Raw genomic sequence first — 55,702 nt, 5'->3', positions numbered from 1 at the left:
GATTGGTACAACCAGACCTTCAGCACCAAATTGGAAGGCTTCTTCCAAATCTTTACGTGTTCCAACGAGAGAACCGATGACTTGGATACCGTCAAGAACTGTTTTGACGATGCTTAGATCCATCATTTCAGATGGGAGACCGACAGCTACTACACGACCACCTGCACGAACAGAGTCAACTGCTTGGTTAAAGGCAACTTTTGATACAGCTGTTACGACAGCTGAGTGAGCACCACCGTTTGTCTTTTCTTTGATAAGGCCTGGGACATCTTCGACTTCAAGACCGTTAATCACGATATCTGCACCAACTTCTTTAGCTAGGGCAAGTTTATCATTGTTAATGTCAACTGCGATAACGTGAGCGTTAAACACTTTTTTAGCGTATTGAACAGCCAAGTTACCAAGGCCTCCAGCACCATAGAGGACAACCCATTGACCTGGCTCAACTTTTGCTTCTTTGATAGCCTTGTAGGTAGTAACACCGGCACAAGTGATAGAAGAAGCTTGGGCTGGATCGAGCCCTTCTGGAACCTTAACAGCATAATCTGCAGTTACGATACATTGTTCTGCCATACCACCATCTACTGAGTAGCCAGCATTTTTTACGGAACGGCAAAGAGTTTCGCGTCCAGTTGTACAGTATTCACACATACCGCAGCCTTCAAAAAACCAAGCTACGCTGACACGGTCGCCAACTTTGAGGCTTTTAACATCAGGAGCAACTTCTTTGACGATACCGATCCCTTCGTGACCGAGAACGCGTCCTGGAACTTTTCCAAAGTCACCATGGGCAACGTGGAGGTCTGTGTGGCAAACACCACAGTACTCAACTTCAACAAGTGCTTCCCCAGTTTCGAGCGGACGGAGCACTTTTTCTTCAATAGCAACACCAGTGCTTACTGGATTTACAACAACAGCTTTCATAGCTATCCTCCTTGATTAGTCGTTGAGGTGCAGAGGAAAAGGGGCTTGGCTTGAAAAGCTTTCAAGTGAAGTCGAATTTGAACTGCCCTCTTTTTTGTCTATATGTGAATTGTATCACTATATTTAATATAGCACAAGGGATTTGATGCAAAAACATATGTAATCGCTTAACCAGTTGATGAGACTGTGAAAATTGAACAATGATATCTGACGTCTTGGCATAAAATTTCATATAATGAGGAAGTTATTTGGTCTTAAATCTAGGGAGCGAGCTTGCAAACAGATTTTCTAAGGTCCTTCTCTAGGACTTTTTGGTATAATAGAGAGTAATTTGTTTTCTAGTATGAGAAGTTAGAATGAGAGGTATGTATGTCCCCTTCAGTTCAGTTATTAAAAGACCGCTATTTAAAGAATATCAAAGAAAATCCAGAGCTCTACATTGGCATTGAGTTGGAGTTTCCAATCGTTCATAAGAAAGGTCAGCCTACAGATATTGAAGTCAGTAAGGATTTGATGTGCTTTTTGGTGGATGCTCTCAGTCTGAAAGTTGAAAAGGAGGACCAGGATGGCAATCCAATTCAACTTGTAGAACCGATGAGTCAAGATCGAATTCTGTTTGAGGTTTCTTACACGACCTTGGAGTTTGCTTTTGGGAAGGCAAAGAGTATTCAGGAAGTGGAAGGGCGCTTTAGAGCTTATATGGAAGTAATTCAGGAGAAGCTAGGAGAAAAGGATCATGCTATCCAAGGATGGGGGATTCACCCGAACTGGGATATCAATGATAATAGGCCTGTTGCTTATCCTCGCTACCAGATGCTGATGGCTTATCTGCAGATGGGAAGTCGCCAAGAGAGTGCTGATTTGTATGACTTTCCCCAATATGGAGCCTTTATCTGTGGGAGTCAAGTTCAGTTGGACGTATCGACTGCTAACTACCTACGTGTCATCAATGCTTTCACTCAGCTTGAGGCAGCCAAAGCTTTCTTATTTGCCAATTCTGAGTTTTCAGGAGCAGACTGGGATACTCAGATTTCACGAGATATCTTTTGGGAAGACTCCATGCATGGGATTTATCCAGAGAATGTTGGTGTCAATGCCAGACTCTTCAAAGATGAGGATGATTTCTTTGATTATCTCGACCGCTCTGCGATTTTTACAGCAGAACGAGATGGGGAAACCTACTATTTTTCTCCGATTCGGGCTAGAGATTACCTAGCTACTGAGGAAGTTTCGGCCTATACTCTAAATGGAAAAGAAACTCTGCTTGTTCCTCAAGAGAAGGATTTTCAAACGCACCGTAGTTACCAATATCAAGACTTAACAACTCGAGGGACGGTCGAATTTCGTAGTGTTTGTACGCAACCACTAGACCGCACTTTTGCGTCGGCTGCCTTTCATCTAGGTTTGCTGGTGAATCTAGACAAGCTTGAAACATACCTAGAAACAGCACCTTTCTTTGAGAGATTTGGTCGTGACTACAAATCTTTGAGACGCCAGTTTTCTAAGAAACAGCTTTCAGATGAGGAAACAGCTGGAATTGTTCAATTCTCAAAAGACTTACTAGCTATAGCAGAGCAAGGTCTTGAAATGAGAGGTCAGCAAGAAATGACCTATTTAGAGCCTTTGAAAGAAAAAATGACTCTATAATTTTCTTATAAAGGAAGAATTTTCTGAAAAATCATGTTATAATGGATGAGACTATAGATAAAGGATAGAGATTTATGACATTAGTTTATCAATCAACGCGAGACGCAAAAAATACCGTAACAGCCAGCCAAGCGATTTTGCAAGGTTTGGCAACAGATGGAGGTTTGTTTACTCCGGTTAGTTATCCAAAGGTAGATTTGGATTTTGACACATTAAAGGACGCTTCTTACCAAGAAGTAGCCAAGCTTGTTTTGTCAGCCTTCTTGGATGACTTTACAGCAGAGGAGTTGGACTACTGTATTACCAACGCCTACGATAGCAAGTTTGATACTCCAGCCATTGCTCCTCTTGTCAAACTTGATGGTCAATACAACTTGGAACTCTTCCATGGTTCAACCATTGCTTTTAAAGACATGGCCTTGTCTATCTTGCCATACTTTATGACAACGGCAGCTAAGAAACATGGCTTGGAAAACAAGATTGTCATTTTGACAGCGACATCTGGGGACACTGGGAAAGCTGCTATGGCAGGATTTGCGGATGTTCCTGGAACTGAAATTATCGTCTTTTATCCAAAAGATGGTGTCAGCAAGGTACAAGAGTTGCAAATGACCACTCAAACTGGTGACAACACTCATGTTATCGCTATTGATGGAAACTTTGACGATGCTCAGACTAATGTGAAGCATATGTTCAATGATGTGGCCCTTCGTGAAAAATTAGCAGCTAACAAGTTGCAATTTTCATCAGCCAACTCTATGAACATTGGCCGTTTGGTACCACAGATTGTCTATTATGTGTATGCTTACGCTCAGCTTGTTAAAACTGGCGAGATTAAGGCTGGTGACAAGGTCAACTTCACCGTTCCGACAGGAAACTTTGGAAATATCTTGGCTGCCTTTTACGCTAAGCAAATCGGTCTACCAGTTGGTAAGTTGATCTGTGCTTCAAATGACAACAATGTTTTGACAGACTTCTTTAAAACTCGTGTTTATGACAAGAAGCGTGAGTTTAAGGTAACCACTAGCCCATCTATGGATATCTTGGTCTCTTCAAACTTGGAGCGCTTGATTTTCCACCTTTTGGGTAATGATGCGGTTAAGACAGCTGAACTCATGAATGCTTTGAATAACCAAGGTCAATATGAGTTGACTGATTTTGATGCAGAGATTTTGGACCTCTTTGCAGCTGAGTATGCGACTGAAGCGGAAACAGCAGCAGAAATCAAGCGTGTTTATCAAACAGATGCCTACATTGAGGATCCACATACAGCGGTTGCCTCAGCTGTTTATAAAAAATACCAAGCTGCTACAGGTGATGTGACTAAGACCGTGATTGCATCAACTGCTAGTCCATACAAGTTCCCAGTGGTTGCAGTAGAAGCTGTAACAGGGAAATCAGGTTTGAGCGATTTTGAAGCCTTGGCTCAATTACACGAAATCTCAGGAGTAGCAGTGCCACCAGCAGTTGATGGCCTCGAAACAGCTCCAGTTCGTCACAAGACAACTGTTGCAGCAGCAGAGATGCAGACTGCAGTAGAATCTTATCTAGGACTTTAAAACAGAGGAAGTAAACTCGGTTGGGCAACTAACTGAGTTTCTTTTCATCAGGAGGAAGGATTGTTTAAGAAAAATAAAGACATTCTCAACATAGCTCTGCCAGCCATGGGTGAAAATTTCTTGCAGATGCTCATGGGAATGGTGGACAGCTATCTGGTAGCCCATCTAGGTTTGATAGCCATTTCGGGTGTATCTGTAGCGGGCAATATTATCACCATTTACCAGGCAATTTTTATTGCTCTAGGAGCTGCGATTTCCAGTGTCATTTCCAAAAGTTTGGGGCAGAAGGACCAGTCTAGACTAGCCTACCATGTGACAGAAGCGCTCAAGATAACCTTGCTTTTGAGCTTGATTTTAGGGTTCTTGTCCATCTTTGCTGGTCAAGAGATGATTGGTCTTTTGGGGACAGAAGCGGCTGTGGCCGAGAGTGGTGGACTATACCTAGCTTTGGTCGGTGGGACAATTGTCCTCTTGGGCTTGATGACTAGTTTGGGTGTCTTGATTCGCGCCACCCATAATCCGCGCCTTCCCCTTTATGTGAGTCTTTTATCCAATGCCTTGAATATTCTCTTTTCAAGTCTAGCTATTTTTGTTCTTGATATGGGCATAGCTGGTGTTGCTTGGGGGACCATCCTATCTCGTTTAATCGGGGTTGTGATTTTGTGGTCACAATTAAAACTTCCATATACGAGACCAAGGTTTGGACTGGACAAAGACTTACTGACTTTGGCTTTACCTGCAGCGGGAGAGCGTCTCATGATGCGAGCTGGAGATGTGGTTATTATTGCTTTGGTTGTTTCTTTCGGAACTGAAGCCGTCGCAGGGAATGCTATTGGTGAAGTCTTGACTCAGTTTAACTATATGCCCGCCTTTGGAGTCGCAACGGCAACAGTTATGCAGGTGGCTCGAGCAGTTGGAGAAAATGATTGGGCAAGGGTTGACAAGCTCAGTAAGCAAACTTTTTACTTGTCTCTCTTTCTCATGTTGCCCTTAACACTTAGTATCTATGCTCTGGGAACGCCACTGAGTTATCTCTATACCAGTGATCCTGTGGCTATTGAAGCCAGTGTTTTGGTGACGCTGTTCTCTCTACTGGGAACTCCGATGACGACGGGAACAGTCATTTATACTGCTGTCTGGCAGGGTTTGGGAAATGCACGCCTCCCCTTTTATGCGACAAGTATCGGGATGTGGTGTATCCGTATCGGAACAGGGTATCTGATGGGAATTTTTCTTGGTTGGGGCTTGCCTGGTATTTGGGCAGGAACACTTTTGGATAATGGTTTCCGTTGGATTTTCCTACGCTATCGTTATAAGCAATATATCTCTTTGAAAGGATGACATATGAAAAAAATTGGATTTATCTGGGATTTAGATGGAACTTTATTGGACTCTTATGAGGCTATTTTAGCAGGAATCGAAGAGACTTTTGCCCAGTTTGACATTCCTTATGATAAGGCTGAGGTTCGTGCCTTTATTCTACAAACTTCCGTTCAAGATCTGTTGGAAAAGGTGGGAGAAGAAAGAGGCTTGGATGCTGATATGCTCAATCAGGTTCGTGCTCAGAGTTTGGCTGAGAAGAATGCTCAAGTGGTTCTGATGCAAGGGGCGCGTGAAATCTTAGCTTGGGCAGACCAGCAAGGAATTGAGCAGTTTGTTTATACCCATAAAGGGGACAATGCTTTTACAATTTTGGAAAATTTGGGTTTGGCCCACTATTTCACAGAAATTTTAACCAATCAAAGTGGCTTTTCTCGGAAGCCTAGTCCAGAAGCTGCGATTTATCTTCTAGATAAGTATGAACTAGATCCTCAGCAAACTTATTATATCGGTGATCGGACTTTGGATATCGAATTTGCTCAAAATAGTGGGATTCAGAGTATCAATTTTCTTGCCTCACCTGTACCTTGTAATCAACAGATAGAGCATTTAGAAGACATTAGCTCGCTTTCCTTCTAGAATTTTCTTCAAGAAGAATGTGTCAGCCTGATGACAAGAAACTAACAAACTATTTCAAGTAATGTAATTTGTTACAACGAATGTACAGTTCTGTTAAATAGCCCCAAAAGGGCTTTTTTTCTATTTTCTTTGTGTTATGATAGACAGGTACTACATTTGAAAAGGAGTTTGATAGTATGAAGAAAAGAATTATTTTAGCATCAACAGTAGCCTTATCCCTTGCCCCTGTATTGGCAACTCAAGCAGAAGAACTAGTATGGACAGCGCGTAGTGTTGAGCAAATTCAAAACGATGTTACCAAGAGTGAGAATAAAACAAGCTATACGATTCAGTATGGTGATACCTTAAGTACCATTGCCGAAGCTTTGGGAGTGGATGTGACCGTTCTTGCTAACTTGAACAAGATCAGCAATATTGATTTGATCTTCCCTGAGACAGTCCTTACAACAACTGTCAATGAAAAAGAAGAAGTGACAGAGGTTGAAATTCAAACCCCTGATACAGTTCAAGGTGGCGAAGTTACAACTGCAACAGCAGATTTGACAACCAACCAAGTCACTGTAGACGACCAAACTGTACAGGTTGAAGATTTAACTCAACCAGTTGCAGAAACAACTGTAGCTGAGCCAGTGGCAGAAGCAACAACAGAAGCTGTTACAGAAGTTGTAGCACCGGTAGAAGAGTCAGTAGTAGAAGCCACTACTGAAGTTGCAACACCAGCAGAAGGATCTGCAGCAGAAACAACAACAGGAGCCGTTGCAGAAGTTTCAGCACCAGTGGAAGAGCCGGTCGCAGAAACACCTGTAGTGGAAGAAACGACTACAACAGAAGCACCAGTTACAGAGACTGTAACAGAGACTCAATCAGCACCATCAACTTATCAAGCTGAAGCAAGCCAAGGTTCATCAGCAACTTATGCAGCACCAGTAGCACCTGATTATGCAAGTATTGCAGCTTCAAAATCAGAAAATGCAGGTCTTCAACCACAAACTGCGGCCTTTAAAGAAGAAATTGCCAACTTATTCGGCATTACATCCTTTAGTGGCTACCGTCCAGGAGATAGCGGAGACCACGGAAAAGGCCTTGCTATTGACTTTATGGTTCCAGTAAGCTCAGCTCTTGGAGACCAAATTGCAGATTATGCGATCCAGAACATGGCGACTCGTGGAATTAACTATATCATCTGGAAACAACGTTTCTACGCACCATACCCAAGTAAATATGGACCGGCTTACACTTGGAATCCAATGCCAGATCGTGGAAGCATTACAGAAAACCACTATGACCACGTTCACGTATCGATGAACTAAGAATATTAAGAAGTTGGGAACTTGAGTTTCCGCTTCTTTTTTTATTTTCAAACTCTTAGATAGCGTAAATAAACTCCAGGCATAAAATAGAAAAACATAGCCTTGAGGGATTGTGACTAGGAGACTAATTTAACGGAGTAAGCAAAAGACTTGCAAAGTCAATTTATTTGTAATATACTTGATAAGTCAATAATTGATAAATCAAATATCAAAGAAAGGAGAAAATACTAAAAATGCATGATTTACTTTACCAGCTTCATTTAACAGATCAGACCATCACTCAACTTTTTGAGAAACAATTGGGAATTAGTTTGACCCGCTATCAAATCCTGCAATCTTTACTGCAACAGTCACCCTGTAACCAGATTGCCGTTCAGGAGAAGTTACAAATTGACCAGGCAGCCTTGACCCGTCATTTTAAGATACTGGAGTCAGAGGGCTATGTCAGTCGCAATCGGAATCCAATCAATCAGCGAGAAGTCTTAGTTGAATTAACCCAAGAAGCCAAGAATCAACTCTTGGTCAATCCGCCTAAACATCACTTGCGAGTGAAGGAACAGATGGAGAACATCTTATCCTCTACTGAGCAGCAAGACCTGATAGCTTTGTTGACAAAACTAGTATCAGGATTAGAAAAAATAGAATTTTAAGGAGAAAACGATGTCAATCATTACTACTATTTTAGCAACCCTTGTTGCCCTCGAACATTTTTATATCTTTTATTTGGAGAGTATCGCAACCCAATCGGACACAACCAGTCGTGTCTTTAACATGGATAAGGAAGAATTAGGAAGGCCATCAGTAACCTCTCTTTTCAAGAATCAGGGAATTTACAATGCCTTGATAGGTCTATTTCTTCTTTATGGAATCTATTTCTCGCAGAGCCTTGAAATCGTGACAATCTTTGTTTTATTTGTCATAGGAGCAGCGGCTTATGGTGCCTTAACAGCAGATAAAAAAATCATTCTAAAGCAAGGTGGGCCAGCTATTTTAGCCCTCTTGAGCATCCTTTTCTTGAAATAAAAAGCGGAGGTGGAAAAATATTAGATTTAAAAATCTATTATTATAAATCCTTATGCTTGATAAATTAAATAAAAAAGCGGACAAGATAGAATTCTGAGTATCAGAAACAAGTATGGTTCGCTTTTTTATTTACGATTAGACTTTTATACGAATTTTTGTTTTTAAGTTGGTTCACTTCAGTGTGGTTAAGGAAGTGCTGTTTGTAAATCTTTAAAAACTTATGGAAATGCGTGCTCATGTTATTCAAGACTACTTCTTTACTATTAAAGTTTATTTGGATAATACTTGACAAAAGCGACTGTTCATACTATAATCTTTTTTAAACAATCATTGAACAAAAAGAGGTTATCAATATGATTTCAGAAAAACAATTTAAATTACTGTCTTTTTTGCAAGAGCATCCACAAGAGGAGTTTACACAAAGACAGTTAGCGGAACAATTGGAAGTTTCTTTAGGAACAATTAATTCCCTGCTTAAAGAAATGAAAGAAGCTAATTGGATTGATCAAGAAGGTCACCTATCTGAGTTAGGAAAAGAAGCTTTAGAACCTTATCGAGTACAAAATGCAGTGATTATGGCTGCAGGAATGAGTAGTCGATTTGCACCATTGTCTTACGAAGTACCAAAAGGATTGTTAAAAGTCAAAGGGGAGCGCCTGATTGAAAGGGAAATTGAACAACTACAGGAAGCAGGTATAGAAGATATTACGGTTATTGTAGGGTATATGCAGGAAAAAATGTTTTACCTTGCTGAAAAATATGGTGTAAAAATCGTTGTCAATAATGATTACTATAAATACAATAACTGTTCTTCATTAATGTTGGTTAGAGATCAACTATCAAATACTTATATTTGTTCATCGGACAATTATTTTGCCGAAAATCCATTTGAGAAGTATATTTATAGGGGCTACTATTCAACAATATTTGTGGAAGGCGAGACAGACGAATATTGTGCTACCGAAGACTCCAACAACATGATTGTTGACATACAGATTGGTGGTAAAGACACTTGGGCTATGGTGGGACATGTGTATTTTGACCGTGCCTTTAGTGAAAAATTCGTAAAAATTTTAGAAACTGAGTTTAAACACGAACCCTATAAAGAACAGCTCTGGGAAGATTACTATACCCGTAATGTTCATGAATTGCATCTAGAAGCTCGTCATTATTCAGCGGATATTGTTAAAGAATTTGATTCCTTAGATGAGTTGCGTCAATTTGATGACCGCTACTTGATGAATTCTAATTCTGAGATTATTGATAACATCTGCAAGACCTTGAATTGTGATGCTTCGGATATTGTTCATATTAAACCACTCAAAGATGGTTTGACCAATACATCCTTTAGCTTTGATTGTCTTGATAAAAAATATGTTTATCGTCATCCTGGAAGAGGAACTGAAAAATATATCAACAGATCAAGTGAAGCAGCTTCTATGGAAATTGCAGCAAAACTGCAAATAGACAGAACATTTGTTGCAATGGATAAAAACGAAGGGTGGAAGATTTCAGAATTTATCCCTAACGCTAGACCGCTTGATTATGATAATTGGGATCATGTAGAAAAAGCTATGGGGCTCTTGAGAAAACTACATCAGTCTGGAGAGAAGACAACTCATAATTTTGATTTATTTGTAGGAATTGATGATTTTAGAGAAAAATTGAAGGCTAGCAATCGTTTTGAGTTTGATGGACTTGATGAACTCGATAAAAACATTTCAACTATTAGAGAATTTTTAAAACAGGATGACACTGAGAGAGTTTTATGTCATGGAGATTCCTATAGCCCTAATTTTCTCCTAAACGAACAAGAGGAGATGAGTCTGATTGATTGGGAGTATTCTGGTATGGGGGACCCTGCAGGGGATTTAGGTACCTTCATTGGTTGTTCGAATTATACTGTTGAACAAGCTGAGAAAGTGCTTGAGATTTACTTGCAAGAAGTTCCAGATACAAAAACAAGACGTCATTATTTAGCCTATGTGGCAGTGACATCTTATTATTGGTTCTTGTGGGCCTTATTCCAAGAGAGTGTTGGAAAACCTGTGGGAGAATTTCTTTATACTTGGTATCGATTTACCAGACAATACGGACAACTTTCATTAGAGTTATATCTAGGAGAAAAATAAGATGAAATCTGTATCTGAAATTGAACAATTGGTAGCAGATGAAACGAAGCGAAGACTGGAAGAAATGGAATCTCCAGACTATGATTTTGCGCAACCATTCTTAAAAAAAGATTTTGCTTTGATTGGTGTCATCATTGGAATTAATCTAATCTTGATTATCTTAGCTATGACAGGAGGAATTAAATAATGTCGAAAACGACCGACTTTATTCAACAAGAAACCATAACTGGGATTGTTCCAATGACTAGTAAGGATCGGCAATATTCCTTCTGGGATTTATTCTTATCAACAAGTGGTTTTGCGATTGCAACTTGGTGTTACACACAAGGAGCGTATGTTGCTCAATATTTGACCTTTAGCCAGATGTTAATCAATATTTTTAGCTTTAATATTATTTGGGTCTTTATCGAGTGTCTTCCCACCTTGTTTGCAGTGAGATACGGAATTGATTTATGGATTTGGCTTCGAGCGGTTTTAGGGAAGCGTGGAGTGGCATTTTTGTCAACAACTATCAGTTTAGCAAATTTTGGTTGGTATGCAGTTACTGCAAATCTTTTTGCCAGTTCTATGATTCATCTAGCTAATAATTTCGGCCTTGGACTGGAGAAGGGGATTTGGGCACCAATTCTTGGGACACTTTGTGTCTTATTAGGGACCTTGATTGCCCTTGGTGGACCGGAGGTTATAAAAGGTATTAATCGGTTTATGGTAATTGCTTTGCTAGTTGTTGGATTGATTATCGTTGGAATTTGTTTTGTAGCAGTTCCGATTACTGACATTATGAACGTTCAACCAGCAGTACAAGGAGATTTGAGCCCACTAGAACGATTTATGATTTCAGGAGAGGGGAATGTAGCGACTGCCTTTTCTTGGTCAACGCAAGCATTAATTTTACCACGTTTAGCAAAATCAGAACGTAGTGGGTATTGGGCTACTTCTTTATCTTATGGCGTGGTGGCACCATTCTTTGCTGCGACGGGGGGTGTTATGGCTCTAGCTATGTTTGTAAGAACAGGAGTTTACGAGAGTGATCCAACTGCGATGCTTTCAACCTTGAGTACTCCTACCTTTGCTCTTCTTAGTTTATTGCTAGTAGCTTTTGCAAATATTGGAACTCAAGGGACAGGATCCTATGTGAACTGTATGATTGTTAAAAGTGGTATGCCTAAGGTGAGCTATAAACTAATGGTTTGGATTGCCATGATTTATGTGAGTGCGTTAACAATTTGGGGTGGCGTAGAAGAATATTTTGGTTCTTTTATCTCGCTTGCAGCTTATATTCAAGGGCCTATTATTGGAATGATTGTTGTTGATTATTTCTTGATAAGAAAACGGAAATTAGATTTACGATCAGCTTATTTCTTAGATGGACATCAGGCTTATGAGTTTACTAAGGGATTTAATTTAGTTGGTTTGTCTTGTGTATTCGTATCTCTGTTAGTTGCGGTACTCTTTGTTTACAATCCCCTAACTAAACAAATTCAAAGTTCGATCTTCTTAATCACAACAGGTAGTGGCTTTACGGCGATTTTTGGTGGCTTCCTATATTGGTTGGCAAGCCTAACTCCATTAAAACACTACATGATTAAAGACAGAGATCAAGTAACCATTTAAATAAAAACAACCAGCACTTTCTATTGAGGTGCTGGTTTTAATCATTCACATTAAACTTTTCTCCGCTTGATTTCGAGTAATCTTTGATAAAAGAAGAATTGACTACTATAGATATAAGGGAAAGTAGGGATGCTCGCAATTCCGAAGCTGATCCAGATAAGGAGATACCAAGGAAGTAGCTGTAAATCAAGGACGAAGCGTTGGAACTTATAGCCTTTCATAAGGAAGCGACTGGTTTTGAGTACGCGGCTTGGCTTGGCAATTCCAATTGCAAGGGTATCGCAAAGGAGAAGCTCTACTTGGGAATAAGCGTAGTATTGTGGCAGATAGGCAATGGTTCCCAAAATCATCAGAAAGACGCTACCAAAGAAGTAGAGTGCAAAAGTGAGCAGAAAATGTTCGATATCTGAATTGGTGACGTCTACGGCTGGAAATTCGGGATGAAGTTCTACAAATTTACGAGCCATGGCACTGCTATAAAAGAGCAAGTAGACACCAAAAAGATTAGGGATGCTCCACAAAAAGAGATAGAAACGCTTGAGCAAGAGAGTCAGAAAGGTCTGGGTGAAGAAGCGGTTGTCAAGTAAGGACAGACTATCTTTAAAGGAAAGCTCTATCTCGGAAATTCTGTAAAGATTAATGGTTGTAAACAGAGCACCAGCTAGGATAATAGAACTTGTAAATCCTATTGCTAGAGGAAAGAGTGAGGACTGGATCAAGCTCATCAAAAAAGTAAAGAAGGATTGCTCAAGAATCCCCTCATCAAGTAAGGATAATGGGCTTATAAAGCTGGATAGAATCAGAAAAATGCTTGGTAATAAAAAGACAAGCAATAGACGTGGATGTTCAGCTTGAAACTGTTTAGCTTGTTGACGAACTTCTTTTAAATCAATTTTTGGGTATTTCATTCTTTCATTATACCATAAATAGTACATAGCTTGCTAATCCTTTGAAACCAGTGGACTTCTAGCGTGTTAAGTAAAAGTGAATACGATATTGAATACGACTTTACTTTTAGCTTGAGCGGATGAAATCCATGAGCTGGTCAACTACTTCAACACGTTGATTATCATTGATGTGGGTATACATATCAAGAGTGATTTGAACATTATTGTGACCGAGTCTATCTGAAATAATTTTTGCTGCAACACCAGCTTCAAAAAGGAGAGAAGCATGTGTATGCCTAAATCCGTGAGGCGAAATTTTTTTAAGTTTATTGTGTTTACGAAAGAATCTGCTAAGTTTCACTTTCATAGTCGCAGCCAAAAGCCATCCACCGCTATTATTTGTAAAGATATAATTCGAATCATGTTTGTAAGGCACACCAGCCTGAAAATATTCTTTTATTTGCTGTCGTTTCCAGAGTTTCAAAACATTCAGAGTTTCATCATCTAAGGTGATAACCCTCTTGCTCATTTTGGTTTTAGGATCCTGAACAGTTTGTTTTTTACCAATCACGACAGCCGTGCGAGAAATGCTTAACCGTTTATTTTCAAAGTCAACATCTGACCACATGAGGCCAATTGCTTCTCCAGTCCTCAAGCCAGAAAAAGCGAGTAAGTGAAAAAAGGTATAGTCTACAGGTTTACAATTTGCTTTGTAAACTTTAAGGAATTCGGTTAGTTCCTGTTTTGTATAGTAGTTTTCCTTGCCCTTTAAAGGTTTGTTTTTAGGCTTGATAATCTTGTCTAAGGGATTTGACTTAATGATGTCAAGAGAAGCGGCATACTTGAAAATACGGCTGATGACAGAGTAATAATTAGCATATAGGATATAGCGATTACTTAACTTGATAGCAACCTTTTGACAATAAGCTACACTGATTTGCTGAATCTTCATATCTGTAAAATATGAGTCAATCATAACATTAAGTTTCTTCTTAGTGTTCTGATAAGTTGTTGGTTTTACAGTGCTTTTATAGCTTTCAAGCCATAGCTCAGCAACTTCAGCGAATGTAGGGTTCTGGAAATCCTCATTGTTTGAAAAACCATTCTCTTCAACATCTAAGAGAAGATCACGTTCGGCTGCCTTGGCCTCTTTAATGGTTTTAAAACCACGGCGTGTTGTGCGTTTTTCTTTTCGAGTAGCTGGATCTATGCCCAGGTATGTTTGAAAGAGGTATCTAGTCTCTCCTTTTTTGGTAATGTATTTTTTTATCATAAAATGTCCTTTCTTTTCGATTGCTTGCCCGCATAGTTGAAAAGGTGTAGAACTTATGATAAACTATAGTTGTATTTTTTTATCATCTTTTCCATTGCTTGCTAGATGGAAGATTGAAACCTCACACTCAAAGATGGCGGTCGGAGAGTGTGGGGATTTTTTATTTTTTAGCTAGGCGCCATACTGTTAAATCTAGATAATACGTCAATTCTTTTTCACGAGAAATAACTCTCTCAGTTTCGATGTTTAGTGTTTTGTATGGTCCACCCCTACCAGTAAGGATTGCATCGTATCGGTAATTTGGATTAGCTATGTATGATGAAATTTGTGATGCGATCATAGCAGGCAAGTATCCAACAAAGATATTATTCACTAAAACTTTGATAGCATTTTTATCATGAGGATTTGTTGGTTCTGGGAATAGATGAACATCAACTGTTTTTAATTTATTGTATTTATAAACTGGTTTATATGTTTCAAGCATATAAGATTTTAAACTCTTATTATCTTTTCCAAAATAATGAATTCCTTTAGAAAGAAAATCAGCAGCAGCTTCAGCTTCTTCTTTATGATAATTTGTCCCCATCAACAAGAAATCATCATGGAAAACAATCTTATCAACACTAGGACCGCTATAATTTTCTTTCTTTGTCTTTTTTTCTCGTTTTTCAGCTAAATAACTGATAAGAAAAGTAAGGAGACTGATGAATAACAGCATCACACCCAGAGGAGGAATCAGAAAAAGTAGTATTACAGAAATAACAAGAAAGACTAATGAAGCCTCTTTGTGTTCTTTTGCTGTGTATTTCTTTCTGCCATTAGATGTCAGAATTGATTGTTGTTTCTTTGTGACTACTTTTTTCTTTTTAGAAGGTTTCAGTAAATCAGAAAGTCCAAATGTTGTCTTATGATAGACCTTGTTATACATGGCTTTCTTGGGATTCTTTATCCATCCCACGCCTTTCTTACCATATCCAGGGATAATAGCTTTTTTAGCCTGCCTTTTCCATTTGCTAGTAGTCCTAGCTTTTAGGCTTTTAGTTAGACTTGGTTTTCTCATTCCTATTTTCATAGCTTTCTCCTTTTAATTTTCAATTGGCATGAAGTTTCCGACTATTTTTCCAATGATTCTCGGATCTTCTTCAAATGGTGCGAATTTATCTTTATATTTGTTATTGATAGAGACGAGTCTAAGACCGTCTTTTTCTTTATAGACTTTCTTGATATAAGTTTGGCCATCCCAATCAACTGCATAAACAGCACCATCATAGTCAAATCCTGTTTCTTTGATAAGAACGACCTCCCCATTCATATACTTAGGCTCCATAGAATCCCCGAAAACCCAAGAAGCGAAATCGTGGTCTAGGTCTTTGTCATAAAAAACAGTATCATAGTTCCCATCGTTGAAGTATGAAAATCCAGTACCAGCTGATAGCTTTTCAAAAACACGGTATTCAAAAAGCTTTTCCTCAATCATAATCACTTTATTATTCTGTTCTTTTAATTGTTCATTAGCATAGTTCAGAATTTTTTGTTTTCTTGGAGTTGATAACTTTACAACTTTTTCAGTGATTTTTTGAACAAGAGGGGAAGTAGGGATTTTTAGTTCTTTTACTTCTTGAGTTTTATCCTCTATCAAGTCCGATTTGTTTACTCCAAAATAGTCTGCAAGTAATTCGATCTTTCCTATCCGAGGATAAGTTATGCCTTTTAACCAATCTCTTACAGTAGTGTACTTCAATCCGAGATCAGAACAGAGCTTATTTCTATCAACTCCTCTGCTGCTCATCAAATTTTCCAAGTTCGTAGAGAAAATTTCTTTACTTTTATTATTGCTCATTTGTATCACTCCTTTATATAGAATATATTACGGCAAAAGCGCAAAAAAGTAAAGAAAAAAATAAAAAAATACGGAAAAAACGCAAAAAATACTTGACATTGCGGTTTAACCGCATTATAATATAATCATAGTTGAGTCAGTCAATTATAAAAAACGTTAGAAAGGACAGTAAAATGCCAAAAATGACTCTTAAAACATTGCGAACGCTAAAGAACTGGCGACAAGTGGACGCAGCTAAGGCCCTTGATGTCTCTGCTGATACTTGGGGAAATTGGGAGCGAGGTAAAACAGAGCCTACTGTAACGCAGGCTTATCAAATCGCTACTGCTTTTGATGTGTCTATTGATGACATTATTTTTTTACACGATATTGCGGTTTAACCGCAAAAAAGAAAAGGCGTAGAAAGGAATATTATGAACGAAATTTTTAATTTTCACGGGCGAGAAGTCCGTACTTTGACAATTGATGACGAGCCTTGGTTCGTTGGGAAAGACGTTGCGGACATCTTAGGATATGCTAAGCCTCTGGACGCAATTTCTCGGCACGTTGATGAAGACGACTCCGTGAAATACGGACTCACCGACAATCTAGGTCGAACACAAAATACTATCATCATCAACGAATCTGGGCTCTACTCTCTCATTCTTTCAAGTAAGCTTCCACAAGCGAAAGAATTTAAACGTTGGGTAACATCAGAAGTTCTTCCAGCCATTCGCAGACAAGGTGGTTTCATTCGTGAGGACCTAGACGAAGATGCCTTCATCGCTCTATTTACTGGACAAAAGAAGCTTCGTGAACAACAAGCAAGCATGATTGAAGATATCGACTATCTCAAGAATGAGCAACCAATTCATCCAAGCTACGCTCAATCACTCTTGAAAAAGCGCAAAGCTCGAGTAGTCGCTTGCCTGGGTGGAATTGACAGTCCAGCTTATGCGGATAAAATCTTCGCTCAATCAGTCTTCAGACAAGCTGAGATTGATTTTAAAGACCACTTCAATATCAGTCGCTATGATTTGCTACCGAAGAAGTTTGCAGAAGCAGCCCTGGCCTATTGGATGACTTGGGAGCCAAGCACCAATACAAAGATGAAAATCATGGAGCTGAACGCTTTTAGTCAAGCGTAGGGAGGGAAGAAATGAGACCAAAACGATATCCGTATAGTGGGAAAAAAGAGTCCACCTTCGTAAAGGTAGACCCTGAATTAGTTCGAAATATACTAACATACATTAGTTTTCTTGAGAGTTTACTAGCTGAACGAGTAAAGAGACCGTAGTTTCTGTACTGAGCTTATAAGCGGCAAGAACGCTATGAAGAATAGCTTTTCTAACTTCCATATCAATTGGGTATTTTTGGAATACCTCGTCTAACATATCTTCGATATGAGGCATGGCATCCTTTATGATTTCGCTAGAAACTTGAAAAGCATCTTCTTTAGTTAATTTCGCCATATAGTTTTCCTCCTTTCTATTGAATTTTTGACTAAAACAGTGAGAGGTCCTAGTCAAATTTATTATAGCAAATTAGAAGAAAACGGCATCGGTCTTGAGACTGATATAGGAGGTTGAATGGAAGATAAAGTCATTGAACTTGCTGATTACTTCATCAGCGAATCTACAACGTACAGAGAGGCAAAAATAGCGTGTGAGAAGCTATAAAAACAAGTTAGCCATGAGATTGAACTCAGGGCGATGGAAAGTAATATTGTATAAACAAAAAAGCACCTGACGGAGATCAGGTACTTACTTAAACAATTTAGACCATTATATCACAAAAATGCTTGCCCGCATAGTTGAGAGGATGTAGAAAATGGAAGGTATAACGTTACAATTACGATTGGATGGCGAAAGTGCTGAATTGTTCACAAAGCAATTGTTGGCTTTTGCTGAAAAGCAGGTCAAGGAGCAGTTAGAGAATGATCGCATGCCAATCAATCAACAAGCTTTGATGAAGAAGTTCGGCTTTACTCACGGATATGTTAAGATGCTCGAACGAAAAGGATTAAGATTTCGTAAGCAAGGGAAAGATACTATGTATGATGTCAATGATGTTTATGAGATTTTGGAATTAGAAAAAGAAGTACGAAAATTGAGAGTATAAGGAGATAAAAATGTTTGAACCACCGATTTTAGACCAGTTGATGGGTGTTGGAGCCTTGTTGCTTGGATTTGCAGGGACTTGCAGTCATCTCAAACTGCAAGAACAACGAGAGGAAGAAGAGAGACGAGAAGAGCAAGAATTTGCGTCTATGATTATCCAAGGCTATAACCATGCATACGAACGTGGTAGAGAGGCACAGCGCCAAGAAATCCGTGAGAATATTCGTCGTCCGTTCAAGGGCTTCACATACGACAATGAACCGCCTATAGGCTTACGCCCAGAACCTCTGGCATTACCAGAGCCTAAAATGCACATTATGAAGTAAGGAGGTCAGGAAATGGAAAGATTGATTCAATGGCTGGATGACCAGATTATGTATATCAAAGAAGCGATAGAAAAGGGATCAGCTACAAGACATGTTATTACGATTTGGGAATATGATCATAAAAATCTATTATTAGTCAAAGAATACATAACTGACTATGAAAAATTAACCAAGGACTATGAAAAAATAGTTAAGGACTTTGAAAAACTAACCAATGACTATCATGATGTGGTCTCTCAAAATCGTCTGCTCAAGCTTGAAAAACTAGAGTTAGAAGGCAGGAACATCTATGAGGATATGCGGATGAAGTACCGTGCTAACCGTAGGAAGTGGGGGGTGAGATTATGGCGTTAAAAAACAAGCGGTATTTTTGGATCCAGCTTGCCCAAGACTTTTTTAAGTCAAAGGAGATGAAACTACTTCGCAAGATTGCTGGTGGGGATACACATACCATCATTTATCTCAAAATGATGTTAATTAGCTTGGAAGATGGAGGGCATATTTACTACGATGGATTGGCTGATAATTTAGCCGAGGAAATTGCTCTTGTTATTGACGAAAATGTTGAAGATATTAAAATTACATTGATTTTTTTAGAAAGCAAGGGATTGTTGACGAGAAACTCTGACCGTGATTATTTTTTAGAGCAGGTTCCTGAGATGGTTGGTAGTGAAACAGCAAGCGCCAGAAGGGTTCGCAAGTTTCGAGAAAATAAACAGGTGTTACTTTGTAACACCGATGTAACAAAGTGTAACGGAGATATAGATATAGAGAAAGATATAGATACAGAAATAGAGAAAGATATAGATACAGAGATAGAGAAAGATATAGATGAAAATCCAGTCGCACTTATCGTCGAAGAATATCAATCTCGTATCGCTCCGTTGGATGGAACTCAATTTGAACTCTTGAAAGAATTCATCACATTAGATGGCATGGAAGCGAAAGTTGTCCTGAAAGCAATTGGTCTTGCCGCTGATAATGGTAAAAGAAATTTTAGTTATATCAGAGCGATTTTGACCAATTGGAAGAACGATGGAGTTTTGACGATTGCAGCAGTCGAGGAACGTGAGAGAGCGTATAAAGAAAGTAAAATCAGCAAACGTTCAGGTAATCAGAAATCAAATGTTCCTGAGTGGTCTCAACCTAACTATGTGAATACTACGAGTGAGGAGGACAAGGAAGAACTTGAAAAACGTAAACGTGAACTACTCGAAAGGCTTGAGAATGGAGGTGGCTGATGTTTATCTTAAAACATGGGACAAGAGAAGATAAACCGTTCTTGATGTCTGTGGCTATTAGTGTGACTGGCATTGATGTCTCATATTCGGACGAGCGAAAAGCTATGCGGTTTATTTCTCGTGCGGTTGCGTTGCAGGTGGGCAAGGCATTGAGAGTGTCCTTTGGGAATTTCTATCCAGTGGAGGTAGAGGGATGATTGGAGGTATCGATCATTAAAAAAATGACAGTTTGGGCGCTCTTTGATAGTGGGAATGGCTCTTACCTCAAGGGTGCCAACTCTCTAAATAGTTCGGGGGGGGCGAATATTGAAATCTATTCAATCGGAATGGATATAGAAAACAAGAACAATCATTTCATAAATCTGGACCTTGCTGACTTTGGGCGCCTTTTTGGAGACAACACACTTTTTGATGTGTTAGACAAATTACCAAAACCTGACCTTATAATAGCTAGTCCACCATGTGAATCATGGTCAAATGCTTCTGCGATGGAAAACGGAAATGCGTGTTGGAAACGCAATGATGTTTCTGATAGCTTGTTTGCTCCACAAGTAAGACCTTCACCGTTCACGATCAGGGCAAATAAGGATTACGAGTCAGCCTATATAAATTACCAGTATGACAGACAATTTCTAAAAAGGGTCAATGGCGAGCTAACAGCTTTCAACACAATAGAAATCATAAAAAGATATAGACCACAATTTTGGGTTATTGAGAATCCAGCAGCTGACAGACTGTGGCCCTACATTGAGGATATTATTGGATTCAGAATTCCATACAAAAACCTAGCTAGATACAATAATTATGATTATCCTTTACAAAAACGGACGATTTTTGGAAGCAATGTTGAACTTAATCTTAAGAATAAAATTATCAAGCAGGATATAGAGTGGAAGAACTTCTCAAAATCATACAACGAGAGATCTAATATACCTGAAAAATTGGTGTCAGAAATTTTCGAAAAAATCTACAAGGAGTTTTGCAAAGATGATTGAACTCTATTTCATTTACAACGGGCACTGTCAATTATTCCTTGGGACGTTTAATAACGTCGATGATCTCATCGAGCGTATGGAAGACCATCAATGGGCATTCTCGGCTATCACTCATCCAAGGTTTCAGAAGCACATTGGTCAGCGGACGACACGGTTTGACTATGGTGCTAAGGATTGTTACTATTTAGCGACTTTTTCAGGAGGAGAAAAAAAATGATTGAACTTTTTAAAGAATTTGGAATGGCTATTCTGTGGTTATTTCTCGGCTACTTAATTGGGGAACGTGCAGCAAGAAAGGAGAAGAAAGATGATCAATAATGTTACGTTAGTAGGGCGCTTAACTCGAGATCCTGAGTTACGATACACGCCATCAAATGTTGCTGTTGCGACTTTCAACCTTGCAGTCAATCGGAATTTCAAGGGGGCGAATGGAGAGCGAGAGGCTGACTTCATCAATTGTATTATGTGGCGTAAGCAGGCTGAAAATTTTGCAAATTGGGTTAAAAAGGGTGCTCTTGTGGGAATCACTGGCCGCATCCAGACTCGTAGCTATGATAATCAGCACGGTCAACGTGTCTATGTGACGGAAGTGGTTGCTGAGAGTTTTCAAACTCTTGATAAGAAAGATAATTCTGCGAACCAGTCGAGCATGGAAAACCAGATGCCACCAAGTTATGGACAAGGTGATCCAATGGATATTTCAGATGATGATTTGCCGTTTTAGTGGGGTGTAATAAATATGATTGGAGTAACCTATCAGGAAATTCATCTTTTTGTTGAATTTTTGAAAGAACAATATGGGCAAGGTCGTCCAGACTATATTGAAGCCCTGAACGACTTAGACGGATTGGTTGAGACCTCCTACAAAGAATGTATTGAGAGATTTTTAGAAGATGAATTACGATAAACAGACAATGATTGAAGGCTATAAACAATCAATCAAGAGAAACGAAGAGAAGATAATCGAGTATTCGAAGCCGTGCGATGCACGGAAGAGACGAATCAGAGCGCTGGAGCGTGATTTGTTGAAAAAGAAGAATAAAGAGTTAAGAAAGAAAGTGGAGGAGTTGGAAGATGAATAAACAGGAATTGATTGAGAGGTATTTGAAGATGGTTAAACTTAAAGATATTATCAAGAGAATTAACGAATTAGAACCTTCTGCTAAACAATGCTGGATTGATGAAATCTTGAAAGAGTTAGGTAGTGATTATGGAAGGTTGAAATACCGAAGTGGTTACGAACAAGGCAAGCTTGAAGGTATGGTTGAACGTGAAAAAGTCAAAGTACAGCAGTTTGTGGCGGATTGGTATGAAGAGAATAAGGATGATTTTGAAGGGAATTTGTTTCGATGTGTCTATAATATTACATCGATTTTTGACGGTGCTAAACTTAATGAGTTTGAAAGGTGGTTTCTAATTGCTAGCACAAAATCATTTCAAACCCTCGTCAACATGCACCAGTTTGGCTACGAGGTCGAGGAAGAGAAGCGGTATTGGGTAAAGGTAAAAGCTACTGGACAATGCTTGGAAAAAACTGGTTCAGTAATTCGTTTTAGTACATTGTTCAAGTCTGCTTTTACGAAAAAAGAGCTCGAAGAAGCCGACTTTGGTGAAGTGTTTAATAGTCCACTGTTTGAAGTTAAGGAGGTGACGGAATGACAGTTGAACAATTTCTTCAATCATTATCATACCTTATGTGGGCTTCATATTGGTCAGTAATTTTTTATAAGTTCTTTAAAAAAAATAAAGATTGAGGAGGTGGAGTGATGAGTAAATTTGAAATCTCCCTGTCTAAAGATGACCTTGAACATATCGCTAACGGTTATGATATCAAAATCAAAATCAACGGTAAAAGATTCTTGGACACCGACGAAATCATTTTGAAGCCTGCATTGATAAATGATGTTATGGCTCCGATATTGAATTATAGAAATAAAATAATCGATACTGAACAGCAAAACCTTGTTAATAATTTTATGGGAGGTGCAAAATGAAACGACCAAACAGATACCCTTACACACGAAATCAGTGAGGTGAAGAAACCGCAGTGATTCATACAAGTGACAATGGTTGCTTTAAGCTTAGAGTTTTAGAAAATAAAATAACAGGAGAAAAGAGGTAACATGAAACGATTCATAGCAGTATGGATTCTGCTATCAGCTGGACTAAATATCTGGCAGATGGACAAGATTCGAGATTTGGAAGAAAAGCGCCCTATTGTAATCTACAAAGCAGATAATCAAGGCGCAGAAATTAAAGGCAGAGTCGTCGAGAAAGGGCGACATGGCAAGCTATATACGCTTACTATTCGTGATTATGGAGTGTTCGTGGTTACGAAGGAAGTGTATGATAATGTGAAAGTTGGGAAAGAGGTGAAATTATGATACCAAGATATAGAGCATGGATAAAGTCATTGAAATGGATGTGTGATGTAACTAACATTTCATTTGATAGCAAATTCGTAGATATCTGTCAGCAGGGAGATACTGAAAGATGTACAGAAATATCAGTAGAGTTTGATGAAATTAAACTCATGCAATCAACAGGACTCAAAGACAAGAACGGAAAGGAAATCTTTGAGGGGGATATAGTCGATTACAAAGGCAGAAAAGCGCTTGTAAGCTGGCATGGCTCTTATGCAAGTTTTATTTACAGATTTGTAGATGAATTACAAAAGCGAAATGCAGAATGGAGTCCTCTTTATTTAGCTTACATGAGATGTGAAGTCATCGGCAATATTTACGAAAATCCCGAGCTTTGGGAGGTTAATGGATGACAAAGTTTATTCAACTAGTGCCGTTTAAATATGGTGAGGAGAAAGAACCTATCACGATAAATGTTGATTGTATCAAAAGCGTTTTGAAAAATGATGATTTCTTTAGCAAAGTATTTGTAAACGATGAAATGACAGAGCATCTAAAAGAGCGACTAACTGCCGATAAGTTCATGTATGTAATCAAGCCAACATACAAAGAGATTGCAGCTATTCTAACTCAGAAAGAAGAAAGCTCGCAAGATCATGGATTGGTTGATTGAGGAGAAAGAACATGAGAATTAAAACATTAATGGGAACAATCATCAACGTTGATAAAATAAAGCGTAGCATCACGATTGATGGTGTTGAATATGGTTCAGACTGTCGTGCTTTGGTCTCTAAGCACAGAGACGGTACAGGGACTATTACATTAGTCTTTGAAGGAAAAATTATTTAAAAAGGAGTAAAAACAATGTTTACACAATACGATCACGAAACAGGGAAAACTAAACTTACAAAACTTGCAAAAGGTAGCATCATCACGGTTGTTGCTATCGCTTCGTTAGGAATTTTTAGGGGAACTGCTGTGAAGCGCATCCCAGCTAATACGGTTGGAGTAAAGGTCAGTGCAATCGGAGGTGTTCAAGAAAACACCCTACAAACAGGTTATCATCTCAAAATTCCTTTTATCGATACAGTCTATACTCTATCGACTTCTGTTCAGACGAAGACAATGGAAAAAATCACAACTCAGACCAAAGATGGTCAATGGCTGAATACTAACATTGATGTAAAGTATCGAGTAAATAAAGAGAAAGCTATGACAGTTTTCTCAAATTATACGACTTTGGAAAATGTCAATGATAGTGTAGTATCTCCAGCAGTACAGCGAGCGATTGAGTCTGTTACAGGTAATTATGATATCTACGATATTCTTGGAAATAAACGGACAGAAGTCTATGAAGAGATTGACAAGGCGCTAAAAGAAAAATTTGAATCTTATGATCTTGAATTTGTTTCATTCACAATAACTGATCAGGATGCAGGAGATGAGATTGAAGCAGCAATCAAATCTGAATCTGTCAAACAGAAGGAAATTGACACAGCTAAACAGGAACAGGAAAAAGCTAAGGTCGAAGCGGATACTAAGAAGGTTCAAGCACAAGCTGAAGCGGATGCTGGGATCATCAAAGCAGAAGGTGAAGCCAAAGCTAACAAAGCTAAGTCAGACTCAATCACAGACAACCTTATCCGTATGAAAGAAGCAGAAGCCAGAGAGAAGCATGGCTGGGTTACTGTCAATGGAGCAGGTGGTGTGATTACAAATCATGAGTAAAATATAAACGGCATAGAAACGAGGTGAGCGATGCCTTTTTTTCCAGAAATAAACGAAGCCAAAACAAAAGAAAATGCCAAGAAAATTTTGGAGGGATATCCTCACTGGCGTCGTGTAGCAAATGATACAGATGGTCAGAGAGTAACCACGACCTACTCATTCACGCCACGAAATCCATCGAGTGGTAAAAATAGTCAAGTTGAGAAATTGGCAATTCGCAAAGTTGATGCAGAGCTAGAGCTAGATGCGATAGAACAGGCTGTCAGCAAATTACATGATCCTTTTTATCGTAAAATCATATACGAGAAGTATCTTGTTTGGCATCAAAAAAAAGACGAGACGGTGTACAATGAGCTTGCAATTTCAGAAAGTTCATATTATGAAATTCTTAGTAAGGCTTTATTAGCATTTGCAGAGATTTATCGAAATGGTGAACAGGTCGCAATTTTGGAGTAAAAGCGGAGTAAGTCAAGAGTAAATATACGATTTTGTGTGCTAAAATTATATTATGAAATAATTGTAAAGGCAGGCACATCCTGCCTTTTTGTATGGATTGGAGGTGATGTCGTGAAGAAAGTAGAACCTATTCGAGAACTTGATGATATTGAACGGATGAAAAACTTCTTAAAATCAAAGAGTGAGCGAAACTATGTTCTGATTATGTGTGGTCTTTATTCTGGAATGCGTATCAGCGACATCATACCTCTGCAAGTTAAACATGTGACTAGTGATAGAATAGAAGTCACTGAGAAGAAGACAGGCAAAGTCAAGCGTTTTGCTATCAATCCGGAATTAAGAAAGGCCTTGAATCATTACATTAAAACGAATGAGCTACAAGGATATGACTATCTATTTCCTAGCAAAAAGAAAGTCAGGACGGATGGAGTTCGGATAACTCACATAGGTCGAGTAGCTGCTTACCAAATTTTAAAGCAAGCAGCTGAACATGTTGGCCTGAAGAATATTGGAACCCACTCCATGAGAAAGTCATTTGGCTATCATCACTACAGAAAAAATCAAAATGTAGCGATCTTGATGGAATTATTTAATCATTCATCACCAGATATTACACTTGATTATATAGGTATTAAGCAGGATGAATTGGATGATTCAATGATGAATTTTAGCTATTAAATGATTATTTATTTTACATATTGAGAAAACGTAAATTAGTTTTTAATGAAACAGATGTAAACACTTGTTACACTTGACTTTTAAGGATGTTAGTTTTATTTAACAGAATATAAGATATGTTAAATACAAGAGGGGGTGGGTGCACTAAAAACACCCCTGTTTTGAAAGATACCGATGGGGTATATTTGAGAATACCAATCCCCCTCCCCTAAGAAGAAAGGACCCCCTCCCTAGATGAATACCCCCCAGGATAGACCGGACCGGAGTGGTCCTCACAGAGTCGCTTTTGAAAAGAATAAAAAGATTATTCTAAAGACCAGAAATACTTGTGGGATTTGTGGATTACCAGTGGATAAGTCGTTGAAGTATCCACATCCTTTGTCACCAGTTATCGATCACATTATTCCAATCAATCGAAACGGTCATCCATCAGACATCAACAACCTACAGCTAGCGCACTGGCAATGCAACAGACAGAAGTCTGATAAGTTATATGCTGACGATAGGTCAGCCAATGCTACTGTTGTAGGCAATCGCAACCTGCCACAGTCAAGAGATTGGACAAAGTACAGAGCTTGAAGAAGCCAAAAAAGAAAAATTATATTATTTTTTAAAAATATCAAAAATAATAATGAATGCTTAGAATTTGAAAAAATAACAGATATGTGTGAAGTAAGTCCTAGCAGAGGATAGGGGGGTATCCCCCTCCCACTAGGCGCTCGAGGGCTTCACGCCGTCACTGTACATTTTTTCTCGCGCCAAATCATCACAATGAAAGGAGAACGGTTTGGAATTAAGAGGAATTGACTATCTCAGGAGAAAGTTGACTCTCTATCAGAGCAGAGTTAATCTGAGGTACAAGCATTATGCAATGCAACATCATGAATCACCGACAGGAATCACAATTCCTCCACATATCAGGGTGAAGTACCAAGCTGTTCTTGGTTGGGCTGCAAAGGGAGTTGATAGTCTTGCAGATCGTTTGATTTTCAGGGCATTTGCTAACGATGATTTTAATGTTACAGAAATCTTTAATCGGAACAATCCTGACATTTTTTTTGATAGTGCTATTTTAGCTGCGTTGATTGGTTCATGTAGTTTCGTTTACATTTCGAAGGGTGAAGATGATGAGGTGAGGTTACAAGTCATTGAATCAAGTAATGCAACTGGTGTCATTGATCCTATTACTGGATTGCTTGTGGAAGGTTATGCGGTGTTGGCTCGTGATGATTACAATCGTCCAACGCTTGAAGCCTACTTCGAGCCTAATGCTACTCATTTTGTTCCGAAAGATGGGGAGCCTTACTCGGTTACGAATGAGACAGGTATTCCTTTGCTGGTTCCAGTCATTCATCGTCCTGATGCTGTTCGTCCGTTTGGTCGGTCGAGAATCACTAGGGCAGGGATGTATTATCAGAAATATGCTAAGCGTACTTTGGAACGAGCGGATATTACGGCTGAGTTCTACTCATGGCCACAGAAATATATTCTTGGGCTTGATCCTGATGCAGAGCCTATGGAAAAATGGAAAGCTACTGTATCAAGCTTGTTGACGATTTCTTCTAGTGACAAAGGAGAGAAGCCGAGCGTTGGGCAATTTACTACCGCTAGCATGTCACCTTTTACTGAACAGCTCAGAACAGCCGCTGCTGGATTTGCTGGAGAAATGGGGCTGACATTGGATGACCTTGGTTTCGTTTCAGATAACCCATCATCTGTGGAAGCTATCAAGGCTAGTCATGAGAATTTGCGTTTAGCTGGGCGGAAGGCTCAGCGCTCACTAGGTGCTGGATTGCTAAATGTGGCTTATGTTGCGGCTTGCTTGCGTGATGAGTTTCGCTATACTAGAAGCCAATTTGTGAGAACCACAGTTAAGTGGGAGCCATTGTTTGAAGCGGATGCGAATACGATGACCATGATTGGTGATGGTGTTGTGAAATTGAATCAGGCCTTGCCTGGTTATATCAATGCAGAAACCATTCGAGATCTTACTGGTATCGCTGGAGATATGTCTGCTAGGCCAGTGATAAGCGAGGGCGGTTCAAATGGAGAATGATGTTTTACCTAGTATCTTGCAAGAGGTTCAGGAGAGGTTTGAACGAGATTTTGGCAAGAGTGAGATCGTCAGAAATGCTTTTGCTGCGTTGAAGGCAAAAAAAGCCACTTACAAAACTGCAAATGAGTTTGCGATTGAAATTGGCGATATTCTCTCGAAGGCTCTAGGAGCTTCTCTAAGCGCTGACAAACTACCAGACGATAAAATGTATTACAATATCGCTCAACGTTTGCTGACGGACGTTCTAGGACGAAATCACGAGCTTGTGAGTGGTTATGCTAGTGATGTTCAGAAGAATTTGAATGATGAAGCAAAAATCGGTCTCAAAGTGCAAGTTCCTGAATTGAATCAGGATCGAATAGCTGGTATAGTCAATCGCTTTTCGTCTGAGGAAAATTTTGAAGATGTCAGTTGGTTGCTTGGTGAACCTATTGTGAACTTTACACAGTCAATTATTGATGATACAATCAGGAAGAATGCGGAGTTTCATCATCAGTCTGGATTGCAACCTGAGATTGTCCGAAAATCGTATTTTCATTGTTGTGAGTGGTGTCATGAAGTTCAAGGGAATTATAAATATCCAAGAGTTCCAAAGGACGTTTTTAGAAGACATCAGCATTGTCGTTGTATTGTAGACTATGATCCTAAAAACGGAAAAGTTCAGGATGTTTGGAAGAAAATTTGGCGAAAAAAAGATGAAAGTGATAAAATTGAAGCAAGGAAGAATATAAATAAAAATTCTCAAATGAGCGAAGTGAGAAAGCTAGCGCTACAGAACGGAATTTCTTCAAATCCTATCAAAAAAAGCCGTAAAAAATTGACTGAGGAACAAATAATCGAAGCTGTTAGTGGTGGAGACAAGACAAGAGGATCTTGTTCGTCAGCAGCATTTGCTTATATTGGGAACAAAGGTGGCTATACTGTCTTAGATTTTAGAGGAGGAAAGAGTTGTGATTTCTTTTCTCGAGATAGTAGGATTAAAATGATTGGTAGCCTTCCAGGAGTTGAAATGCATGTTGCTAAACATACCAATGATTTTACTGCAGTAAAAGAATTGTTGGAGAAAGTAGAAAGTGGAAATGAATACTACTTGGCAGCAGGGAGTCATGCAGCAATCATAAGGAAAAACGAAGGTCGTTTCGAGTACTTGGAACTTCAATCAAGAACGTTAAATGGTTTTAAGCCGTTTAACAACATTGTTCTGAAAGAGAGATTCAAAGGTCAGAAGACTCACAGTGTAGCTGGGAGAAGATATGATGCAAATAGCTATCTTATTGATGTGAACTCATTGAAAGATAACCCTGAATTTCACAAGATATTGAGTTTTATCAATACTGCAGATTCTAAACAAATGAAGGGGGCTGAGGGTCGTGAAAGATGATTATGAAGAAGTTAATTGGTCTGAATATTGCTATAAAGAAAATGATGGTGATATAGTTTGGTGGGTTGATACAGCCTGGTTCGCTAGAGGGTTGATGTTAATTACATTTGATAAGAAGAAGTTTTATAACCTTTTTGAAGATTATCCTCATAATATGAGCTCAGAAGAGATTGAAATCTTTGATAAAGAGAATCCATTTTGGGCTGATTTCTTTTCGGACCGAAAATAAGAAATTTGAAGCACTCGAAAGGGTGCTTTTCTTTTTGAAAAATTGAAAGGAGGTTCTGTGTGAGGTATTTATAATTCTATTGCTATAAACTGCTATAAATCACTATAAACCGTTTGGCTTTCCATACGGTTTTCTTTATGTTAAGAAAGGAATAAAAAATGTTAAAAAAGGCAAAACAATTGGCATCGCAAGAATTTTCACGCTTAGCAGGTCGTGAAATCAAAGAAGAAGACTGCTTTGTAGTTTGGTTTAGCAAAACTTTGCAAAATTGGAAGGCTCTTGTTAGTACTAATCAAATCAAGTCTGGTGAAAAATGTGGTGATTATGCAGAAATCACGCATAACGGAGACAAGAAAGAAACTTACGTAGATGTATACACTAAAGTTTCAAACCGAGCTATTAAAGATTAGGAGGTGATCTGATATCTCCCAGCGATAGGGTTATCATGCGATGACGATTGAAAGGAAATTAGAATGGCTAGGAAGAAGAAACTTGGCAATCAGAATCCTACTCAATCGGTGATTTTAAAATACGTCAAGAAAAATTCAAAAGCTAAAGAAGCGATTGAACTTTACGAGCGGACAGGGCTTTCTTGCTATGCTTGGCAGAAAAACCTGCTATTGCCTTTAATGGCAGTAGATAAAAACGGTCTATGGGTGCATCAGAAGTTTGGTTATTCTATCCCTCGTCGTAATGGTAAATCTGAAATCCTATATATTGGTGAAATTTGGGGGCTACATGAAGGATTAAATATCCTACATACTGCCCACAGAATTTCTACATCTCATGCCTCTTTTGAAAAGGTCAAGCGATACCTTGAAAAGATGGGGTATGTTGATGGTGAGGATTTCAATTCGATTCGAGCGAAGGGGCAGGAGCGTATTGAACTTTATTCAACAGGTGGTGTTATCCAATTCCGTACTAGGACATCAAATGGTGGTCTTGGTGAAGGTTTTGATATGCTAATCATTGACGAGGCTCAAGAGTACACGACCGAGCAAGAATCTGCTTTGAAGTACACGGTTACGGATAGTGAAAATCCTATCACAATTATGTGTGGTACACCTCCAACTCCTGTATCAAGCGGAACGGTTTTCACTAAATACCGTGAGACTTGTCTTTTTGGGAAAGGGAAGTATTCAGGCTGGGCTGAGTGGTCAGTTTCTGATGAAAAGGAAATTGACGATGTGGAAGCTTGGTATAATTCCAATCCATCCATGGGCTACCACTTAAATGAGCGTAAGATTGAAGCAGAGCTTGGTGAGGATAAGCTGGACCATAATATCCAACGTTTGGGATTTTGGCCAACTTACAACCAGAAATCTGCTATTTCTGAAACTGAGTGGAATGAGCTCAAGGTTGATGATGTTCCAGAATTGTCTGGCAAGTTGTCTGTTGGTATCAAGTATGGCCAAGATGGAACGAACGTGGCATTGAGTATTGCTGCACGAACCAAGGATGGCCGTTTCTTTGTAGAAACAGTCGATTGTCAATCCGTTCGTAATGGGAATGAGTGGATGGTTGCCTTTTTGCGTCAAGCTGATGTGGCTCAAATTGTCATAGATGGCGCAAGTGGTCAAAAGATCCTGGACGAAGAGTTGAAGGACTACAGAATCAAGAATGTGATTCTGCCGACGGTGAAGGAAATCATCGTGGCCAATGCTCTTTGGGAACAGGGTATTTACCAGAAGACCATTTGTCACGCTGGTCAACCATCATTGTCCAAAGTAGCTACTAACTGCGATAAGCGGAATATTGGCTCAAATGGTGGCTTTGGTTATCGATCGCACTTTGACGACATGGATATTTCTTTGATGGATAGTGCTTTGCTTGCGCACTGGGCTTGTGCTACGACAAAGCCTAAGAAAAAGCAAAAAATCAGTTATTAAAATAAGCGGTCTTGTGACTGCTTTTTTTGATGCCCAAAATTACCGAACTGCCGGGGAAGCAGGAGAAAGGAGACATGAGAATGTCAGAATTTAAACCAATCACTACACAAGAAGAATTTGATGCTGCTATTAAGGAGCGTTTATCTCGTGAGAAAGCGAAGTATAGCGACTATGACCAGCTCAAATCTCGAGTTACAGAATTGGAAACAGAAAACGTTGGCTTGAAGTCAACAATTGAAGCTACTAATCAAAGTAAGGCGGATTCGGATAAGCAACTTGAAGTTTTGCAGAATCAAATCGCTGGTTATGAGACGGCTAGTCTGCGAACTCGAGTAGCTTTGCAACATGGACTGCCTTACGACCTTGCAGATCGTTTGCAGGGAACTGATGAAGAAAGCTTGAAAGCTGATGCAGAGCGCTTAGCTGGTTTTATGAAGCCAGTAAGCAAAGTAGCGCCAGTAAAATCAACGGAGCCGATTGTTCCGAAAGAAGATGATGAAAGAACCATGTATAGAAATTTGGTTCAAAATTTAAATATTGAAGATTAAAAAGGAGAAAAAAATATGTCAGAAGCACAACTTGCAAAAGGAAATCTATTTGATCCAGAGCTTGTAAAAAAAGTTATTAGTAAGGTGAAGGGACATTCATCAATTGCTAAGCTATCACCCCAAAAACCTATTCCGTTTAACGGCCAAAAAGAGTTCATTTTCGACTTTGATTCGGACATCGACATCGTGGCTGAAAATGGCAAGAAGACTCATGGTGGTGTGAGCCTTGATCCTGTTACTATTGTTCCACTAAAAGTCGAATATGGTGCCCGTGTATCTGATGAGTTTTTACACGCCTCAGAAGAAGCAAAAGTTGACATCCTCAGTGATTTTGTGGAAGGATTTTCTAAAAAATTAGCACGAGGGCTTGATATTATGAGTATTCACGGTATTAACCCACGTACAAAACAAGAGTCAAGCATTATTGGAACTAACTGCTTTGATAAAAAAGTTACTCAGACAGTAACTTTCAAAGAATCTAACCCAGATGAAAGTATGGAAGATGCTGTCGGTATGATTGATGGTTCAGAACGTGATATCACCGGAGCAATCCTAGATCCTATTTTTACAACTGCTCTTTCTAAAATTAAAAATGCTGAAGGCGGGAAATTGTATCCTGAATTGGCATGGGGCGGTGTACCTGATGCAATCAATGGATTGGCAGTAGATAAAAATCGCACTGTATCATACTCACAAACAGATCCTAAAAACACAGCGATTGTTGGGGACTTTGAAACAATGTTCAAATGGGGCTATGCGAAAGAAGTTCCGATGGAAATCATCAAGTATGGTGATCCTGACAACAGCGGTCGCGACCTTAAAGGGTATAACCAGATTTATATCCGTTGCGAAGCATACATTGGATGGGGCATCATGGACGCTGCTAGTTTCGCTCGTATTGTGAAAACGGGAGGTTAATCATGGCTGAGTATGTAAACCAAAAGACAGGAGCAACAATCAACACTAATACAGAAATTTCTGGGGGTGATTGGGTTCCAATTGCAGCATACAAACCTTTGGACTCATTGACTAACGCAGCGTTGAAAGAAATCCTTGATGAAAAAGGTATTACTTATGATAACCGCGCCACAAAATCTGAATTGATTTCGCTTATTGAACAAGCTGACTCTGAAGCTCAGTAGTCGCTTGGCTGGAGGTAGAAATGGAAAACTTTGCAACAGTAGAAGATGTTCAAACATTGTGGAGAACATTGAAATTCGATGAGAAAGAACGAGCCGAAGCACTGTTGGAAGTTGTTTCTCATTCTCTTCGTGTTGAAGCTAAAAAAGTTGGTAAAGATTTAGATGGGTTAGTGGCTACTGATCCATCTTTTGCTATGGTGGTCAAATCCGTCACGGTGGATGTGGTTGCTCGCACCTTGATGACCTCTACTGATCAGGAACCAATGACTCAAATGGCTGAGTCTGCTTTAGGATATTCCTTCAGTGGATCATATTTAGTCCCTGGTGGAGGTCTCTTTATCAAAGACTCGGAATTGAAACGTCTAGGTCTTAAAAAGCAAAGATATGGGGTGATTGATATCTATGGGACGGATTAAAGGAATTACTGTAACTTTGACTGGGAAAACCAAGACTGGTCGGGATGACTTTGGTCATCCTATTTATGAGAATACTGAAATTCAAGTAGAAAATGTTCTGGTCGTCCCAGCTTCAACAGAAGATGTCACTAATCAGCTCAATCTGACCGGAAAGAAGGCTTCTTATACGCTAGGAATACCCAAAGGTGACCAAAACGAGTGGAAAGACCGTGAAGTTCGTTTCTTTGGGCGAAAATGGCGTACGATTGGCATTCCTTTGGAAGGTATTGAAGCCATGATGCCTTTAGAATGGAATAAGAAAGTGATGGTTGAAGCGTATGAGTAATCTCAAAGTCAAGCTTATCGGTGCGGGTGTAGGAGCTCTTTTGAAATCAAAAGAGATTCAGGACATCTTGAACAAAGAAGCGACAGTCATAAAAAAAAGATGTGGTCCTGGCTATGAACAAGATAGCCACGTTGGTAAGACAAGAGCCAATGCTATGATTTATCCAGCTACGCGAAAAGCGAAGAGGGATAATTTAAAAAATAACACTTTGTTGAAGGCGGTGCATTAGATGATTGAAATTATTATCAAGAAATATCTTGACGGTCATTTAGATGTACCGTCATTTTTTGAGCATGAAGCTGAAGCTCCCGATAGCTTTGTCATTATTCAAAAGACAGGTGGTAAGGAGCGAAATCATTCTGGTAGTGCGACCTTTGCTTTTCAAAGCTATGGTCCTACTATGCAGAAGGCTGCAGAGCTCAATGTGAAAGTAAAAAGTGCTGTTAAAGGGTTGATTGAATTAGATTCAATCTGTGGTGTCCACCTGAACAGTGATTACAATTTTACGGACACTGAAACAAAACAATATCGATATCAAGCCGTATTTGATATTAATTACTTTTAAAAAGGAGAAAATAAATGGCAACAGAAGCAAATGTAACGACTGCAAAACCTAAAATCGGCGGTGCGGTTTTTTCCGCTCCGATCGGGACTCCATTGCCTACAGATGCAACAACAAAACTAGATGTTGCGTTTAAATCACTGGGGTATATTTCAGAAGATGGTATGACTAATAGTAACTCCCCAGAATCTGAAAATATCAAAGCTTGGGGTGGTGTCGTTGTAAGTTCAGTTCAAAAGGAGAAGGTGGATACGTTCAAATATATGCTGATTGAGGCATTGAATGTGGATGTTTTGAAAGAAGTTTATGGCTCAGATAATGTTTCTGGGGATTTGTCCACAGGGATTAAGATTAAGGCAAATTCAAAAGAATTGCCACATCATTGCCTCGTAATCGAAACAGTTTTGAAAGGTGGTGTACTTAAACGTATTGTTATCCCTTCAGGAAAAGTAACTGCCATCGATGAAATTACTTATAACGATGGAAGTGTTCTCGGATATGGTACGACAGTCACTGCCTTCCCTAACGCTGCTGACGACACACACTATGAATACATCAAAGGAGCTTAATCATGTCAAGACGAAATCATAAGAAAAAAAATAAAGAAGCTGCGCCACAAATTAAAACAATCCGTGGGGTAACTTCAACTGGATTTGCTTTTGAAATCACAAAAGAGCGCTTGGAAAACTATGAGTTGCTTGAAGTTATTGCAGAAGTAGATACAAATCCGGCAGTTTTACCAAAAGTGGTCAAACTTATGCTTGGTGACAAATCAGAAGATTTGAAAAACCATGTGCGGACGGCGGATGGCATTGTTCCTTTGGATAAAATGGGAGCAGAAATTAGTGAGATTTTCACAAGTCAGAACCAGTTAAAAAAATAGCGCTCCTTGCTAGAATGATTCAAACAGACGAAGACGCTCTTGTTTGTGATTTAGCTGAAACCTATGGAATTTTTGACTACAGACAGTTACCTGCTGACCAGGTAGCTGTTTTTGCTTTTGGTTTGAGAGATGATTCACGGATCAAACTAGCAATGACCAATAGCAAAGTTCCTTTTGAAACCTTTTTGCTTGCAGGCGTGCTTGATAGGCTTTCTGCTCTTGTGTGGTTTAAAACAACAGACGGTCAGAAAGGAATCAACAAACCATTAATGGTTGCAGAGGAACTGACAGGAAAAACTAAAGCTAAAGAAAGCAAGGAGATGATCTTTGATTCTGGTGAGGACTTTGAAGAATATCGTCAGCAAATTCTAGAAAAGATTGGAGGTGAGGATTAGTGGCGACAGAAATAGCACAAGCTTATGTACAATTGATACCATCAGCCAGAGGTATTACTGGTAAAATCCAATCACTTCTCAATCCTGAAGCTAGCGCAGCAGGACAAAGTGCTGGGCAGTCATTAGGTTCTAGTCTTGTTAGCGTTATGACAAAGGTTATTGCAGCAGCAGGGATTGGCAAGGCTTTTTCAGCTGCTATCAGTGAAGGTGCAGCGCTCCAGCAATCGCTCGGAGGTATTGAAACTCTATTCAAAGGTTCTGCTGACAAGGTCAAGGGATATGCTAATGAGGCTTACAAGACAACAGGATTGTCAGCTAATGCTTACATGGAGAACGTGACAGGCTTCTCAGCGAGTCTCTTGCAGTCTTTGGGTGGTGACACGAACAAGGCTGCTGAAACAGCTAATATGGCCATGATTGATATGTCAGATAATGCGAACAAGATGGGTACATCGATGGAGAGCATTCAGATGGCATATCAGGGCTTTGCTAAGCAGAACTATACCATGTTGGACAACCTGAAGCTTGGTTACGGTGGTACAAAGCAGGAAATGGAGCGTCTCTTGAATGACGCTCAGAAGTTGACTGGTGTTAAGTATGACATTAACAACCTGTCAGATGTTTATAATGCTATCCACGCTATCCAAGAAAATCTCGACATCACTGGAACAACAGCTAAAGAGGCGGCATCTACTTTTAGTGGTTCTTTTGAATCTATGAAAGCAGCTGCTCAGAATGTCCTTGGTAAGCTGGCATTGGGGGAGAATATCCTGCCTTCTCTACACGCCTTGATTAAAACAACATCGACTTTTCTCTTTGATAATTTTTTGCCAATGATTGGCAATATTTTTTCAGGCCTTGGATTGGTTCTGACTGAAGGGATTAGTCAGATTGCATCTCAGTTTTTTGGGGATGCTTTTGGAAGTGCAGTCTTTGATCAACTATCTCGTGTAACAGGAATCTTTGAGACCTTTTTTGACATGATTTTTGGGTCATTAAGTAAGCAGGATAACATTGATATCCTGACCATGCTTGGATTTAGCGAGGGTGCTGCAACTCAAATTGTAAACATTGCGGATAATATCCGAGTTACTTTTGAGAATATCGGGGTTGTTGCTGGTAATGTTGCAAGCATTGTTGTTGATTTCGTTGGAGATCTGTTAGGGATCAAAGACGGAGAGCAGGGAGTGAACCTGTTAGGTTTTGCATTTGAAGGGATCTCAGGCTTTATCAGAGAAGCCTCTGAAAGTCTTAGCAAATTTACATCTTGGTTGAAAGATTCGCCTCTTGCGTTAGATGCTTTAAAATTGGCTGTTGTTAGCATTACGAGTGCATGGGCGGGCTATAAAGCTGTTTTAACGCTAACAAAAGGAATTGAAACAATCAGGAATGCAACTCTGGCTATTACGAATGGTCTTATGCTGGCTCAGTTCGTAAGAACCGGTGCACTCACTACCGCAGAAGCGGCGAATGCGGCTGCTACTATGGGAGCAAGTGGAGCGTTCGGTATTTTTAATGCTGTGTTGTCTGCCAATCCAATTGGGTTAATTGTAGCGGCAGTGGCAGCATTGACTGCTGGTCTTGTATGGTTCTTCACACAAACAGAAACTGGTCAGCAAATTTGGTCATCTTTTGTGGATTGGATCAAACAGGCTTGGCAGGGAATTGCTGATTTCTTTGTCGGTCTTTGGTCTGGTATCTCTGAGGGTGCTAGCACCTTGTGGGATGGAGTTGTTACAACCTGGAATGCTTACATTGAGTCTTTGAAGGCCATGTGGAATGCTGTTGTAACATTCTTTTCTGACTTGTGGGTAAGGATTCAAGAGGCAGCATCTATTGCATGGACAGCTATCACAACGGTAGTGATGGCTATTGTTCAACCGTTCATTGACGGATTCATGAATGTTTGGAATAACATTTCAGATGGTCTTACTCAAATTTGGGAAGGGATTAAGATGATATTCCAAGGTGCTTGGGAAATCATTAAATCAATTTTCTTGGGTGCTCTTTTGGTCATTATCGACCTTGTGACAGGGAATTTTAACCAGCTGGGAGCTGATCTTTCTCTAATTTGGGAAGGCATTCAAAATGGCATTTCTCTGATATGGGAGGGGATTAAAACATATTTCTCTGGAGTCGTAGATGCTATTGTTGGTTATGGTATTGCTGTTTTTGAAAACTTTTCTGCTGTTCTTAGTGCGATTTGGGAGGCTATCAAAACAGCTGCATTTGTTTCCTGGGACTGGATAAACACCACTGTATTAAATTTGATTTCAGGCTTAGTTCAGGGTGCGCAGAATATCTGGGATAGCTTTATGAACTTCCTTTCTAATTTGTGGGAAGGTATCAAGTCAACGGCAAGTAATGCTTGGAGTTCTCTAGTATCTAGCGTTTTAAGCATTATCAATGGTCTCGTATCCGGGGCGCAAAATGCTTGGAACAGCATGTCTAATGCGGTATCTAATCTTGTAAGTAATGTAACTGGATTCTTCAATCAATTGTGGAATATTGATCTGTATGGTGCAGGTCAAGCAATCTTGCAAGGTTTCTTGAATGGTTTGCAATCTATGTGGTCTTCCGTCACTGACTTCGTTGGTGGTATTGCTAGCTGGATTCGTGACCACAAAGGTCCTATCGAATATGACCGGAAATTGTTGATCCCTGCAGGTACTGCAATCATGCAAAGTTTAGACCAAGGATTAAAAGAACGTTTTAAGGGTGTGAAGCAAACTGTTGGAGGTATGGCTGATGAAATTTCAGATGTATTTTCAGGAGACGGTCTTGATCTGAATTCCTCTGCGTCCGTGACTAAAAGTCTTGAGGCACAGTTGGCTATGCCGTCAGCTCAATTTGAAGCACATGAAAATAAAACCGTGTCTGAGATAGCGATTCTGAGAGCAAGTATGGAGAAGATCCTTACTGCTATCCTTGAGAAATCGTCAGATGTCTATCTAGACAATGACATTATCTCACTCAAAACCTACGAACAACACGGTGCTATTTATGCGAGGGGAGGAATTTAATGGATTATATGATCATCAACGGTTTTAATACATCAAGCCTTCCTGGATGTGTTGTGACAGATTTTGGGAAGGTGGAGGCTGCTAAGCCGAAGGGAGAGAAGACTGACCTTTATGGAGTCAATGGCAGTTATCGTGTGTTAGACGGTTCTTTCGACAGTTACGAAAGGACCTTCATTCTTCACGTTAAAAAAATGGTTGAGATTTCAAGTATTCTTGATAAATTTCAATCGAATGATAATGTTTTGGAGTTTAGCTATCAGCTTGGCTCTTTGTTCTATGCTAACTTTGTGACTGCTAGTTTTGAACCTTTTGGGAATCACGCTTGGAAGTTAGAGATTAAACTTGACATGCAACCCTTCCGTTATCAAAAAACTGTAGATCCTGTTGTTCTTACTGCATCTGGTACAATCAATAATCTTGGGACGATTTATTCGGAACCAATTATCGAGGTTGAGGGGGATGGCGACATCTCCCTTACAATTGGTCGGAAGACCATGTATCTTGCAATTAAGACCAAGGCTACGATTGATTGCAGGCAGGGCAAACAAAACATCTACAATGCAACTGGTGCAGTTCAGAACACGCTTCGGAAACGTGGAGGTTTCTTAGAAATTCCGACTGGTAAGGTTGGTATTTCATTCACTGGAACCGTCCGTAAGATTACTATTCGACCGAATTGGAGGTATAAGATTTGATTTATTTAACAAATGGGAATATGCCTCTGAATGCTGCTTATGCTGATGAAATCGTTCAAGAGGACAACAGCACCTATCAATTGAGCTTCCGATTTCCGACATCTGATTCCTTATGGGAGAAGCTGAAAGAGGAGACTTTTCTAACTGCTGATGACCTACACGGTGAGCAGGATTTCGTCATCTTTGAGGTCGAGAAGAAGCATGGCTATATTCAAGTCTATGCCAACCAAGTATTCACCCTCTTGAATAACTATGTGGTCAATCCTATCTCATTGGACAGGCAGACTGGTTCGACTGCCTTGAGTCGCTTCGCTGGAAGTATCACTCGTGACAATCCGTTCTCGTTCTTCTCTGATATTGAAGATAGACACACCTTTAATATTGGCTCCAAGAATGCTATGGAGGCATTCGCGAAAGATAAGCACTCGATCATCGGCCAATGGGGTGGCGACCTTGTTCGTCATGGTTACCAGGTTAGACTTTTGAAAAAAGGCGGTTCAGAAAATGAATCGCTTTTTATGTATAAGAAAAACCTGTCTAGCTATCAGCACAAGACGTCTACTAAGTCTTTAAAAACTCGAATTACTTTCATCGCGACTGTAAAAGGTGAGGGAGAGAAAGCACCTGATCGCACATTCACGGTTACGATCGATAGTCCACTCATTAACAAATACAGTCAAATCTATGAAGATGTGATTGAGGTTAATGACCAGGATGTGAAGGATGAAGCGAGTCTTCGCAAGTATGGTGAGCAGTATTATCGAACATCGCTCTGTGACATGATGGAAGATAGCCTTGAGATTGAGGTTGTCGGCCAGAGCGATGTGCCTGTTCAGATGTTCGATATCGTGAGTATCTTCCACGAACGTTACAACCTTGATTTGCGTAAGAAGATTACTAAATATACTTACTCACCGATGGCCAAAAAGTTAAAATCTATCGGCTTCGGTCAGTTCCAGTCTGGCCTTGCGAATGCAATTGGTAACGCAGTGAGTGATGCTGTCAAGGACGAAGCTCAACAACTTCAAGGTAATTTCGAACGGCAGTTAGCAAGAGAGCTCAAGAATGCGGATCTCGCTTTTGATCGCAAAACTGAAGAACTGCAGAACGAGTTCGAAGATGGGTTGAATGCTACTAGAGCTAAAGCTGAAGAAGTAAAGAGAGAACTGTCTGACACTATCAATCAGCGTTTCAACAGTTTTGACAACGGCCCATTACAAGAAGTCAAGCGTAGGGCTGAAGAAGCCTTGAGAAACGCTGGTGCAAGTAGCTTACTTGCTCAGGAAGCCAAGCGGATTGGGTTGGATTCTGTTGCTAAGCTTGAAGCATTCAAGAGACAGGCTACCAGCGCTCAAACAGCTTTATCGGGTGATTTGGACGCTCTGAAACGGACTATCGCGAACGATATCCGACCGAAACAAGCACATGTTGAGACCGAGATTGCCAAGCAGGTTGAAGCACTTAACAAGACTAAGAATGAGTTGGCTGGTGTGAAGTCAGCGCAAGCGACGTATGAGGAGACGACGACTCGTAGGTTGGCAGAGTTGACCAACTTGGCCAATGGTAAAGCTAGCAAGTCAGAACTCACACAGACGGCCGAGGAATTGGCAAGTAAGATAGCGAGTGTGCAGGTTGCGCATAGAAATCAAGGAGATCGTGTCTCAGCAATTGAATCCAACTTCAAACAGCGCGCTGATTCGCTTGATGCTGGTGTGAGCCGTCTGACTGAAGGCTTGAGATCCAAGGCTGACATCAGCTCGCTCAATGTGACTGCCGAGAATATCAGACAGTCCGTGAAGAGTCTCGAGACAAATACGCAGAACAAGCTAAATCAGAAATTGAGTACAGCTGAATTTGAAGTTCGTGCTGGTTCTATTCGTCAGGAAATCCTGAACGCAACCAAGGATAAGGCAGATAAGACTTTGGTTGTAGCTGAAGCTGGGAAATTGCGAGAAGAATTTTCGAAGATGAAAGTCGGTAGTCGCAACTATGCTGAAGACTACGACTTTTCAAGAGGACTTTGGCACTATAGTCAAGGAGATAACAGTCCACAAGATTGGACTATCTCAAACGGCGAATACAACGTCAAAGGCACGACTAACACTTGGAAGCAGATGCAAATTCATTCTAAAGAAGGGAGTCGTTCTTCTTGGAAGAGTTCGACAGCTCTTCTTGATTTAGAAGTCGGCGAAACCTACACACTTTCGTTTCAAGGGATTTGCTACTCTGGCTCTTCAAGTGTTTGGCTATCACTAAGGGCTAACCGTACAGTTTCCGGTAATCCTGAAATTATACCTGGCACTTTCAACCTCACGTCTAGCTGGCAGACTTATCAAGTTACTATCCCAGCATTGACCAAGCCTGATAATTTTGACTTCTGGCGAATTATTCTTGGTTATGACGGAATTGGCCATGTGGCATTTCGCAAGGTTGAATTGACCAGAAGCTCGACTCGTATAGATGCAGGTCCTGCTTCTGAAGATGGCAAGACAGACCTGGTCGTTGCCAAGTCTGAATTTCAGAAAACTGCTGAAGGCTTGCGAACTGACTTGTCAGCTATTCAGGAATATGTCAATAAAGACGGCCAGAGACAGGAAGCCCTACAGCGTTACACTCGTGAGGAGAGTGCAAAACAAGCGACGGCTGTACGTGAGCTAGTTGCGAAGGACTATGTAGGCAAAGCGACTTATCAAGAAGATGTCCGCGGAATCAATCAACGAATCGAAGAAGCCAAGAAAAATGCAAGCAATGAACTTACAACTCGACTTGCGAATTATCGGCAGACAGTCGATGGAAAATTCACGGATATTTCCAGTCAAGTTACGACTTATAAGCAGGTTACAGATGAAAAATTTGGAAATCTATCAAACCAAATTGTAAACAACAAAAATAGCACAGATGATCAAATCGAAAATGTAAGGAACCAGCTGGCAAAAAAAGTAGAAGTAACTGACTTCCAGCGAGTTCAAGAAACAAGTCGTCTCTATGAGCGAATTATTGGTAGCAACGAGAATGACATTACTGACAAGGTCGCTCGCATGGCTCTGACTAATCAGTTGTTCCAGGTTGAAGTCGCTAAAAGACTTGGAAGCGACAATAACTTAATCGTCCGCTCTAAGTCGATGGACAGGCATACACTTGTTAATGAAGGCGATACGAAGAGAGTCTTCGTGAATAACGGTATATTTACAATTCGATGCACTGGCAATTCAGATTATACCTTCGCAGGATTCACACTACCACTTTACATTGATAGATTGGCCAGAGGTGAGACATATACCCTTAATTTCAAGTACCGCATCATGGGACGATTAGACCATAATTTCACGGTTGTTGCTAAAAATCACCAATCGAACGAAGGAATTTTCTCTTCAAATATAGCAACAAGCTCAACTGCAGTTTCAAGCGATTGGAAAGAATTCAACGAAACATACACTATTAGTAGAGATTTTGAGTTTGGGAATAGCAAACTTTATCCACTTTATTTTTATTTGGCCAAAAATGGCTGGGTTGAAATCAAAGAGATTATGCTCGTTCGTGCCATTCAGACGAACGGATATAAAGTTAGTCAACTGGATGATATGTCTGAAGCCGTTCGCTCGGTTCAAACTCAACTAGCTGGCTCATGGGCCGTCCAGAACATCAATAGTGCAGGTTCAATCGTTTCGCAAATCAATGCGACTAACAATCAAATCTTGATTGAGGCAGAGAAGATTCGTTTGAAGGGTAAGACCTTGCTTGATGAATTGATGGCTATTCAAGGTTATTTCAAGCGATTATTTGTCGGTGATGCCAATGTCGGAACGCTCAATTCAGACATCATTAGAGCTAACTCTATCACAGCAGACAAGCTGGTCATGGATATAGCTATGGCCAGACGATTCGTCTCAAGTGATATCTTCACAGATACGCTTGCTGCTAAGGAAGCCTTTATCAACAAACTTCGGTCAGTCGTAGTCACCGCAACCTTGCTTGAAGGTTATAGAGGTCTCATCGGTGGATTCCAGATTGGGACGCACGAGAAAGACTCGTCAGTGTACTGGATAACTGGCCAAAACCAATTTTCTGTCGGTATGAGTAACGGATCTGGTCATTGGTCGCAAACAGCTTTGTGGGTCAATTGGGGTAACGATTGGGGGTATCCTGGAGATTATGCATGGTACGTGAAAAACAACGGCAAAATGTATTGTTATAACACGGCAGAATTTTGGAATACGCCAGTCATACACGGTAATCTCCGTGTTACCGGACACATTTACTACAACAATGAGAACTCAGGAAAAACTGGTTATTGGATTCACTCGTCTAAATACTCAAATTTTGAGCCTTCGGATAACTATCTTTACCTCTATTACAGCGGTTCAGGATACGACTGGATTCCGATGAACAAAGAGATTTCAGACCGTCGTTATAAATCGAATATCGAAGCTAGTACAGTTTCTGGGCTAGATGTAGTCGAAAGTCTGAAGACGTACAGCTATCGCAAAGAATACGATGGAAAAATTGAGGATATTTCTTGCGGAATCATGGCGCAAGATGTCCAGAAGTATGCTCCTGAAGCATTTTTTGAAAATCCTGACGGCGCATACTCTTACAACACATTTGCTCTTGTACCTTATTTAATCAAGGCCATTCAAGAGCTCAATCATAAAATAGAAAAATTGGAGAAAACAGCATGAACGAACAAGATAAACAAATCAGCAGCCTAGCGATTAAGTCGCTTGGTGAAAAAGTCGGTAATGAGGCTACTCAGTCAGCAACGCTCGAAGCCCTCTACACAGTAACTGCGATGGAGCTTGAGCAGATGAAACGAATCATCGAATCAGACGAAGAGCTCAAGGCTAAATTTGAAGAAGTGAAAGGACAAATGACAAATGGCAATTAACAATTACGAACTAGCGACCAAACCTTATACTCGTGGTTTTGGAGACAATGTTACAACCGTTGTAGAAATCCGTTTGCAAGACGGGAATCGTTATAGCACTAACCAGCGGGAATTGGCTGGTGACCGTACACAAGACCAAGAAGACGTCTTGATTCAAGATGTGCTGGACATCCTAAACGCTGAGCTAGATCCAGGAGCTGCAATCGTCAAAGCACAAGCGCAGCTTGAACAAGCTGAGCAGAAGATCGCTCAAAATAAGAGCGAGCAGGACAGGCTTTCTGCGCTTGCAAATAAAATTGATAAAGTAGTGCGAGTGATGGCTCAGGATTCAATCATGGGTGAAAAAATCGCCTACGGAACAACTTACAAGGAGCTTGTCGAACTCTTCCCATTTGCCGAAGAAGGCAAGACCTATCAATCAGGTGATATGTTTGTCGTTGAAGATCCTGAACACGCTGAATTGAATGGCGAGGGCAAGCGTGTCTTGATTCAGACAAATCAGGCTTTCACTTACAAAGGTGAATCTCTCAAGCAACTTGAAGGTGGACCATCTCAAAATGGCCTTCTTGCAATCTGGAAGTGGGATGGCCAAAAGAATGGAAGTGATCTTGAAACTACTCGAGTTTCTGCATAGTAGATTGGAAGTGGTCTGATTGGAATTACTAGCATTTCTGGATAAATTAAGTCCGATTCTAATCGTAATCATTCCTAGCTATTTCTCTTTCAAGAGCACGCAGAATACGAAAGAGACTGACAAACAAATCAGTCTCTTATCTGACAAAATTAGTGCTATTGAAAAAACAGTCTCAAATGTTGAGAATATTGGCAAAGATAATAGCAAAGGATTGAGTGTTATCGGAAAAGGTCTTCAAAGATTACAACGTTTTCGATTACAAGAAAACCTAAAAAAAGCAATAAGACGAGGCAATACCAATCAGCATGAGATTGAGGAATTGTCTCGTCTTTATGAAAGTTATGTTGAGCTTGGTGGCAATGGAGCTATCAAGGTACTGTATGAAAAATTTCTAGCATTGGAAATTGTGGAGGAAAATATAAATGCAACAGATTAACGAAATTTTACTAAACGGAGCCATCAGCATCCTGGTTATTTTGCTAGGTATCGTAGTCAAGTCAATCAAAGACTACCTTATTAAGAAGGGTGGCGAACAGACTGTCAAGATTGTCGAAATCTTGGCCCAAAATGCAGTAAATGCAGTTGAACAGGTCGCTTCAGATACTGGGTACAAAGGTGAAGAAAAATTGGAGCAAGCACGAACTAAAATCCGTGCAGAATTATCAAAATATAACATCAGCATGACTGACAAGGAACTTGATACATTTATCGAGGCGTCGGTTAAAGAAATGAACGATGCGTGGAAAGGGGAGTAAGGATGGATATTGATACAAGCAGATTAAGAACTGACTTACCTCAGGTTGGTGTACAACCTTATCGTCAAGTACATGCTCACTCAACAGGAAATCGAAACTCAACCGCACAAAATGAAGCAGACTATCACATGAGAAAGGACCCTGAACTAGGGTTCTTTTCTCATGTGGTTGGTAACGGTCGTGTCATGCAAGTAGGACCCGTAAATAACGGAAGTTGGGATGTTGGTGGTGGTTGGAATGCTGAGAGTTACGCAGCAGTCGAATTGATTGAAAGCCATGGCTCAAAAGAAGAGTTCATGCGTGATTACAAGCTCTATATTGAACTTTTGCGAAACCTTGCAGATGAAGCAGGTTTGCCGAAAACACTTGATACAGGGAGTTTAGCTGGAATTAAAACGCACGAGTATTGCACGAATAACCAACCAAACAACCACTCAGACCATGTGGATCCATATCCTTATCTAGCAAAATGGGGAATCAGTCGTGAGCAATTCAAAAAAGATATTGAAGGAGGTCTGTCTGAAGCTGGCTGGAAACGCAATGAAACTGGTTGGTGGTGGGAGGAGTCGGATGGTTCTTATCCGACAGACCGTTGGAAGAAAGTCAACAATGAATGGTTCTACTTTGATAATCGCGGCTATTGCCTAATCAATCGATGGTTCAACGATGGGAAGGATTGGTTCTATCTTGACAAACGTGGCGCAATGGTTACAGGCTGGATGTACATCGGTAATTACTGGTATTATTTCAAGGCAGACGGTCGTATGGCTAAAGGCTGGGTGAAATACCGAGAAACCTGGTACTATCTTGATGAAAAAGATGGCGACATGAAATCAAATCAATTCATCAAATCAGGCAACGGTTGGTACTATCTCAAACCAGACGGCAGCATGGCAGACAAGCCAGAATTTACAGTTGAGCCTGATGGGCTCATCACGACAAAATAAAACAGAAAGAATAAAAAATTATTACACTAGACCGCAGGCAATAGCTTGCGGTTTTTTTGTTTGCTCTGAAAGTAGAAAAAACAGTGAAAAAATCACTGTTTTTCTTGTAACGTATAGGCATAATCAGTCATACTGATAGCATGTTTTAGGCGCATGTTCATAATATCTGATACGCCATTTTTATATTTATCCACGGCCTGAATAGATACGCCACAGTTTTTGCTGATAGCATAGGCTGTGGCGTTGTCTAAAAGCCAGCGGATAGCTTTAATATCTACTGACATATATTACCTCGTAAAATACCAAATCGCAAATAGGAGTAGAAGAAGTCCAATAATAAATTCAACTTTTTCACGCTTGGTGGTTTTTCTAATTTTTAGATTTACTTTCATTATTTTTCCTGTTATAATTTAAGTACACCCCCGAAGGGGTGGATAGTGATTTCTCACTATCCAAATTCGATGTGCCATTCAAAGCTGATTATAAATAAGTTTATTTTGATGACTAGCTTATTTGTTTTTACTTTGAGTGGCTTCTTTTTGAACTTAAACATTTTATTTTCCTTTCTACTAGTTTCCTTGTCTAAGGTTTCCTCCTTAACCTTATGTATCTATTATACAACTAAAGTTGTATAAAGTCAATAGTTTTGATAAATTTTTTTCAAAAAAACAGTGACATTACTCACTGATTCTTTTGTAAACTATTAGAACTAAATTGCAACCTTCTCAACTATACGGGCAAAGGTGAGTATGAAAATGAATACGAAGATGAATACGATTTAAAAAAATGACACGGGCAAAGGTGAGTATGAAAATGAATACGAAGATGAATACGATTTAAAAAAATGACGAAAATCAACGGAAATAATTTTAAATAAAAATAAGCAAAAACTCAACTAACGATAAGTAACGGAAATCAATTGTAAACACAAAATTCTTATACCATAGTTCGTGACAGTTCCTGTTTTTTTTGATAGAATCATACAGTATGCCCTTGGGCACAAAGTAAGAACTGGGACTGTCTTTCCCAGCTTCGGAGGTAAAAAATGTCAGATTCACCAATCAAATACCGTTTGATTAAGAAAGAAAAACACACGGGAGCTCGTCTGGGTGAGATTATCACGCCACACGGAACCTTCCCAACTCCTATGTTTATGCCGGTTGGGACTCAAGCAACGGTCAAAACCCAATCGCCAGAAGAATTGAAAGAGATGGGGTCAGGGATTATTCTCTCTAATACCTATCACTTGTGGCTACGTCCTGGAGATGAACTCATTGCGCGTGCAGGTGGGCTTCATAAGTTCATGAACTGGGATCAGCCTATCTTGACAGATAGTGGTGGTTTCCAAGTCTATTCCCTAGCAGATAGCCGTAACATTACAGAAGAAGGGGTGACCTTCAAAAACCACCTCAACGGTTCCAAGATGTTCCTTTCACCTGAAAAAGCCATCTCTATCCAGAACAATCTAGGCTCAGACATTATGATGTCCTTTGATGAATGTCCTCAATTTTATCAACCTTATGATTATGTGAAAAAGTCAATCGAACGTACTAGCCGTTGGGCTGAGCGTGGATTAAAAGCTCATCGTCGTCCACATGACCAAGGATTATTTGGGATTGTGCAAGGCGCAGGATTTGAAGATCTTCGTCGTCAATCAGCTCGCGACCTTGTTAGCATGGACTTCCCTGGATACTCTATCGGAGGGTTGGCAGTAGGTGAAACTCATGAAGAGATGAATGCAGTTTTGGACTTCACCACTCAACTTCTTCCTGAAAACAAACCTCGCTACTTGATGGGAGTGGGAGCGCCAGATAGCTTGATTGATGGGGTTATTCGTGGGGTCGATATGTTTGACTGTGTCTTGCCGACTCGTATCGCTCGTAACGGAACTTGTATGACTAGCCAAGGACGTTTGGTTGTCAAGAATGCCCAGTTTGCGGAGGACTTTACCCCACTTGATCCTGAGTGCGATTGCTACACATGTAAGAACTACACCCGTGCCTACCTTCGTCACTTGCTCAAGGCCGATGAGACCTTTGGTATTCGTTTGACAAGTTACCATAACCTTTACTTCTTGCTCAACCTTATGAAGCAGGTTCGTCAGGCTATTATGGATGATAATCTCTTGGAATTCCGTGAGCATTTTGTTGAAAAATATGGCTACAATAAATCAGGTCGTAATTTCTAAGATTAGTAGACCAAAGCTAAAATCCTAAGTTTTCTCTTAGGATTTTTCTTCTTTTTTTGATAAAATAAAGGTAGTATGGAATGAACATTAGATGGTTTTTTAACTACTCTAATGAACGGAGAATAAACTCGTATGCGTATAAAATGGTTTTCCTTGATTAGGATTACAGGCTTACTCTTGGTACTCTTGTACCATTTTTTTCAGACGGTTTTCCCAGGAGGTTTCTTCGGGGTTGACGTCTTTTTCACCTTTTCAGGTTTCCTAATTACGTCACTTTTATTAGAAGAATTTGGACAAAAAGGTAAGATTGATATCTTAGGATTTTTTAGAAGACGTTTTTATCGGATTTTTCCACCGGTCGTTTTAATGATCCTTGTCGTTATGCCCTTTACTTTCTTGGTTCGGCAGGATTATATAGCCGGGATTGGTGGTCAGATTGCTGGTGTCCTTGGTTTTATGACCAACTTCTATGAAATGTTAACAGGGGGAAGTTATGAATCTCAGTTCATTCCTCATTTATTTGTTCATAATTGGAGCTTGGCTGTTGAGGTTCATTACTATATCTTGTGGGGCTTGGCGGTTTGGTTCTTGTCCAAGCGGGTAAAATCATCTGGACAATTAAGAGGTCTAGTCTTTCTTCTATCATCAGCTGTCTTTATCATCGGTTTTCTTTCAATGTTTATCGGTAGCTTTATCGTTTCTTCCTACTCGACGCTCTACTTTTCTAGCTTTACTCACGTCTATCCTTTCTTTCTAGGCAGTATTTTGGCATCTTTGGTAGGTGTTCGTCAAACGACTACTCTTGTTAAGCGTTTAAATAATACCTGGGATTTGAAAAAGACCTTGCTAGTATTCGGGGCAGGTCTCGGAGTTTTGCTCTTATTGACCTTCTTCGTGAAATTCAATTATCTCTTTGCCTACTTGCTTGGCTTCTTGTTGGCAAGTTTAGCTGCACTTGCTATGATTCTTGCTACTCGAGTCTTGCATGAGAAAACACCAAATATTGAGGAGCCAAGGGTGATTAGCTTCCTAGCTGATACCAGTTACGCAGTATATCTCTTCCACTGGCCGTTTTATATTATTTTCTCCCAATTAATGGGAAATATACTAGCAGTGATTCTCACCACTATCTTTTCTTATCTCTTTGCAAGCCTTTCCTTCTATGTGATTGAACCTTTCATTGCAGGGAAGAACAGTAGCTTATTGCAAAAGGTAAAAGAAATTCCGCATATTCAACCAATCTTTGCGGGTAGCGTCGGATTTCTTGGCTTGCTGACACTGATTGTGATGCTTATTGCCCCCCAAGTAGGCGCTTTTGAAACGGATTTGATGGTAAATGGCCTCAATCAAGCCCAAACCAATATTACCCGTACGAAAACCATGGCGGATCAAGCAGAAGCAAGTCGCTACAATATTGCCGAAGGTGTATCCATCATTGGAGATTCTGTAACCTTGCGTGCAACACCTGGACTTAAAGAGGTTCTACCAGACGCTCAGACAGATGGTCAAGTAAGTAGAAATACCAAGCAAGCCAATGCTATTATGCTCAATCACAGTCAGAATAAAGTCCTCCCTAAAATAGTCGTTATTGCTACTGGAGTGAATAATCCTGAGGATTATAAGGCTGATATCGATTCTTTGATAACAAATCTACCTAAGGGGCATCAACTTGTACTTATGACACCTTATGAGGGTGATACAACTCAAGCAACTCAGCCTTATGTAGAACAGTATGCTAGCTATGTGCGTGAAGTAGCTCAAAAGTATCCTTACATTGAGGTTGCGGACTGGAATCAGGTATCTAAAGATCATCCAGAGATTTGGAAAGGAACAGACCAGGTTCACTTTGGAAGTGATAATGCCAAACTAGAAGAGGGAGCTAAGCTCTATGCAGAAACGATAGCATCAGCTATCAAGGCCTTGGCAGATAAACCTGTGAAGTCAAAATAATATCTAAAAAGTAGAGATGACCTTTCTCTACTTTTTCTGTTTAGAAAGTATGTCTTAGAAGCTCAATCATTCTCTAAGCTTATCTCTTTAACCTATGCCAATATCCCCGTACTCTAGGTTGTTAGATCTTTGGGTAGTTTGTCTCAACTATGGCAATCACTAGGCTTTCGTTTTTATGGCGGATTACGTCTTGATTGGGAAAAACTTGCCAAATTGTCAGAATTATGAGAAAATAGGTGCAGTTTACAAATGGAGGGAATGCAATGAGAGAAGATATCAAAATCAATGATCGTGCTTTAGCATTAGAAGATCAAATCATTGACAAGCTAGAAAAAGTTTACGATACAGATGTGGAACTAGATGTCTATAATCTTGGCTTGATTTACGAGATTCATTTGGACGAGGCTGGTCTTTGTACAATTGTCATGACCTTCACCGATACTGCCTGTGACTGTGCAGAAAGTTTACCCATCGAAATCGTGGCAGGTCTGAAACAGATTGAAGGAATTGAGGATGTCAGGGTTGAGGTTACCTGGTCGCCTGCCTGGAAGATTACACGCATCAGTCGCTATGGTCGCATAGCGCTTGGACTACCTCCACGATAGTTATCTATTTTGAAAAATACAAAAAGCAAGCTAGTTTAGGCTTGCTTTTGATTTGCTTATTTTTTACCAGATTGTTCCATATTCCAGAAATCTGTAACGGCACCACGTGATGCAGAAGATACGGTATGGGCATACTTACCAAGGACACCACGGCTATAGAGTGGTGGCAAGGTTGTTTCTGCCTTGCGTTTTTCAAGTTCTTCTTCGGATACGGCCATGGAAATTTCTTTTGTATCTTGGTCGACAGTGACGATATCGCCTGTACGGAGATAGGCAATTGGTCCACCATCCTGAGCTTCAGGAGCGATATGTCCAACAACCAGACCATAAGTACCACCAGAGAAACGCCCGTCTGTCAAGAGAGCAACCTTGTCTCCTTGACCTTTACCAACAATCATTGATGAAAGTGAGAGCATCTCAGGCATACCAGGACCACCTTTAGGTCCAACAAAACGGACAACGACTACATCGCCATCAACGATTTCATCTGTCAGAACGGCCTGAATAGCATCTTCTTCTGAGTCAAAGACCTTAGCTGGACCAACGTGACGACGCACTTTAACACCTGATACCTTGGCAACCGCACCTTCTGGTGCAAGGTTCCCGTTCAAGATGATAAGCGGACCGTCCGCACGTTTTGGATTTTCCAATGGCATGATAACTTTTTGACCTGGTGTAAGGTCTACAAAGTCAGCTAAGTTCTCAGCAACAGTCTTACCAGTACATGTAATGCGGTCTCCATGAAGGAAACCATTTGCCAAGAGATATCTCATAACCGCAGGCACACCACCGACTTCGTAGAGGTCTTGGAAGACATACTGACCAGAAGGTTTCAAGTCGGCCAAGTGAGGCACACGTTCTTGGATCGTATTGAAGTCCTCAAGTGACAAGTCAACATTGGCAGCATGGGCAATGGCAAGCAAGTGAAGAGTGGCATTTGTAGAACCACCGAGTGCCATAGTTACAGTGATAGCATCTTCAAAGGCTTCACGAGTCAAGATATCTGATGGTTTGAGACCAAGTTCCAACATCTTAACCACAGCACGTCCAGCTGCTTCGATGTCTTCTTTCTTATCAGCAGATTCAGCTGGGTGAGAAGAAGAACCTGGCAAACTCATCCCCAAAACTTCGATAGCAGTAGCCATAGTATTGGCAGTATACATACCACCACAACCACCAGGGCCAGGGCAGGCATTACATTCGAGACGTTTCACGTCCTCAGCTGTCATATCACCGTGATTCCATTTACCGATTCCTTCAAATACAGAAACCAAGTCGATGTCTTTGCCATCCAGTTTTCCAGGGGCGATAGTACCACCGTAAGCGAAAATAGCTGGGATATCCATATTGGCAATGGCAATCATAGAACCAGGCATGTTCTTGTCACAACCCCCGATAGCTACAAACGCATCAACGTTATGACCACCCATAGCAGCTTCGATAGAATCCGCAATGATATCACGTGACGTTAGAGAGAAGCGCATACCAGGCGTTCCCATGGCGATACCGTCGGCTACGGTAATGGTTCCAAACTGCACAGGCCAAGCACCAGCAGATTTGACACCTTCTTTAGCCAATTTCCCAAAGTCATGCAAGTGGATGTTACATGGCGTATTTTCCGCCCAAGTCGAAATCACTCCCACAATCGGTGTTTCAAAGTCCTTATCTGTCATACCAGTTGCACGAAGCATGGCACGGTTAGGTGATTTTACCATACTGTCATAGATGCTGCTGCGGTGACGTTTATCTAATTCTGTCATTCAAGTCCCTCCCATTTCAGTTTGTTCCATTATAGCACAATTTAAAAGCAATGAACAGAAGAAAATTCTTGAATTTTCAGAAAATTCTATACAGAAATATTTTTTTAAAAATTTTGCATTTATTTCTTGACTTTATAGATTAAAGTGATATCATTTAGATATCAAATACAGGAGGTCATTCTGATGACTGAAAAACTAATCAATTCAAAACCAAATGGTGTAGTAGCATTGATTCTCATTGAGTTGGCACTCGTACTTGGCATTTTTATATTTGTAATCGGTGCTGGTTCAGAAAATATTTTTGGAATTATTATCGGACTTTTATTAATCTTAATTTCAGTTCTAGCTCATGCTGGTTTAAAAGTTGTCAAACCTCAGGAAGCACTGGTTTTGACCCTCTTTGGTAATTATACAGGTACCATCAAAGAACCTGGTTTTTACTTTGTCAATCCTTTTAGCATAGCGATCAATCCTGCAAACCACACTCGACTTGGTCAAAGTGGTGATGTTAGCACAAAATCACCTTTTTCAGGGATGAAATCATCAAATGGCAATGATGTAAACCTTGAAATTGGCAAGAAACAGATTTCTCTCAAAGTTATGACTTTGAGTAATTCTCGTCAAAAGATTAACGATTGTTTAGGTAACCCTGTTGAAATCGGAATCGCGGTAACTTGGAGAGTTGTTGATACAGCCAAAGCAGTCTTCAACGTAGATAACTACAAAGAATATCTTTCATTGCAATGTGATAGCGCCCTTCGTAATATTGTCCGCATTTATCCTTACGATGTATCTCCTAATGTGGATACTACAGGTGATGGGCAAGCCGATGAAGGAAGCCTCCGTGGTTCTAGTGAGATTGTAGCTAAACGTATTCGTGAGGAAATTCAAAGTCGCGTAGAGGACGCTGGTTTGGAAATCCTTGAAGCACGTATTACATACCTAGCTTATGCACCGGAAATTGCTGCCGTCATGCTTCAACGTCAACAGGCATCTGCTATTATTGATGCACGTAAGATGATTGTCGACGGCGCTGTTGGAATGGTTGAAATGGCACTGGAACGTCTCAATGAAGGAGAGTTGGTTGAACTAGATGAAGAGCGTAAAGCTGCCATGGTTTCAAATCTCCTAGTCGTTCTCTGTGGCAATCATGATGCACAACCAATTGTCAATACAGGAAGCCTTTATTAGAAATGGCAGAAGCTAAAAAAAAGCAAATCCCCCTTCGACTTTCGAATAAGTTATATACTGCACTCGCATCATGGGCAGAAGATGACTTCCGATCAGTCAATGGGCAAATCGAATATCTTCTCACCGAATGCGTCAAACAACGGAAAAAAGACGGAAAATACGTCTCAGAAACCATTGATGAACCATTCGAGATTGATATTTAGTCTATTTTCCTATCCATAAGATTGGATAGGAAAATTTTTTAATCTTTTTTTGTCAAGTAACTTTACTTTACAAAAAAGTTTTGATATACTATTAAAGTTGATGAAAATCAAACCTAACTGAATTATATCTTAAAAGGAGAAATCAAAATGGCAGTACCTGCACGTCGCACTTCAAAAGCGAAGAAAAACAAACGTCGTACGCACTACAAAGTAACAGCTCCATCTGTAAACTTTGACGAAACTACTGGAGATTACTCACGTTCTCACCGTGTATCACTTAAAGGATACTACAAAGGACGTAAGATCGCTAAAGCTGCATCAGCTGAATAATAGAAGGGAGATACCATGCGCGTAAATATTACACTTGAACACAAAGAATCTGGTGAACGCTTGTACCTTACTTCTAAAAACAAACGTAACACTCCAGACCGTCTTCAATTGAAGAAATACTCACCAAAACTTCGCAAACACGTTGTGTTTACAGAGGTTAAATAGTGGGTCATTACGTTTCAGTAGAAACGAAAAAACCTTGATTTAACGCGATTCTTGAATTTTCCAATTTCAATGTATTGCAATAAAAATCAACCGAATGACTACACTTTTGACTACATTTTTTGTGAAATAAATTAGATGTTCGGATATATAGAAAACGCTCTAGTCATATTTGTACTGATCCCAAAAAGTTAGACAATTAATTTAAGCAAAGGATTTAGTTCTGTATTGTACAGGACTAAGTCCTTTTCTACCATTTGTCAAGTATATCAAGGTATTTGATGAAAAATAGTTTGATTTCCATAGTCAAACTAAGGAAATTGTCTTTTTCTGAACTAAAGTTTAGTGAAAAAAGTGTACACTAAACCAACACCTTATCTGGTGATTTTTTTGATAAGGCGTTACAATAATATGGCATAAACAATTTTACCGATTTTGGGTAGAAGTATAATCGTAAAGTTTGTTATGCGTTATAAGGTAATACATTGTTCTAA

At 39.9% G+C, this 55,702-nt stretch carries 70 protein-coding genes (1 of these 70 cut by a window edge); 62 read left to right on the top strand and 8 right to left on the bottom strand.

Features of this window, described 5'->3' with window-relative positions:
* Positions 1-924 carry the 5' portion of an alcohol dehydrogenase AdhP gene (adhP, locus tag QM469_RS07150; RefSeq protein WP_414276364.1) on the bottom strand. The gene continues 96 nt to the left of window position 1, outside the view, so 924 of the gene's 1,020 nt are visible here — the first part of the coding sequence; its start codon is at positions 922-924; its stop codon lies beyond the left edge, outside the window.
* 369 nt (positions 925-1,293) lie between these two features.
* Between adhP and QM469_RS07145 the strand changes: the two genes are divergently transcribed.
* The 10 genes from QM469_RS07145 (at position 1,294) to QM469_RS07100 (ending at position 12,168) form a co-directional block, all read left to right on the top strand.
* A complete protein-coding gene (locus tag QM469_RS07145; protein WP_414276365.1) occupies positions 1,294-2,571 on the top strand; it encodes a gamma-glutamylcysteine synthetase in 1,278 nt (425 codons plus the stop codon).
* 74 nt (positions 2,572-2,645) lie between these two features.
* Positions 2,646-4,130: a threonine synthase gene (gene thrC, locus QM469_RS07140; RefSeq protein ID WP_414276366.1), complete on the top strand. Its 1,485-nt coding sequence runs from the start codon at positions 2,646-2,648 to the stop codon at positions 4,128-4,130.
* Between the two features lie 60 nt (positions 4,131-4,190).
* Positions 4,191-5,471, top strand: coding sequence for an MATE family efflux transporter (locus QM469_RS07135; protein WP_414276367.1), 1,281 nt, complete (start codon positions 4,191-4,193; stop codon positions 5,469-5,471).
* Between the two features lie 3 nt (positions 5,472-5,474).
* The gene (locus QM469_RS07130) at positions 5,475-6,089 is read left to right on the top strand and encodes an HAD-IA family hydrolase (protein WP_414276368.1); all 615 of its coding nucleotides are present in this window, start codon (positions 5,475-5,477) and stop codon (positions 6,087-6,089) included.
* A 176-nt stretch (positions 6,090-6,265) separates the two neighbouring features.
* Positions 6,266-7,399 carry a LysM peptidoglycan-binding domain-containing protein gene (locus tag QM469_RS07125; protein ID WP_414276369.1) on the top strand — a complete coding sequence of 378 codons (1,134 nt, stop codon included), beginning with the start codon at positions 6,266-6,268 and terminating at the stop codon, positions 7,397-7,399.
* A 224-nt stretch (positions 7,400-7,623) separates the two neighbouring features.
* Positions 7,624-8,049, top strand: a complete 426-nt coding sequence (locus QM469_RS07120; RefSeq protein ID WP_371608321.1) for a MarR family winged helix-turn-helix transcriptional regulator — start codon at positions 7,624-7,626, stop codon at positions 8,047-8,049.
* Between the two features lie 10 nt (positions 8,050-8,059).
* Positions 8,060-8,422 carry a DUF1304 domain-containing protein gene (locus QM469_RS07115; RefSeq protein WP_371608300.1) on the top strand — a complete coding sequence of 121 codons (363 nt, stop codon included), beginning with the start codon at positions 8,060-8,062 and terminating at the stop codon, positions 8,420-8,422.
* Between the two features lie 353 nt (positions 8,423-8,775).
* The gene (locus QM469_RS07110) at positions 8,776-10,554 is read left to right on the top strand and encodes a phosphotransferase (protein WP_311522977.1); all 1,779 of its coding nucleotides are present in this window, start codon (positions 8,776-8,778) and stop codon (positions 10,552-10,554) included.
* A 1-nt stretch (position 10,555) separates the two neighbouring features.
* Positions 10,556-10,741 (top strand): hypothetical protein, encoded by a 186-nt coding sequence (locus QM469_RS07105; protein WP_153225647.1) that lies wholly within the window; start codon positions 10,556-10,558, stop codon positions 10,739-10,741.
* The gene (locus tag QM469_RS07100; RefSeq protein WP_153225648.1) at positions 10,741-12,168 is read left to right on the top strand and encodes a cytosine permease; all 1,428 of its coding nucleotides are present in this window, start codon (positions 10,741-10,743) and stop codon (positions 12,166-12,168) included. The genes QM469_RS07105 and QM469_RS07100 overlap by 1 nt, the downstream gene beginning before the upstream one ends.
* Before the next feature lie 50 nt (positions 12,169-12,218).
* Here the strand turns inward: QM469_RS07100 and QM469_RS07095 are convergent, their stop codons facing one another.
* The 4 genes from QM469_RS07095 to QM469_RS07080 form a co-directional block, all read right to left on the bottom strand.
* Entirely contained in the window at positions 12,219-13,076 is an 858-nt protein-coding gene (locus QM469_RS07095) for a DUF975 family protein (protein WP_311523817.1), read from the bottom strand.
* A gap of 106 nt (positions 13,077-13,182) precedes the next feature.
* Positions 13,183-14,328: a tyrosine-type recombinase/integrase gene (locus tag QM469_RS07090; RefSeq protein WP_414276370.1), complete on the bottom strand. Its 1,146-nt coding sequence runs from the start codon at positions 14,326-14,328 to the stop codon at positions 13,183-13,185.
* 160 nt (positions 14,329-14,488) lie between these two features.
* Positions 14,489-15,400 (bottom strand): HIRAN domain-containing protein, encoded by a 912-nt coding sequence (locus tag QM469_RS07085; RefSeq protein ID WP_414276371.1) that lies wholly within the window; start codon positions 15,398-15,400, stop codon positions 14,489-14,491.
* 12 nt (positions 15,401-15,412) lie between these two features.
* Positions 15,413-16,168 (bottom strand): XRE family transcriptional regulator, encoded by a 756-nt coding sequence (locus QM469_RS07080; protein ID WP_414276372.1) that lies wholly within the window; start codon positions 16,166-16,168, stop codon positions 15,413-15,415.
* A gap of 173 nt (positions 16,169-16,341) precedes the next feature.
* Here QM469_RS07080 and QM469_RS07075 point away from each other — a divergent pair, with 173 nt between their 5' ends.
* The gene (locus QM469_RS07075; RefSeq protein WP_033585569.1) at positions 16,342-16,548 is read left to right on the top strand and encodes a helix-turn-helix transcriptional regulator; all 207 of its coding nucleotides are present in this window, start codon (positions 16,342-16,344) and stop codon (positions 16,546-16,548) included.
* A gap of 33 nt (positions 16,549-16,581) precedes the next feature.
* Entirely contained in the window at positions 16,582-17,295 is a 714-nt protein-coding gene (locus QM469_RS07070) for an ORF6C domain-containing protein (protein WP_414276373.1), read from the top strand.
* A gap of 102 nt (positions 17,296-17,397) precedes the next feature.
* Here QM469_RS07070 and QM469_RS07065 read toward each other — a convergent pair whose 3' ends face one another.
* Positions 17,398-17,619 carry a hypothetical protein gene (locus tag QM469_RS07065; RefSeq protein WP_414276374.1) on the bottom strand — a complete coding sequence of 74 codons (222 nt, stop codon included), beginning with the start codon at positions 17,617-17,619 and terminating at the stop codon, positions 17,398-17,400.
* A 358-nt stretch (positions 17,620-17,977) separates the two neighbouring features.
* On the opposite strand from QM469_RS07065, the gene QM469_RS07060 reads away from it, so the two are divergent.
* From QM469_RS07060 to QM469_RS06850, 43 genes are all read left to right on the top strand, one after another.
* A complete protein-coding gene (locus QM469_RS07060; protein ID WP_414276375.1) occupies positions 17,978-18,268 on the top strand; it encodes a hypothetical protein in 291 nt (96 codons plus the stop codon).
* A 10-nt stretch (positions 18,269-18,278) separates the two neighbouring features.
* The gene (locus QM469_RS07055) at positions 18,279-18,593 is read left to right on the top strand and encodes a hypothetical protein (protein ID WP_414276376.1); all 315 of its coding nucleotides are present in this window, start codon (positions 18,279-18,281) and stop codon (positions 18,591-18,593) included.
* Positions 18,594-18,605: 12 nt separating this feature from the next.
* Positions 18,606-18,947 (top strand): hypothetical protein, encoded by a 342-nt coding sequence (locus tag QM469_RS07050; protein WP_414276377.1) that lies wholly within the window; start codon positions 18,606-18,608, stop codon positions 18,945-18,947.
* Positions 18,938-19,834, top strand: coding sequence for a phage replisome organizer N-terminal domain-containing protein (locus QM469_RS07045; protein ID WP_414276378.1), 897 nt, complete (start codon positions 18,938-18,940; stop codon positions 19,832-19,834). The genes QM469_RS07050 and QM469_RS07045 overlap by 10 nt, the downstream gene beginning before the upstream one ends.
* A complete protein-coding gene (locus QM469_RS07040) occupies positions 19,834-20,031 on the top strand; it encodes a hypothetical protein (protein ID WP_414276379.1) in 198 nt (65 codons plus the stop codon). The genes QM469_RS07045 and QM469_RS07040 overlap by 1 nt, the downstream gene beginning before the upstream one ends.
* Positions 20,032-20,055: 24 nt before the next feature.
* Positions 20,056-20,829 (top strand): DNA methyltransferase, encoded by a 774-nt coding sequence (locus tag QM469_RS07035; protein ID WP_414276408.1) that lies wholly within the window; start codon positions 20,056-20,058, stop codon positions 20,827-20,829.
* Positions 20,822-21,046, top strand: a complete 225-nt coding sequence (locus tag QM469_RS07030) for a hypothetical protein (protein WP_414276380.1) — start codon at positions 20,822-20,824, stop codon at positions 21,044-21,046. The genes QM469_RS07035 and QM469_RS07030 overlap by 8 nt, the downstream gene beginning before the upstream one ends.
* Before the next feature lie 90 nt (positions 21,047-21,136).
* Positions 21,137-21,553: a single-stranded DNA-binding protein gene (gene ssb / locus QM469_RS07025; protein WP_414276381.1), complete on the top strand. Its 417-nt coding sequence runs from the start codon at positions 21,137-21,139 to the stop codon at positions 21,551-21,553.
* Positions 21,554-21,568: 15 nt separating this feature from the next.
* The gene (locus QM469_RS07020; RefSeq protein WP_414276382.1) at positions 21,569-21,736 is read left to right on the top strand and encodes a hypothetical protein; all 168 of its coding nucleotides are present in this window, start codon (positions 21,569-21,571) and stop codon (positions 21,734-21,736) included.
* Positions 21,723-21,911 carry a hypothetical protein gene (locus QM469_RS07015; RefSeq protein WP_414276383.1) on the top strand — a complete coding sequence of 63 codons (189 nt, stop codon included), beginning with the start codon at positions 21,723-21,725 and terminating at the stop codon, positions 21,909-21,911. Before QM469_RS07020 ends, QM469_RS07015 begins: the two co-directional genes overlap by 14 nt.
* Complete coding sequence (locus QM469_RS07010; RefSeq protein WP_414276384.1) at positions 21,904-22,488, top strand: DUF1642 domain-containing protein; 585 nt, start codon at positions 21,904-21,906, stop codon at positions 22,486-22,488. Before QM469_RS07015 ends, QM469_RS07010 begins: the two co-directional genes overlap by 8 nt.
* A gap of 107 nt (positions 22,489-22,595) precedes the next feature.
* Positions 22,596-22,823 carry a hypothetical protein gene (locus QM469_RS07005; RefSeq protein ID WP_414276385.1) on the top strand — a complete coding sequence of 76 codons (228 nt, stop codon included), beginning with the start codon at positions 22,596-22,598 and terminating at the stop codon, positions 22,821-22,823.
* Positions 22,824-22,952: 129 nt separating this feature from the next.
* On the top strand, positions 22,953-23,213 hold the full coding sequence (locus QM469_RS07000) for a DUF1372 family protein (RefSeq protein ID WP_414276386.1): 261 nt from the start codon (positions 22,953-22,955) through the stop codon (positions 23,211-23,213).
* Complete coding sequence (locus tag QM469_RS06995) at positions 23,210-23,605, top strand: YopX family protein (protein WP_414276387.1); 396 nt, start codon at positions 23,210-23,212, stop codon at positions 23,603-23,605. Before QM469_RS07000 ends, QM469_RS06995 begins: the two co-directional genes overlap by 4 nt.
* Positions 23,602-23,865: a hypothetical protein gene (locus QM469_RS06990; protein ID WP_301559834.1), complete on the top strand. Its 264-nt coding sequence runs from the start codon at positions 23,602-23,604 to the stop codon at positions 23,863-23,865. The genes QM469_RS06995 and QM469_RS06990 overlap by 4 nt, the downstream gene beginning before the upstream one ends.
* Before the next feature lie 11 nt (positions 23,866-23,876).
* Complete coding sequence (locus QM469_RS06985) at positions 23,877-24,041, top strand: hypothetical protein (protein ID WP_371559504.1); 165 nt, start codon at positions 23,877-23,879, stop codon at positions 24,039-24,041.
* Positions 24,042-24,056: 15 nt separating this feature from the next.
* Positions 24,057-24,920, top strand: a complete 864-nt coding sequence (locus QM469_RS06980) for an SPFH domain-containing protein (RefSeq protein WP_414276388.1) — start codon at positions 24,057-24,059, stop codon at positions 24,918-24,920.
* A gap of 30 nt (positions 24,921-24,950) precedes the next feature.
* Positions 24,951-25,376: an ArpU family phage packaging/lysis transcriptional regulator gene (locus QM469_RS06975; protein WP_212574044.1), complete on the top strand. Its 426-nt coding sequence runs from the start codon at positions 24,951-24,953 to the stop codon at positions 25,374-25,376.
* A 111-nt stretch (positions 25,377-25,487) separates the two neighbouring features.
* Positions 25,488-26,054, top strand: coding sequence for a site-specific integrase (locus tag QM469_RS06970; protein ID WP_311523206.1), 567 nt, complete (start codon positions 25,488-25,490; stop codon positions 26,052-26,054).
* 234 nt (positions 26,055-26,288) lie between these two features.
* Positions 26,289-26,633: an HNH endonuclease gene (locus QM469_RS06965; protein WP_049529802.1), complete on the top strand. Its 345-nt coding sequence runs from the start codon at positions 26,289-26,291 to the stop codon at positions 26,631-26,633.
* Between the two features lie 208 nt (positions 26,634-26,841).
* Positions 26,842-28,110, top strand: a complete 1,269-nt coding sequence (locus QM469_RS06960) for a hypothetical protein (protein WP_414276389.1) — start codon at positions 26,842-26,844, stop codon at positions 28,108-28,110.
* Positions 28,100-29,491: a hypothetical protein gene (locus QM469_RS06955; protein WP_414276390.1), complete on the top strand. Its 1,392-nt coding sequence runs from the start codon at positions 28,100-28,102 to the stop codon at positions 29,489-29,491. Before QM469_RS06960 ends, QM469_RS06955 begins: the two co-directional genes overlap by 11 nt.
* On the top strand, positions 29,481-29,720 hold the full coding sequence (locus tag QM469_RS06950) for a hypothetical protein (RefSeq protein ID WP_212573637.1): 240 nt from the start codon (positions 29,481-29,483) through the stop codon (positions 29,718-29,720). Before QM469_RS06955 ends, QM469_RS06950 begins: the two co-directional genes overlap by 11 nt.
* 158 nt (positions 29,721-29,878) lie before the next feature.
* On the top strand, positions 29,879-30,130 hold the full coding sequence (locus tag QM469_RS06945; RefSeq protein WP_070480017.1) for a DUF6275 family protein: 252 nt from the start codon (positions 29,879-29,881) through the stop codon (positions 30,128-30,130).
* Positions 30,131-30,193: 63 nt separating this feature from the next.
* Positions 30,194-31,609 (top strand): terminase, encoded by a 1,416-nt coding sequence (locus QM469_RS06940; protein WP_414276391.1) that lies wholly within the window; start codon positions 30,194-30,196, stop codon positions 31,607-31,609.
* Between the two features lie 80 nt (positions 31,610-31,689).
* Complete coding sequence (locus tag QM469_RS06935; RefSeq protein ID WP_414276392.1) at positions 31,690-32,157, top strand: DUF4355 domain-containing protein; 468 nt, start codon at positions 31,690-31,692, stop codon at positions 32,155-32,157.
* Between the two features lie 15 nt (positions 32,158-32,172).
* A complete protein-coding gene (locus tag QM469_RS06930; RefSeq protein WP_414276393.1) occupies positions 32,173-33,075 on the top strand; it encodes a phage major capsid protein in 903 nt (300 codons plus the stop codon).
* A gap of 2 nt (positions 33,076-33,077) precedes the next feature.
* The gene (locus QM469_RS06925) at positions 33,078-33,299 is read left to right on the top strand and encodes a HeH/LEM domain-containing protein (RefSeq protein ID WP_414276394.1); all 222 of its coding nucleotides are present in this window, start codon (positions 33,078-33,080) and stop codon (positions 33,297-33,299) included.
* Between the two features lie 20 nt (positions 33,300-33,319).
* The gene (locus tag QM469_RS06920; protein WP_214262447.1) at positions 33,320-33,715 is read left to right on the top strand and encodes a phage Gp19/Gp15/Gp42 family protein; all 396 of its coding nucleotides are present in this window, start codon (positions 33,320-33,322) and stop codon (positions 33,713-33,715) included.
* Positions 33,702-34,040 (top strand): hypothetical protein, encoded by a 339-nt coding sequence (locus tag QM469_RS06915; RefSeq protein ID WP_414276395.1) that lies wholly within the window; start codon positions 33,702-33,704, stop codon positions 34,038-34,040. The genes QM469_RS06920 and QM469_RS06915 overlap by 14 nt, the downstream gene beginning before the upstream one ends.
* Positions 34,033-34,269: a hypothetical protein gene (locus QM469_RS06910; RefSeq protein WP_301559849.1), complete on the top strand. Its 237-nt coding sequence runs from the start codon at positions 34,033-34,035 to the stop codon at positions 34,267-34,269. The genes QM469_RS06915 and QM469_RS06910 overlap by 8 nt, the downstream gene beginning before the upstream one ends.
* Entirely contained in the window at positions 34,270-34,605 is a 336-nt protein-coding gene (locus QM469_RS06905) for a hypothetical protein (protein ID WP_061418860.1), read from the top strand.
* Between the two features lie 14 nt (positions 34,606-34,619).
* Positions 34,620-35,171, top strand: coding sequence for a hypothetical protein (locus tag QM469_RS06900; protein WP_049529789.1), 552 nt, complete (start codon positions 34,620-34,622; stop codon positions 35,169-35,171).
* Between the two features lie 2 nt (positions 35,172-35,173).
* Entirely contained in the window at positions 35,174-35,485 is a 312-nt protein-coding gene (locus tag QM469_RS06895; protein ID WP_414276396.1) for a hypothetical protein, read from the top strand.
* 14 nt (positions 35,486-35,499) lie between these two features.
* Positions 35,500-35,880 carry a DUF5361 domain-containing protein gene (locus QM469_RS06890; RefSeq protein ID WP_414276397.1) on the top strand — a complete coding sequence of 127 codons (381 nt, stop codon included), beginning with the start codon at positions 35,500-35,502 and terminating at the stop codon, positions 35,878-35,880.
* Positions 35,880-38,903, top strand: a complete 3,024-nt coding sequence (locus QM469_RS06885) for a phage tail protein (RefSeq protein ID WP_414276398.1) — start codon at positions 35,880-35,882, stop codon at positions 38,901-38,903. Before QM469_RS06890 ends, QM469_RS06885 begins: the two co-directional genes overlap by 1 nt.
* Positions 38,903-39,598: an adenylosuccinate synthetase gene (locus QM469_RS06880; RefSeq protein WP_049529786.1), complete on the top strand. Its 696-nt coding sequence runs from the start codon at positions 38,903-38,905 to the stop codon at positions 39,596-39,598. Before QM469_RS06885 ends, QM469_RS06880 begins: the two co-directional genes overlap by 1 nt.
* The gene (locus QM469_RS06875) at positions 39,595-44,277 is read left to right on the top strand and encodes a phage tail spike protein (RefSeq protein WP_414276399.1); all 4,683 of its coding nucleotides are present in this window, start codon (positions 39,595-39,597) and stop codon (positions 44,275-44,277) included. Before QM469_RS06880 ends, QM469_RS06875 begins: the two co-directional genes overlap by 4 nt.
* Positions 44,274-44,483, top strand: a complete 210-nt coding sequence (locus QM469_RS06870; RefSeq protein WP_414276400.1) for a hypothetical protein — start codon at positions 44,274-44,276, stop codon at positions 44,481-44,483. The genes QM469_RS06875 and QM469_RS06870 overlap by 4 nt, the downstream gene beginning before the upstream one ends.
* On the top strand, positions 44,473-45,117 hold the full coding sequence (locus QM469_RS06865; protein ID WP_414276401.1) for a hypothetical protein: 645 nt from the start codon (positions 44,473-44,475) through the stop codon (positions 45,115-45,117). Before QM469_RS06870 ends, QM469_RS06865 begins: the two co-directional genes overlap by 11 nt.
* Positions 45,118-45,136: 19 nt before the next feature.
* Positions 45,137-45,553 (top strand): hypothetical protein, encoded by a 417-nt coding sequence (locus QM469_RS06860; protein WP_261028463.1) that lies wholly within the window; start codon positions 45,137-45,139, stop codon positions 45,551-45,553.
* Positions 45,540-45,872 (top strand): phage holin, encoded by a 333-nt coding sequence (locus QM469_RS06855; RefSeq protein WP_414276402.1) that lies wholly within the window; start codon positions 45,540-45,542, stop codon positions 45,870-45,872. The genes QM469_RS06860 and QM469_RS06855 overlap by 14 nt, the downstream gene beginning before the upstream one ends.
* A gap of 2 nt (positions 45,873-45,874) precedes the next feature.
* Positions 45,875-46,819, top strand: coding sequence for an N-acetylmuramoyl-L-alanine amidase (locus QM469_RS06850; protein WP_414276403.1), 945 nt, complete (start codon positions 45,875-45,877; stop codon positions 46,817-46,819).
* A 92-nt stretch (positions 46,820-46,911) separates the two neighbouring features.
* Here the strand turns inward: QM469_RS06850 and QM469_RS06845 are convergent, their stop codons facing one another.
* Positions 46,912-47,103 (bottom strand): hypothetical protein, encoded by a 192-nt coding sequence (locus QM469_RS06845; protein ID WP_084867895.1) that lies wholly within the window; start codon positions 47,101-47,103, stop codon positions 46,912-46,914.
* 761 nt (positions 47,104-47,864) lie between these two features.
* On the opposite strand from QM469_RS06845, the gene tgt reads away from it, so the two are divergent.
* The 3 genes from tgt (at position 47,865) to QM469_RS06830 (ending at position 51,562) form a co-directional block, all read left to right on the top strand.
* The gene (gene tgt, locus QM469_RS06840) at positions 47,865-49,007 is read left to right on the top strand and encodes a tRNA guanosine(34) transglycosylase Tgt (RefSeq protein ID WP_248035875.1); all 1,143 of its coding nucleotides are present in this window, start codon (positions 47,865-47,867) and stop codon (positions 49,005-49,007) included.
* 132 nt (positions 49,008-49,139) lie between these two features.
* Complete coding sequence (locus QM469_RS06835) at positions 49,140-50,957, top strand: acyltransferase family protein (RefSeq protein WP_414276404.1); 1,818 nt, start codon at positions 49,140-49,142, stop codon at positions 50,955-50,957.
* A 263-nt stretch (positions 50,958-51,220) separates the two neighbouring features.
* Positions 51,221-51,562: a metal-sulfur cluster assembly factor gene (locus QM469_RS06830; protein ID WP_075230952.1), complete on the top strand. Its 342-nt coding sequence runs from the start codon at positions 51,221-51,223 to the stop codon at positions 51,560-51,562.
* A 56-nt stretch (positions 51,563-51,618) separates the two neighbouring features.
* Here the strand turns inward: QM469_RS06830 and ilvD are convergent, their stop codons facing one another.
* Positions 51,619-53,322 carry a dihydroxy-acid dehydratase gene (gene ilvD, locus QM469_RS06825; RefSeq protein ID WP_414276405.1) on the bottom strand — a complete coding sequence of 568 codons (1,704 nt, stop codon included), beginning with the start codon at positions 53,320-53,322 and terminating at the stop codon, positions 51,619-51,621.
* Between the two features lie 183 nt (positions 53,323-53,505).
* Between ilvD and QM469_RS06820 the strand changes: the two genes are divergently transcribed.
* From QM469_RS06820 to rpmG, 4 genes are all read left to right on the top strand, one after another.
* Entirely contained in the window at positions 53,506-54,513 is a 1,008-nt protein-coding gene (locus QM469_RS06820) for an SPFH domain-containing protein (RefSeq protein WP_414276406.1), read from the top strand.
* A gap of 2 nt (positions 54,514-54,515) precedes the next feature.
* A complete protein-coding gene (locus QM469_RS06815; protein ID WP_315639900.1) occupies positions 54,516-54,716 on the top strand; it encodes a PTS ascorbate transporter subunit IIC in 201 nt (66 codons plus the stop codon).
* Positions 54,717-54,863: 147 nt separating this feature from the next.
* A complete protein-coding gene (rpmF, locus tag QM469_RS06810; protein ID WP_000290417.1) occupies positions 54,864-55,046 on the top strand; it encodes a 50S ribosomal protein L32 in 183 nt (60 codons plus the stop codon).
* Between the two features lie 15 nt (positions 55,047-55,061).
* Entirely contained in the window at positions 55,062-55,211 is a 150-nt protein-coding gene (gene rpmG, locus QM469_RS06805) for a 50S ribosomal protein L33 (RefSeq protein WP_001265622.1), read from the top strand.
* The last annotated feature ends 491 nt before the right edge of the window (positions 55,212-55,702 follow it).

Source organism: Streptococcus infantis, from assembly GCF_047464215.1.
GTDB lineage: Bacteria > Bacillota > Bacilli > Lactobacillales > Streptococcaceae > Streptococcus > Streptococcus infantis_P.
The sequence above is the reverse complement of the archived record's forward strand: the minus strand, read 5'-3'. Positions and strand labels throughout refer to the sequence as shown.

What these genes read in the sequence shown, in the direction of transcription:
- QM469_RS07145 (WP_414276365.1), top strand. Translation starts at nt 1,294, where the DNA reads ATGTCCCCTTCAGTTCAGTTATTAAAAGACCGCTATTTAAAGAATATC.
- thrC (WP_414276366.1), top strand. Translation starts at nt 2,646, where the DNA reads ATGACATTAGTTTATCAATCAACGCGAGACGCAAAAAATACCGTAACA.
- QM469_RS07130 (WP_414276368.1), top strand. Translation starts at nt 5,475, where the DNA reads ATGAAAAAAATTGGATTTATCTGGGATTTAGATGGAACTTTATTGGAC.
- QM469_RS07125 (WP_414276369.1), top strand. Translation starts at nt 6,266, where the DNA reads ATGAAGAAAAGAATTATTTTAGCATCAACAGTAGCCTTATCCCTTGCC.
- QM469_RS07115 (WP_371608300.1), top strand. Translation starts at nt 8,060, where the DNA reads ATGTCAATCATTACTACTATTTTAGCAACCCTTGTTGCCCTCGAACAT.
- QM469_RS07110 (WP_311522977.1), top strand. Translation starts at nt 8,776, where the DNA reads ATGATTTCAGAAAAACAATTTAAATTACTGTCTTTTTTGCAAGAGCAT.
- QM469_RS07105 (WP_153225647.1), top strand. Translation starts at nt 10,556, where the DNA reads ATGAAATCTGTATCTGAAATTGAACAATTGGTAGCAGATGAAACGAAG.
- QM469_RS07100 (WP_153225648.1), top strand. Translation starts at nt 10,741, where the DNA reads ATGTCGAAAACGACCGACTTTATTCAACAAGAAACCATAACTGGGATT.
- QM469_RS07095 (WP_311523817.1), bottom strand. Translation starts at nt 13,076, where the DNA reads ATGAAATACCCAAAAATTGATTTAAAAGAAGTTCGTCAACAAGCTAAA.
- QM469_RS07090 (WP_414276370.1), bottom strand. Translation starts at nt 14,328, where the DNA reads ATGATAAAAAAATACATTACCAAAAAAGGAGAGACTAGATACCTCTTT.
- QM469_RS07085 (WP_414276371.1), bottom strand. Translation starts at nt 15,400, where the DNA reads ATGAAAATAGGAATGAGAAAACCAAGTCTAACTAAAAGCCTAAAAGCT.
- QM469_RS07080 (WP_414276372.1), bottom strand. Translation starts at nt 16,168, where the DNA reads ATGAGCAATAATAAAAGTAAAGAAATTTTCTCTACGAACTTGGAAAAT.
- QM469_RS07075 (WP_033585569.1), top strand. Translation starts at nt 16,342, where the DNA reads ATGCCAAAAATGACTCTTAAAACATTGCGAACGCTAAAGAACTGGCGA.
- QM469_RS07070 (WP_414276373.1), top strand. Translation starts at nt 16,582, where the DNA reads ATGAACGAAATTTTTAATTTTCACGGGCGAGAAGTCCGTACTTTGACA.
- QM469_RS07065 (WP_414276374.1), bottom strand. Translation starts at nt 17,619, where the DNA reads ATGGCGAAATTAACTAAAGAAGATGCTTTTCAAGTTTCTAGCGAAATC.
- QM469_RS07060 (WP_414276375.1), top strand. Translation starts at nt 17,978, where the DNA reads ATGGAAGGTATAACGTTACAATTACGATTGGATGGCGAAAGTGCTGAA.
- QM469_RS07055 (WP_414276376.1), top strand. Translation starts at nt 18,279, where the DNA reads ATGTTTGAACCACCGATTTTAGACCAGTTGATGGGTGTTGGAGCCTTG.
- QM469_RS07050 (WP_414276377.1), top strand. Translation starts at nt 18,606, where the DNA reads ATGGAAAGATTGATTCAATGGCTGGATGACCAGATTATGTATATCAAA.
- QM469_RS07045 (WP_414276378.1), top strand. Translation starts at nt 18,938, where the DNA reads ATGGCGTTAAAAAACAAGCGGTATTTTTGGATCCAGCTTGCCCAAGAC.
- QM469_RS07040 (WP_414276379.1), top strand. Translation starts at nt 19,834, where the DNA reads ATGTTTATCTTAAAACATGGGACAAGAGAAGATAAACCGTTCTTGATG.
- QM469_RS07035 (WP_414276408.1), top strand. Translation starts at nt 20,056, where the DNA reads ATGACAGTTTGGGCGCTCTTTGATAGTGGGAATGGCTCTTACCTCAAG.
- QM469_RS07030 (WP_414276380.1), top strand. Translation starts at nt 20,822, where the DNA reads ATGATTGAACTCTATTTCATTTACAACGGGCACTGTCAATTATTCCTT.
- ssb (WP_414276381.1), top strand. Translation starts at nt 21,137, where the DNA reads ATGATCAATAATGTTACGTTAGTAGGGCGCTTAACTCGAGATCCTGAG.
- QM469_RS07020 (WP_414276382.1), top strand. Translation starts at nt 21,569, where the DNA reads ATGATTGGAGTAACCTATCAGGAAATTCATCTTTTTGTTGAATTTTTG.
- QM469_RS07015 (WP_414276383.1), top strand. Translation starts at nt 21,723, where the DNA reads ATGAATTACGATAAACAGACAATGATTGAAGGCTATAAACAATCAATC.
- QM469_RS07010 (WP_414276384.1), top strand. Translation starts at nt 21,904, where the DNA reads ATGAATAAACAGGAATTGATTGAGAGGTATTTGAAGATGGTTAAACTT.
- QM469_RS07005 (WP_414276385.1), top strand. Translation starts at nt 22,596, where the DNA reads ATGAGTAAATTTGAAATCTCCCTGTCTAAAGATGACCTTGAACATATC.
- QM469_RS07000 (WP_414276386.1), top strand. Translation starts at nt 22,953, where the DNA reads ATGAAACGATTCATAGCAGTATGGATTCTGCTATCAGCTGGACTAAAT.
- QM469_RS06995 (WP_414276387.1), top strand. Translation starts at nt 23,210, where the DNA reads ATGATACCAAGATATAGAGCATGGATAAAGTCATTGAAATGGATGTGT.
- QM469_RS06990 (WP_301559834.1), top strand. Translation starts at nt 23,602, where the DNA reads ATGACAAAGTTTATTCAACTAGTGCCGTTTAAATATGGTGAGGAGAAA.
- QM469_RS06985 (WP_371559504.1), top strand. Translation starts at nt 23,877, where the DNA reads ATGAGAATTAAAACATTAATGGGAACAATCATCAACGTTGATAAAATA.
- QM469_RS06980 (WP_414276388.1), top strand. Translation starts at nt 24,057, where the DNA reads ATGTTTACACAATACGATCACGAAACAGGGAAAACTAAACTTACAAAA.
- QM469_RS06975 (WP_212574044.1), top strand. Translation starts at nt 24,951, where the DNA reads ATGCCTTTTTTTCCAGAAATAAACGAAGCCAAAACAAAAGAAAATGCC.
- QM469_RS06965 (WP_049529802.1), top strand. Translation starts at nt 26,289, where the DNA reads ATGAATACCCCCCAGGATAGACCGGACCGGAGTGGTCCTCACAGAGTC.
- QM469_RS06955 (WP_414276390.1), top strand. Translation starts at nt 28,100, where the DNA reads ATGGAGAATGATGTTTTACCTAGTATCTTGCAAGAGGTTCAGGAGAGG.
- QM469_RS06945 (WP_070480017.1), top strand. Translation starts at nt 29,879, where the DNA reads ATGTTAAAAAAGGCAAAACAATTGGCATCGCAAGAATTTTCACGCTTA.
- QM469_RS06940 (WP_414276391.1), top strand. Translation starts at nt 30,194, where the DNA reads ATGGCTAGGAAGAAGAAACTTGGCAATCAGAATCCTACTCAATCGGTG.
- QM469_RS06935 (WP_414276392.1), top strand. Translation starts at nt 31,690, where the DNA reads ATGTCAGAATTTAAACCAATCACTACACAAGAAGAATTTGATGCTGCT.
- QM469_RS06930 (WP_414276393.1), top strand. Translation starts at nt 32,173, where the DNA reads ATGTCAGAAGCACAACTTGCAAAAGGAAATCTATTTGATCCAGAGCTT.
- QM469_RS06925 (WP_414276394.1), top strand. Translation starts at nt 33,078, where the DNA reads ATGGCTGAGTATGTAAACCAAAAGACAGGAGCAACAATCAACACTAAT.
- QM469_RS06920 (WP_214262447.1), top strand. Translation starts at nt 33,320, where the DNA reads ATGGAAAACTTTGCAACAGTAGAAGATGTTCAAACATTGTGGAGAACA.
- QM469_RS06915 (WP_414276395.1), top strand. Translation starts at nt 33,702, where the DNA reads ATGGGACGGATTAAAGGAATTACTGTAACTTTGACTGGGAAAACCAAG.
- QM469_RS06910 (WP_301559849.1), top strand. Translation starts at nt 34,033, where the DNA reads ATGAGTAATCTCAAAGTCAAGCTTATCGGTGCGGGTGTAGGAGCTCTT.
- QM469_RS06905 (WP_061418860.1), top strand. Translation starts at nt 34,270, where the DNA reads ATGATTGAAATTATTATCAAGAAATATCTTGACGGTCATTTAGATGTA.
- QM469_RS06900 (WP_049529789.1), top strand. Translation starts at nt 34,620, where the DNA reads ATGGCAACAGAAGCAAATGTAACGACTGCAAAACCTAAAATCGGCGGT.
- QM469_RS06895 (WP_414276396.1), top strand. Translation starts at nt 35,174, where the DNA reads ATGTCAAGACGAAATCATAAGAAAAAAAATAAAGAAGCTGCGCCACAA.
- QM469_RS06890 (WP_414276397.1), top strand. Translation starts at nt 35,500, where the DNA reads ATGATTCAAACAGACGAAGACGCTCTTGTTTGTGATTTAGCTGAAACC.
- QM469_RS06880 (WP_049529786.1), top strand. Translation starts at nt 38,903, where the DNA reads ATGGATTATATGATCATCAACGGTTTTAATACATCAAGCCTTCCTGGA.
- QM469_RS06870 (WP_414276400.1), top strand. Translation starts at nt 44,274, where the DNA reads ATGAACGAACAAGATAAACAAATCAGCAGCCTAGCGATTAAGTCGCTT.
- QM469_RS06865 (WP_414276401.1), top strand. Translation starts at nt 44,473, where the DNA reads ATGGCAATTAACAATTACGAACTAGCGACCAAACCTTATACTCGTGGT.
- QM469_RS06855 (WP_414276402.1), top strand. Translation starts at nt 45,540, where the DNA reads ATGCAACAGATTAACGAAATTTTACTAAACGGAGCCATCAGCATCCTG.
- QM469_RS06850 (WP_414276403.1), top strand. Translation starts at nt 45,875, where the DNA reads ATGGATATTGATACAAGCAGATTAAGAACTGACTTACCTCAGGTTGGT.
- QM469_RS06845 (WP_084867895.1), bottom strand. Translation starts at nt 47,103, where the DNA reads ATGTCAGTAGATATTAAAGCTATCCGCTGGCTTTTAGACAACGCCACA.
- tgt (WP_248035875.1), top strand. Translation starts at nt 47,865, where the DNA reads ATGTCAGATTCACCAATCAAATACCGTTTGATTAAGAAAGAAAAACAC.
- QM469_RS06835 (WP_414276404.1), top strand. Translation starts at nt 49,140, where the DNA reads ATGCGTATAAAATGGTTTTCCTTGATTAGGATTACAGGCTTACTCTTG.
- QM469_RS06830 (WP_075230952.1), top strand. Translation starts at nt 51,221, where the DNA reads ATGAGAGAAGATATCAAAATCAATGATCGTGCTTTAGCATTAGAAGAT.
- ilvD (WP_414276405.1), bottom strand. Translation starts at nt 53,322, where the DNA reads ATGACAGAATTAGATAAACGTCACCGCAGCAGCATCTATGACAGTATG.
- QM469_RS06820 (WP_414276406.1), top strand. Translation starts at nt 53,506, where the DNA reads ATGACTGAAAAACTAATCAATTCAAAACCAAATGGTGTAGTAGCATTG.
- QM469_RS06815 (WP_315639900.1), top strand. Translation starts at nt 54,516, where the DNA reads ATGGCAGAAGCTAAAAAAAAGCAAATCCCCCTTCGACTTTCGAATAAG.
- rpmF (WP_000290417.1), top strand. Translation starts at nt 54,864, where the DNA reads ATGGCAGTACCTGCACGTCGCACTTCAAAAGCGAAGAAAAACAAACGT.
- rpmG (WP_001265622.1), top strand. Translation starts at nt 55,062, where the DNA reads ATGCGCGTAAATATTACACTTGAACACAAAGAATCTGGTGAACGCTTG.